The sequence below is a fragment of the Nocardia takedensis NBRC 100417 genome, from assembly GCF_000308695.1.
Taxonomy (GTDB): Bacteria; Actinomycetota; Actinomycetes; order Mycobacteriales; family Mycobacteriaceae; genus Nocardia; species Nocardia takedensis.
Map to the genome: position 1 here is coordinate 1 of NZ_BAGG01000109.1, position 57,671 is coordinate 57,671.

A 57,671-nucleotide genomic window follows, 5' to 3' on the forward strand; every position below is an offset into this window, starting at 1 on the left:
GGATCTCCTGACGGATCTTGCGCATGTGGGTGGTGGCGTTGGAGACGTCGCCGGTGCCCGCCTCGCCCTTGGAGCGGATCATGGCCGCGCCCTCGGTGATCCGGCGCAGCGCCTCGCCCAGATTGGTGGCGCCGCAGACGAAGGGAACAGTGAAGTTCCACTTGTCGATGTGGTTGGCGTAGTCGGCCGGGGTGAGCACCTCGGACTCGTCGACGTAGTCGACGCCGAGGCTCTGGAGGATCTGCGCCTCCACGAAGTGGCCGATGCGGGCCTTGGCCATCACGGGGATGGACACCGCGGCGATGATGCCGTCGATCATGTCCGGATCGCTCATCCGGGACACGCCGCCCTGGGCGCGGATGTCGGCGGGGACCCGCTCGAGGGCCATCACCGCGACGGCGCCCGCGTCCTCGGCGATCTTGGCCTGGTCGGGGGTGACGACGTCCATGATCACCCCACCCTTGAGCATTTCGGCCATGCCGCGCTTGACGCGGGCGGTGCCGACGGTGGTGGTGGTTTCGGGGGTGGTCACGGCTAACTCCTGGGTCATGGGCGCCAATCGGATCGCGCGGTGGGAAATCGCCCCAATTCTAGGCGCGCCGGAAATGCCACTTGATAGCCAGTTGCGGACCACTGGTCTGGTCGGATCGGCGTGTCGCGGGGAGAAGCGGCTGCTTCGGCCGATTTTCCCGTGGTGTCGCCGTGCGAGAGCCCGACCGGGGGCGGGCGTCGCCCGGGCGGCCGTGCGAGATGTCTCACTCTCGCGGGCCACCCGGTCGCCCGGAATTCGCCGGGTGCCTCAGAGCGGGGCGACGACCAGCAGTTGCGCCCAGTACTGCGCCGCCGAAGGGCCCAGGATGGGCAGCAGGAAATCGAACAGCAGGTAGGACATCGGCAACCTCCACACGTCAGGGACCGCCCCGGCCATCGGGAGCGTCGACACCGGACAATCCGGGTACATCCTGCCCCCAGGCGTACCCTCGCGACTCCCATCCAGTCCCGAACCCGACACGAATGTGAAGCACCTCACACAGTGGCGACGGTCACCGGATCGAGCGGACCTCGGGTTCGACCGCGCCGGACACGGCCGCGACGGCCTCGGGCAGCAACTCGTCGAGGTGATAGGGGTAGACGGTCTCCCCCGCCCCGTCCAGCGCCGGGATGTCGGCCGCCGCGCACCAGCGGTGCCCGGTGATCGATCGGCGCTCCACCGCGGTCATATTGCCCGGCTCGGGCTCGAAGCAGGCCACCCGCAGCACGAAGAACAGTTCCTCCGCGCGGATCAACTCGCCGTCGAACGGGAACATCGCCACCCGCCGCCACAGCGGACCGCGCAACGCGGCGGGATCGGCGGAGTGCCCCGTCTCCTCCCAGAGTTCGCGCACCGCCGCCTGCCGCAAGGTCTCCCCCGGATCGACGCCGCCGCCGATGGTGAACCAGAACGACACCTCCGGCGTGCGGGGGTCGCGTCCGCGCATCAACAGCACCCGGTCGCGTTCGTCGAGCAACACCACCCGCGCCGAGGTCCGGGTGGTGTCCACGACCAGACCGGTGCCCGCGGCGGGCGTCACCCGCTCGGTGATCTCGAAATAGGTGGGCAGCGGCGCGGTTCCGCCCAGGTGCAGCACCCGCACCGGACGCTGGGTGCGCAACGCCAGCGTGTCGCGCACCGCGTCGTTGTGGAAGCGCCGGGCGATCAGCACCCGGGCCTCCGCGTCGGCCAGTTCGGCCACCAGTTGCGGTCGCAGCGCCGCGATGTCGACCGCCGACAGCGCCACCGACAGTTGGTTCTCGACGGTCTCGCGGTGCGCCCGGTCGGCCCGTTCGGCCCGGTCCGCCAACGCCGCCAGCCGACGCGCGTGCTCGGCCGCTGCCGGGTCCGACACCGGACCGGCGATCGCCATCGCGACCGCGCGCGCGACCACCGCGCGCCGCGCCAGCGCGCCTTCGAGCGCCTGCCAGGAATGATCGGAGCGCACGTGCAACCGGTCGAGCCGGTTGGCCGTCGAATAGGCCCACAGGCCGACGGCGAGGATCACCGCGGCCACCAGGGCCAGGACCAGGACCGTTGTCGCGGAGAAGGTGATCATCCGGCCGCACGCACCCGGACATCGCCGACGGTGACCGTCTCGTAGACCCGCAGGATCTGCTCGGCCACCACCGGCCAGTCGTATTCGCCGACCACCTGGGTGGCGGTGCGCACCAACTGCGTCCGCCGGTGCTCGTCGACCAGCACGCTGTGCACGGCCTCGGCCAGCGCGGCCGAATCCCCCACCGGGACCAGAACGCCCGCCGTCCCGTCGCGCAGCACCCGGCGGAAGGCGTCGAGTTCACTGGCCACCACCGGGGTGGCCGCGGCCATGGCCTCGATGAGGATGATGCCGAAACTCTCGCCGCCCAGATTCGGCGCGACGTAGACGTCGGCGCTGCGCATCGCGGCGGCCTTCTCCTCGTCGGAGACCTGTCCGAGGAACCGCAGATGACCGGCCAGCTCGCCCGCCTCGCGACGCAACCGCTCCTCGTCGCCGCGCCCGACGATCAACACCTCGAGATCGCGGTGGCGGCGCACCAGTTCCGGCAGCGCGCCCAGCAGCACCGACATCCCCTTGCGCGGTTCGTCGTAGCGGCCCAGGAACAGCACGGTCCGGCCGGGACGCGGATAGCCCGGCAGCATCGGCGCGCGCGCGAACGCGGCGACGTCGACGCCGTTGGGGATCTCCACCGCGTCCGAGCCGAGCGCCTCGACCTGCCAGCGCCGCGCCAGTTCCGACACCGCGATCCGGCCGCTGATCTTCTCGTGGTACGGCCGCAACACGCCCTGGAAGGTGCTGAGCACCAACGATTTCGTCGTGGAGGTGTGGAAGGTGGCCACGATCGGGCCCTCGGCGATCTTCAGCGCCAGCATCGACAGGCTCGGCGCGTTGGGCTCGTGGATGTGCAGGACGTCGAAGTCGTTGCCCTCGATCCAGCGCCGAATCCTGGTGTAGGCCATGGGTCCGAAGGACAACCGCGCGACCGAGCCGTTGTACGGGATCGCCACCGCACGGCCCGCGGAGACCACGAACTCCGGCAGCGGGGTGCCCTCCGAGGCCGGGGCCAGCACGCTGACCCGGTGCCCGCGCTCGAGGAACACCCTGGCCAGTTCGACCACGTGGGCCTGCACGCCGCCGGGGACGTCGAAGGAGTACGGGCAGACCATGCCGATCTTCACGGCGTCCCTTCCTCGCCGCCGACCGGTGATCCGGCCTCGGACCGTCGCCGCGCCGCCGCGATCCGTTCGCGCCGCTCGGGTGAGAGATCGTCCTCCCACAGCGGTTGCAGCATGTGCCAGTCCCGGGGGTGCTCGGCGATGTTCGCCGCGAAACGGTCGGCGAGTCGCTGGGTGGCCGCCTCGACGCCGTCGGAGACGTCGACGGCGGGCTCGACCTTCAGGCCCCAGTCCTCACGACCGTCCGCGTCGGTCTCGAACCAGCCGTGCACCGGCAGCAGCGCCGCGCCCGTCTCGACGGCCAGTTTCGCCGCGCCCGCGGGCATCCAGGTCCGCTCACCGAAGAAGGTGACCGGCACACCGCGCCCCGTCAGGTCGCGTTCGCCGAGCAGACACACGATGCCGTTGTCCCGAAGCCGGGCCGCCAACTGCGGGAACGGTGGCTCCGCACCGCCGGTCAAGGGGAACACCTCGAACCCGAGACTCTCCCGGTAGGCGACGAACCGGTCGAACAGCGACTCCGGCTGCAGCCGTTCCATCACGGTCGAGAAGCTCCGGTAGTGCTGCACCAGCCACACGCCCGCCATGTCCCAGTTCCCCGAATGCGGCAGGACCAGCAGGACACCCTTGCCCCGCGCCAGCGCGGCGTCGAGATGTTCGAGCCCGCCGACAGGGTGGTCGATCGCGGTGTGGTCCATCGACGGCAACCGGAACGCCTCGCGCCAGTAGCGCGCGTAGGAGCGCATGCTCGCGCGGATCAGTTCGTCCGGGACGCCCTCGGGCGTGGTGCCGAGGACCCGGGCCAGATTGCGGCGCAACTGGGCGGGGCCGCCGCCGCGCGCGGAACGGTCGGCCCCGAAGTCGAACAGTCGGCGCGCCGTTCGCTCCGGCAGCGCCCGGACCACCCGCCAGCCCGCGGCGTAGGCCCGATCCGTCAGCGCCGATCCGATTCCGCTCATCCCCCGAATCCTTCCCGCGCGCCGCGGCCGAGCGCACTCACGACGGCTGCCCCGCGTTGCCCGAGCGGGCCTGCCCCGAGACCGACGGGATCACCTCGCGCGCGCCGGGCGAATTGCGGACCGCCAGCACCCGCTGCAACACCGTGACGATGCTCAGCACCGCGAGCACCCACATGGCCACGTGCACGGCCCAGGTCAGCCATTCGATGCCCCAGTAGCCGCCGATTCCGGTGAACCCGGCCCCGACCAGCACGATCACCAAACGGTCTGGCCGTTCGATGAGACCGCCGTCGGCGGACAACCCGCTCGCCTCGGCCTTGGCCTTGGCGTAGGAGATGACCTGCGAGGTCACCAGCACGACCAGCGTCGCGACGAACAGCCAGCGGTTGTTCTCGTGGTAGACCGCCCACCAGGCCAGCCCGCCGAAGATCGCGCCGTCGGCCACCCGGTCGCAGGTGGCGTCGAGCACCGCGCCGTAGCGGGTGCCGCCGCCGCGCGCGCGGGCCATCGCGCCGTCGAGCATGTCGAACATGACGAACAGCCAGATCACCATCGTTCCCCAGAACAGGTGACCGGTCGGGAAGAGCGTGACCGCGGCCGCGATGGAGGCCGCGGTGCCGACGAGGGTCACCGCGTCGGGCGTGAGCCCGGTCTTGACCAGGGCCCGCCCCAGCGGCGCGGTGGCCTTGGCGAACGTCTCCCGACCGAAGAAGCTCAACACCGCGGTGCCGCCGTCACGTTCATTCCGTTTCCTTCCAGGCCTGCGCGAGCAGCGCCCGCGTCTCCCGGAGCAGTTGCGGCATGACCTTGGCCCCGCCGATGACGGTGATGAAGTTCGCGTCGCCGCCCCAGCGCGGCACGATGTGCTGGTGCAGGTGGTCGGCCAGCGACCCGCCCGCCACCTTGCCCAGGTTCAGGCCCACGTTGAAGCCGTGCGGGCGCGACACCGATTTCATCACCCGGATGGCGCGCTGGGTGAAGGCCATCAGTTCGGCGCTCTCGGCCTCGGTGAGGTCCTCGAGGTTGGCCACCACCCGGTACGGGACCACCATCATGTGCCCGGGGTTGTACGGGTACAGGTTCAGCACCGCGTAGACCAGTTCGCCGCGCGCGACGATCAGGCCGTCCTCGTCCGACATCCGGGGGATGTCGGTGAACGGGTGCCCCGTGGAATTTCCCGCGTCGGCGGACTTGGCGGTGGCCGCCTCGGCGATGTAGGACATCCGGTGCGGGGTCCACAACCGTTGCAGCCGGTCCGGTTCGCCCGCGCCGCGGTCGATGATGCTCGCGCCCTCGGGCGCGGTCTGCTCGCTCATATCCGCTCCGCCGACACGATCTCGAATCCCTCCGCCGTCGGCGACGCGTTCTCCCGGTTGCCGATCCAGGCCACGATGGTGGCGACCGCGTCCGCCACCGGCACCGAGTTCACCTGGGTGCCGTCGCGGAAGCGGAAGCTGACCGCGCCCGCGTTCACGTCGCGCTCGCCCGCGAGCAGCATGAACGGCACCTTCTGCGCGGTGTTGTTGAAGATCTTCTTCTGCATCCGGTCGTCGCTGCGGTCGACCTGGGCGCGCACGCCCTGCTCGCGCAACAGGTCGATCACCTGGTCCAGGTGCGGGGCGAAGGCTTCCGCGACCGGGATGCCGACCACCTGCACCGGCGAGAGCCACGCCGGGAACGCGCCCGCGTAGTGCTCGGTGAGCACGCCGAAGAAGCGTTCGATGGAGCCGAACAGCGCGCGGTGGATCATCACCGGCCGTTGCTTGGTGCCGTCGGAGGCGGTGTACTGGAGGTCGAAGCGCTCGGGCAGGTTGAAATCGAGTTGGATGGTCGACATCTGCCAAGTGCGCCCCAGCGCGTCCTTGGCCTGCACCGAGATCTTCGGCCCGTAGAAGGCCGCGCCGCCCGGATCGGGCACCAGGTCCAGACCGGAGGCCGAGGCCACCTTCGACAAGGTCTCGGTGGCCTCCTCCCAGATCTCGTCGGAGCCGACGAACTTCTTCGGGTCCTTGGTCGACAACTCCAGGTAGAAGTCCTCCAGGCCGTAATCCTCGAGCAGGTCCAGCACGAATTGCAGCGTGGTGGTCAGCTCGCCGTGCATCTGCTCTTTGGTGCAGTAGATGTGGGCGTCGTCCTGGGTCATGCCGCGCACGCGGGTCAGGCCGTGCACCACGCCGGACTTCTCGTAGCGGTACACCGACCCGAACTCGAACAGCCGCAGCGGCAACTCCCGGTAGGACCGCCCGCGCGCCCGGAAGATCAGGTTGTGCATCGGGCAGTTCATCGGCTTGACGTAGTAGTCCTGGCCGGGCTTGCGGACGGTGCCGTCCTCGTTGAGTTCGGCGTCCAACTGCATGGGCGGGAACATGCCGTCGCGGTACCAGTCCAGGTGACCGGAGACCTCGAACAGGTGTCCTTTGGTGACGTGCGGGGTGTTGACGAATTCGTAGCCCGCCGCCACGTGCCGCCGCCGCGAGTACTCCTCGAGTTCCTTGCGGATGATGCCGCCCTTGGGGTGGAACACCGGCAGGCCCGAGCCCAGCTCGTCGGGGAAGCTGAACAGGTCCAGTTCCAGGCCCAGTTTGCGGTGGTCGCGCCGTTCGGCCTCGGCGAGCAGGTGCAGGTACTCCTCCATCGCCTCCGGGGATTCCCAGGCGGTGCCGTAGATGCGCTGGAGATCCTCGCGGTCCTGGTCACCGCGCCAGTAGGCGGCCGAACTGCGGGTCAGTTTGAAGGCCGGAATGAATTTGGTGGTGGGGATGTGCGGGCCGCGGCACAGATCGCTCCAGATCCGTTCGCCGGTGCGGGGATCGAGGTTGTCGTAGATGGTCAGCTCTTTGCCGCCGACCTCCATGACCTCCGGGTCGTCGATGCCGGACTTGTCGCCGATCAACTCGAGTTTGAACGGCTCCTTCGCCAATTCGACCCGCGCGTCCTCGACTTCGACCACGCGCCGCGAGAAGCGCTGCGCGCCTTTGACGATCTTCTTCATCCGCGATTCCAGCTTCGCCAGATCCTCGGGGGTGAAGGGCCGTTGGACGCGGAAGTCGTAGTAGAAGCCGTCCTTGATCGGCGGGCCGATGCCGAGCACCGCGTCGGGGAACTCCTGCTGCACGGCCTGGGCCAGCACGTGGGCGGCCGAATGCCGGATCACGCTGCGCCCGTCCTCGGTGTCGGCGGCGACCGCCTCGACCTCCACGTCGACCTCGGGGGTCCAGGACAGGTCGCGCAGCGCGCCTTCGGCGTCGCGCACCACCACGACGGTCTGCGGACCCTTCGTCGCCAACCCCGCCTCCCGCACCGCGGCGCCGGCCGTCGTCCCGGCCTGCACCCGGACGAGGGCGGCGGGGTTCTGGGCGGCTGAGGTGGTCACGTCGGCGCTCTCCTTGGCGTACTCGTGGGCGGGTCCGTCCCGCGCGCGTCATCACCGGGGCGGCTGTTCGCTCCGGCGCGACCATGCTAACCGTCCCGCCGCGACAGGGACTCACGCCGTACGGGGTCGGCGGGGCGGCCACCGGCAGTTCCCCCGCCGTTCACGCGCCCCGGTTCGCCGCCGGTCGGCTCACTTGCGGGCGGCCGAGTCCGCCAGCATGGCGGTGCGTTCCGCGGCGGGCCGCTTCGGGCAACTGGTGCACATCCGGCATCCCGGCACCTCGAACACCAGGCAGCAGGAGACGCGTCGGACGAAGGTGCGCCCGCCGACCTCGACGAATCGCGGCGTCGGGAGTCGGCCGCCGACGTCCTCGGCCAGGCGCAGGCCCGCCTCGGCGTCGCCCGCGTCGAGCGCGCGGTTGCCGATGGCGTCGGCGACGATCGCCCACAGCGCCGCGACACCGGCCCCGGACACGGCCGCGACCGGGTCGATCACCGCGGTGAGGGTGTCGTGCAGGGTGCGCGCCGGATCGGGGTTCTCAGGGTCGGCGGCGGGCAGGTGCACCCGCTCGACGCCGCCGTCGGGCCGCACCTCGCAGCGCAGCGCGTCCAGGCTCGGACACGGGGGCCGCTCGCCCGCGACGTAGGCCGCCGCGAGATGTTCGACCAAGGCCGAGGCCACCATGCACCACCACAGCGTGCCCGCGATGCGCGGTGTCGTGGTCCCCCAGGACACGCCCATCTCGGTGATGCGCGCGCTCAGCCACTCCGGTCGGGTGAGCAGGTCGCCGGGGACCACGCTCATCGCGCGAGGGGACTGCGTAGCCATTCCGATTCCACTCCGATCCAGCCGCCGATCCAACCGAAGGTGCCCAGGATCCACAGCGTCACCACCACCAGCAGGAAGGTGGCCAGCGCCGCGGTGACGCGCAGGACCGGCCCCCGGGCGGTGTACCAGTCCATGCCCTGCCGGTAGCGGTCGCGCAGCCACCCCAGGACCCGGCGGGCCCAGTCGAATTCGGTGGCGAGGATGCCGAGCCCGGCGAAGACGATCGCCCATCCCGGTCCGGGATAGGGAATCGCGGCGATGCCGACGATCAGCACCGCGATACCCAGGAGCGCGACCCCGATCCGGTAGGCGAGGTTCAGCGTAGGCCGGGCCGCGATCGAGGCGCGGAAGGCGCGCAGACGGTCGGCGGCGCCCGTCGAGGGCGGATCCAGCTCGGTGCTCACCCAGCCAGCCTACGGACGACGCGCCCGCCCCGGCTCGCGGTGAGCCGGGGCGGGCGCGCGATGTCGGCGGTCAGACCAGTTCGGCGGCGGGCGCGGGCGCGCCGTCCTCGATGTGGGCAAGACCGTCCACGGTGACCTCGATGACCCGTGCGCTGGCGATGTCGAAGAACAGACCCGACACCGTCACCCCGCGTTCGGCGACGGCCGCGCGGACCGCCGGATGCCGGTGCAGGGTCTGCAATTGGAGCGCGACGTTGACCATGCCGAGTTGGTCTACCTCGCCGAAGCCCGCCGCTTCGGCGGCCACGGCCACCGGGTGACCCGAGCGGAACGCGTCCAGGCTCGGTGCGGCGTGCGCCAGCCAGGCGCTGATCCCCGGGTCGGCCTCGGCCCCGCAATGCAGCGCCGCCATGGCCCCGCACGAGGAGTGTCCGCACACCACGATCGAGCGCACGTTCAACTCCTGCAGCGCGAACAGCAGCGCGGCCTCGACGGAGGCGTCGCCCTCGGTGGGCACCAGGTTGCCGACGTTGCGGACGGTGAACAGGTCGCCGGGGCCGCTGTTGGTGATGACGTTGGGCACCACCCGCGAGTCGGCGCAGGTCAGGAAGAACGAGTCCGGGTCCTGTTTGTCGCGCAGTTCGTCCAGGTGCGGGCGCACCACGTGGGCGTGGCTGCGGTGGTAGGCCGCCACGCCCGCCGCGAGCGGGTCGGGGTGCCGGTCCTCGCGCCGCCACGGCCCGAGGATGTCGTCGAACATCGCGCGCCCGAAGCCGCGCGAGGGCGGCCCCTGGGTGGCGTCGGCCATCCGGGCGCTGCCGATCTCGACGAATTCGACGCTGCCGCCGTTGTGCTCCTGCTGGCGCACCCATTCCTCGATGGCCTCGAAGGCGGCGTGGTCGAGGAAGTCGACCGTCATCTCCACGGTGACGTCGGCGTCGGCGGGGACCTTGGCGAATTCCGCGGACAGTTTCGGCAGCGCGAGGAAGGTGCACGAGCCGTCGATGGTGATCAGCCAGCGCTGCGAGGCCGGGATCTGCTTGGCCACGATCGCGACGCGCACGACCCGCCACAGCAGCAGGCCGAAGGCCAGCACGAGTCCGATGACGACGCCCTCGAGCAGGTTGAGGAAGACCACGCCGAGGATGGTGGCGGCGTAGACCAGCAGGTCGCCGGTGCGCCGGGCCATGCGGATGTGGGCCAGTTTCACCAACTGGATGCCGATGACGATGAGCAGGCCCGCCAGCGCGGCTTTGGGGATCTGTTCGACCACACCGACCAGCGCCACGGAGAACAGGAGAATCCACACGCCGTGCATGATCGCCGAGGCGCGACTGCGCGCGCCCGCGGTGACGTTGGTGGCGCTGCGCACGATGACGCCGGTCACCGGCAGGCCGCCGACCAGGCCGGAGAGCACGTTGGCCGAGCCCTGGCCGATGAGTTCGCGGTCGAACTGGGTGCGCGGGCCGTTGTGCATCTTGTCGACGGCCACCGCCGAGAGCAGGCTCTCGACGCTGGCGATGAGCGCGATGGTCAGCACCATGACCGCGACCGAGGACCAGCCGCCGTCGGGGATCTGCGGCAGGGCCAGCGCGTCGAACAGTGAGCCGCTGAGCACCAGGCGTTCGACCTCGGTGGGCAGCACCATCGCCAGCAGCGTGCCCGCGAGCACCGCCACCAGCGGCCCGGGGACGGCCCGCACCTTGGCGGGGACGTAGCGCCAGCCGAGCATGATCGCGATGACGACCGCGCCGACCAGGGCGTCGCCGCCGTGCAGCGACATCAGTTGGTTGGGCAGTTCGGTGAGGTTGTTCCAGGCCGAACTGCGCGAGGAGCCGCCGAGCAGCACGTGGATCTGTTGCAGGGCGATGGTGACGCCGATGCCCGCCAGCATCGCGTGCACGACCACCGGCGCGACGGCCAGCGCGGCGCGGGCGATGCGGCTCAGGCCGAACAGGATCTGCAGGACGCCCGCGGCGACGACGATGAAGCAGGTGACGCGCCAACCGAACTGGTTGATGGATTCGGCGACGACGACCGTGAGGCCGGCGGCGGGGCCGCTGACCTGCAGGGTGGCCCCCCCGAGGGTGCCCGCGACGATGCCGCCGATCACGGCGGCGATCAGTCCGGCGGCGACGGGCGCGCCGGAGGCGACCGCGATGCCGAGGGACAGCGGCAGCGCGACCAGGAAGACCACGATCGAGGCGGGCAGATCGTGGCGCAGCACGGATGTCAGTCGATCGGATCGTGCCCCGGGGGCACGGCTCGGCGGCGCTGACGGCGGCGGGGCGAGATCGTTCTCGACAGCCATGAGTTACTCCTTCGCCGACCCGGCGGCACTGGCCGCGAGCGGGTCGCTCGCGGCGGCACGGCGCCGAGATCGGTTGACGATCGACTTGTCCAGCAGGGCAATTGACCGCGAACCGGCATCTCGCGGTGAAGCAGGTCCCGACACGGCGACGGGCCGAGATGTAAACCCGATCGAGAGTATTGGTAAAGACTTAGCAAAACCTGAGAACAGACCGTGGAGTGCGCTGCGCCATACCAGGGGCTTTGTGTGGTCGTCACCACATCGCGCCCGAATTGTGCCGTCGGTGCGGACATTTCGGGCACACCCGGACGATTCGGTCACGGCCGCCGAAAAGCGCTGCGGCACAAGGGGTAGCGCGCGGCGACCGGAAAGGCCGGAGAGCGCGCGAGTCCGCGGGCACGCGGTCCGGAATGCGAAATCGGTGTCTGTGGACATATTTCTCCTTCGCCGGGTCGGAGCCCGGTGCATCGGTGGAACATGTACTGGCATCGAAAGCGAGCGGTGCGCGAAGGCGGACCTCCCGTGCAGCGCGACCTGCGCGAACAGGTCGACTCCAAGGGTAAAGACTTCGCAAAGCATAGGGAAAAATTCAGAGCCGACATGACATAACTCCACCAAACTGTGACTCAAGTCACAGTTTGGTGGTCATTCGGCTGGGCGAGGGTGCGGGCCGCCGTTCGGCGGGGTCAGTACTTGAGCGCCCCGCCGTCCACGGCGATCTGATTGCCGGTGGTCGATCCCGACCCCGGGCCCGCCAGCCACGCGACGATGTCGGAGACGTGCTCGGGCGGCATGAAACCGCCGCGGCCGTCGGTGCCGTCCGCGGTGACCGGACGGTAGGGCACCGGCGGGAAACTGTGCAGGAAGGTGGGGAATTCCCCGAACAGCTTCATCATCGCCTCGGGATCGATCATCGGGGTGTCCACCGAATACGGGTGGATGGAATTGACCCGGATGCCGAATTCGCCGACCTCGAGGGCCAAGGAGTTGGTGAGCGCGACCAGACCGTGTTTGGAGGCCGAGTAGTGGCCGTTGCCCGGCGTCGCCTTGAGCCCCGCCGAAGAACTGACGATCACGACCGATCCGCCGTTGCCCGCCTCGATCATCGCGGGCACCGCGGCCCGGATGGTGCGCCACGTGCCGTTGAGGTTCACCTCCACGACGGTGTCCCACTGCTCGGCCGACATCTCGAACAGCCGTCCCCAGCTGAGGACGCCCGCGTTGGCCACCACGACGTCGAGGCGGCCGAAGCGCGCCACGGTCTCGGCGACGACGGCCTCGAGCGCGGCCAGATCGCGGATGTCGACCTCACGGGCCAGCGCCTGTCGGCCTTCGGCCTCGACCAGTTTCGCCGTCTCGGCCAGGTCGTCGGCGGTCGGCGCCGGATAGGCGACGGTGTCGGAGACCGGTGCGCAGATGTCGAGCACGACCACGTCGGCTCCGTCGCGGGCCAACCGCTGGGCGTGGGCGCGGCCCTGACCGCGGGCGGCCCCGGTGACCAGGGCCACCTTGCCGTGCAGCGGGCGATCGGTGTCGGACATGCGCGATTCTCCTTCTTCCACGTCGTCGTCGCGGCCGTCGTCCCCGGCGCGACGGGGGGCGTCGGCGACCTCCACGACGAGGTTGACGCTAGTAATTACACGTGTAAAGCACAAGATCGCCGGGCCGGGCGGGGACAATGGGCGGATGGTCCTGTCGCACCGCCTCGCGGTCGTCTGCGTGACCGCCGCGCTGGTCCTGGGCTCGGCCGCCGCCGGGTCGGCGGCACCCGACGCGCGAGCCGACGCGGGCCCCGACCCCGCGGCGTTGCGGCGGGCGATGGACGCGGTGGTCGCCGCCGGGGCGAGCGGGGTCCAGGTGCGGGTGCGCGGCCCGTGGGGCGAATGGGTGGGCGCGGCCGGGTCGGCCCGCTGGGCGAGCGCCGAACCGGTTCCGACCGACGGCGTGTTCCGCGCGGGCAGCGTCACCAAGACCTTCGTCGCGACGGTCCTGCTGCAACTGGTGGCAGAAGGCCGGGTCGGACCGGACGATTCCGTCGTCGGGTACCTGCCGCGCTTCGATCTCGACGAGCGCGTCACCGTCGGGATGATCCTCGGCCACACCAGCGGCTTGCGCGGTTACGCGGGCGAAGCCGGACCGGACGGTCAGCCCTCCCCGTCCGCGCTCACGCTCGACCCCGGCCGCACCTACCGACCCGAGGACCTGGTGCGTTTCGCCCTCGCGCAGCCCGCCTGGTTCGAACCGGGCGCCCGGTGGCACTACTCGAACACCAACTATCTGCTCGCCGGCCTGCTGATCGAACAGATCACGGGCACGCCGTACGCCCGGCAGGTCGAGGAACGGATTCTGCGCCCGCTCGGATTGGCGGACACCTCGCTGCCCGGCACGTCACCGGAGATCCCGCCACCGCACGCGCACGGCTACCTGGGCGTGTCCGCACTGGGTGTCCCGATACCGGTCGACGTCACGGCGCTGAACCCGTCGATGGCCTGGGCGGCGGGCGAGATCCTGTCCACCACGGCCGATCTGGAGGTCTTCCTCGACGCGTTGCTGACCGGCCGTCTGCTCCCGCGCGCCCTCCTGGCGCGGATGACCGAGTTCCGGCCGACGAGTTCCAGGTTCGGCGTCGACCGCGCCTACGGACTCGGTCTGGTGCGGTTGTCCGACGCCGCGGGCTGTTCGGGGATCGGGCACAGCGGCGATATCCCCGGCTTCCACACCGAGGTCTACCACTCCCCCGACGGCGCGCGTCAGGTAGCGGTCTCGGTGACCCAGGGCGCGCTCGATTCCGAGGATCGGGCGCGGTTCTCGGCCTACCTGACCGCGGCGTACGGGATCACCGCGGTCGGCCTGTGCGACGCGCCCGCCTGAGGAACCAGCGACTCAGCCGGCGACCGGCGGCGGGTCGAGCGGGGCGTTCATCCCGTTCACCGCGCCCACGCCCGCCCCGATGACCGCGCCGGCGACGACGGCCGGTGCGGCGACCAACGCGGCGACCGTCGCCGCGCCGACCATCGGACCGACGACCAAGCCGGTGGGCAGGAACGGGATGCCGAAGACGAATCCGACGACGCCGCCGACGACCGCGCCGACCGCGGCGGCGACCGGGGCGACCACCACGCCGCCGATGGCCGCGCCCAGCACCGTGTCACCGACGACCTGCGCGGCGACCTCGTCGGAGCGCGCGGGATCCATGCCCTGGCTGTCGAGGATGTCGGACAGCCCGTCCTCGACCTCGCCCGCGCCGGAGTTGATCTGGGCCGCCTGCTCGGGGGTCACGATGCCGGGGCGGTCCATCTCGATGCTGCCGACGACGATCTGTTCGGCCTGGGGCGCGGGCGGGGTGTCGGCGGCGGGCGCGACGAGCGGGCCCGCCGCGGCGAAGTCCTCGGTGGGCGCGGGTTCGAACGCCGGCGTCGGTGCGAGGGCGGGCGGCGCGGGGGGCAGGCCGAACGCGTCGGTCACCATCCGGGTGACGGTGTCGCCCAGCGCCTCGGGCCGGAACTGCGCCGGGACCTCGAAAGGCAGGACGACGCCGGGACCGGCCGCGTCGGCGAAGGTGAGCGGCGCGGGCCCAGGCGGACGGTCGTCGGCGACCGCGGGCGCGGCGCCCGCCACCGCGGCGCAGACGGCGCCGCTGAACAGGACCAGGGCGGGCCGCAGGGTGCTGCGGTGCGAATCAGCCGGACGTGGAGTGCCCATGGGTTACCTCATTCCCGATGTAGGGACCCTGTAGAGCTGATTCGATACCGCTCGGTCTGTGGATGATCACCGTTTGGTGGTCATTCGCCCCGCTCGTCGAGAATCCGGGCGATCCGGGCGATCGCCGCCGGATCGGTCATCTCCAGGTGCGCCGCGTCGACCTCGACCTCGGTGATCTCGCCGCGCACGTAGGGCCGCCAGCCGTCGTGGCCCTCGGCGTCGGCGCGTCGGTCCCGTGCCGCGGTGAAATACAGCAGATCGCAGTCCACCACCGGCGGTTCCCAGTCCGCCGCCGCGCGGATGTAATCGTTGTAGGCGTCGGTCAGGCGCTCGAGGGTCGCGGCGTCCACCGCCATGCCGTCGCCGAGGTGTTCGGCGATCTGCCGGGCCGCCTGTTCGGCCGTGGCGTCGGGGCTCACGAAATCGATGCCCATCACCGGCCCCAGATTGCTGACCAACTCGCCCGCCGAGATCGTGGTGACCGACTCGCCGTCGATCCCGCTCGCCTCGGCGTCCAGCATCGCCAGCAACTCGACCCGCTCGCCCGCCTCGCGCAACAGGCCCGCGACCGCGTGGGCGATCACGCCGCCCATCGACCACCCGAGCAGGTCGTAGGGTCCCTCCGGTTGGACCGCGCGGATCTCGCGGACGTAGCGGGCCGCGATCTCGGCCATGGTCCTCGGCCCCGGGTCCTCGCCGGCGATCCGCGGCGCCTGGAGTCCGTAGACGGGCCGATCCGCGGTGAGATGGTTGTCGAAGCCGTAGTAGCACCAGGCCAGCCCGGAAGCCGGGTGGACGCACCACAGCGGCCGTCCGGCGCCGCCCGCGCGGATCGGGAGCACGACCTCGAGGCCGAGCGCCGACCGGTCCGCCGGGTCGGTGCCGTCGCGCATACCGGATTCGATGCGCTTGGCCAGATCGGCCGGACTGGGATCCGACAGCATCCAGCGCAGCGGGATCTCGAAGTCCAGTTCCTTCTTCAGCTCGCCCGCCACCTGCACCGAGCGCAGCGAGTTGCCGCCCAACCGGTAGAAGTCGTCGTCGGCGCCGACCCGCGGCACGCCGAGCACGTGCTCGAAGACCCGGGCGACCTCCTCTTCCAGCCACGACGACGGCGCGCGGAACTCGCCGACCGTGAGCACCGGTTCGGGCAGCTTCTTGCGGTCGAGCTTGCCGGAACTGGTCAGCGGCACCGAATCCAGGACCACGACGCTGGTCGGCACCATGTAGGCGGGCAGTTCGGTGGCCGCGAAGGCCAGCACCTCGTCGGTGTCGATCACCGCCCCCGCGGCGGGAACCAGGTAGACGACCAGGAATTCGAGGCCGTCGGTGTTCGCCAACGCCGCGATCGCGCGCGCCACGGTGGGATGTTCGGCGATGACCGCCTCGATCTCCCCGAGTTCGATGCGCAGGCCGCGCAGTTTGACCTGGAAATCGGTGCGGCCCAGGTAGTCCAGTTCGCCGTCGGCCTGCCAGCGCGCCAGGTCGCCGGTGCGGTACATCCGCTGCCCGAGATCGAAGGGGTCGGGCACGAACCGCTCGGCGCTCAGTCCCGGCCGGGCGTGGTAGCCGCGCACGGTCTGCGCGCCCGCCAGGTACAGGTCGCCCGCGACGCCGGGCGGGACCGGCCGCAACCGCGCGTCCAGGACGTATGCCCGCGCGTTCCACACCGGGCTGCCCATCGGCATGTGCCCGTCGTCGGCGGCGTCGACGCTGTGCGCGGTCGCGTGCAGGGTGAATTCGGTGGGGCCGTACAGGTTGTGCAGCACCGCGTCGGGCAGCACCCGCCGCGCCGCGGTCAGCACCTCGTGACCGAACGCCTCGCCGCCCACCAGCAGCGCCCGCAACGAGCGCAGCGACTCGGCCGGAACGGAGTCGGCGAACACCGCCAGCATCGAGGGCACGAAGGAGGTGGCGCTCACCTCGTGGGCGGCGATCGTCTCGGCCAGATAGGCCGGATCGGTGTGGCCGTCCGGACGCGCGATCACCATCCGCGCGCCGATCGCCAGCGTGGCGAACAGTTCCCAGACCGAGACGTCGAAGGTGGCGGGCGTCTTCTGCAACACCACGTCCCGCTCGGTCAGCTCGTAAGCGCCGATGATCCAGCGCAATTGGTTGAGCACGGCGTTGTTGGGCACCGCGACGCCTTTGGGGCGGCCGGTCGATCCCGAGGTGAACAGGACGTAGGCGAGGTCGTCCGGTCGCAGGGGCCGCACCCGTTCGGCGTCGGTGATCGGCCCGTCGTCGTAACCCGACAGGTCGATGCCGTCCAGGCTCGACAGCACCACCGCCGCGTCCGCGGTCGCGAGCATGTAGTCGACGCGTTCCGGGGGCAGGTCGGGGTCGACCGGGACGTAGCCGCCGCCCGCCGCGTGCACCGCGTACATCGCGGTGACCTGGTCCAACGAACGCCGCATCCGCAGCGCCACCAGCGATTCCGGTCCGACACCCCGCCCGATCAGCCAGCGCGCGAGCCGGTTGACGCGGGCGGCGAACCGCGCGTAGGTCAACGACTGCTCGCCGAAGATCACGGCGGTGCGCTCGGCGTACCGCTCGGCCGAGCGCGCGAACACGGCGGCCAAGGTGTCGGCCGGTTCGAGGGCCACCTCGGTGGCGTTCCACCGCACCAGCACGTCCTCGCGTTCGGCGGGCGTGAGCAGATCCACCTCGTACACCCCGCGCGTCGGGTCGGCGGTGAGCGTGTCGAGCAACCGCAGCAGGCGGTCGACCAGCGTGCGCACCGTCTCGGGGTCGAACAGGTCGGTGGCGTAGGTGACCGCGCCGGTCAGCCCCGCGGGCGCGCCGGTCTCGTCGTAGGTGTCGGAGACCGTGAATTGCAGGTCGAACAGCGAGGACCCGGTTTCGGCCTCGAGCGCCGAGAGCGACAGGCCGGGCAGTTCGAGATCGGTCGAGCCGAGGTTCTGGAAGGCCAACATGACCTGGAACAGCGGGTGGTGCGCGTGCGAGCGCACCGGATTCAATTCCTGCACCAACCGTTCGAAGGGGACATCGGCGTGTCCGAAGGCGGCGACGTCGGTTTCGCGCACCTGCTCGAGCAGGCGGGTGAAGGACATGTCCGGGCTCATCCGGGTCCGCAGGACCAGGGTGTTGACGAACATGCCGACCAGGTCGTCGAGTTCGGGTTCGCCGCGGCCCGCGTACGGTGTGCCGATGGTGACGTCGTCGGTGCGGGCCAGGCGTCCCAGCGTGGCGGCCAGCGCCGCGTGGAAGACCATGAACAGCGTCGTGTTGTGCGCGCGGGCCACCTGATCCATCCGGGCGTGCAGGGGCGCGCCGACCGTCAACGCGATCGTGTCGCCCGCGTAGCTCTGCGTGGACGGACGCTTGCGATCGGCGGGCAGTTCCAGCAGGGCGGGCAGATCGGCCAGTTGCGCGGTCCAGTAGTCGATCTGGGCGCGCAGCAGCGACCGCGGATCGTCCTCGGACCCGAGCACCGCCCGCTGCCAGATCGCGTAGTCGGCGTACTGCACGGGCAGCGGCGTCCAGGCCGGGGCCTCGTCCTCGAGCCGGGCCGCGTAGGCGCTCATCATGTCGCGGGCCAGCGGGTTCAGCGAGGACCCGTCGCCGCCGATGTGGTGCAGGACCACCGCGAGCACCCATTCGTCGGATCCGAGGTCGAACAGGCGCACCCGGAAGGGGATCTCGGCGGTCACGTCGAACGGGGTGGCCAGCAGGGCCGCCACCGCCCGCGCCAGTTCGGCTTCGGTGACGGCGGTGGCGGTCAGCGGCCCGAGCGCCTGCGCGACGGGCAGCACGACCTGCACCGGGTCACCGCCCACCTGCGGGTAGATCGTGCGCAGGACCTCGTGTCGGGTCACCACGTCCTCGATCGCCGCGCGCAGCGCGTCCACGTCGAGCCGACCGCTGAGCCGGAAGACGATCGGGATGCTGTAGGCGGGCGAGTCGGGCTCGAAGCGGTTCAGGAACCACATCCGCTGCTGGGCGTAGGACAGCGGGATGTTCGCGGGCCGCGGTCGGGCGGTCAGCGCGACGCGGGCGTCGCCGGTGTGGGATTCGGCGCGCGCGGCCAGTTGCGCGACCGTCGAGGCGCCGAAGATCATGCCCACCGGGACGGTGGTGTCCAGCGCCGCGCCGATGCGCGCGGCGACCCGGGTGGCCACCAGGCTGTTGCCGCCCAGGTCGAAGAAGTCGTCGTCGGCGCCGACCATCCGGTCCAGGCCGAGCACCTCGGCGAACACGCCCGCCACGATCTCCTCGACCGGCGAGGACGGCGCGCGGAATCGCTTGGTGCGCAGCACCGGTTCGGGCAGCGCGCGGCGATCGAGCTTGCCGTTGGGCAGCAGCGGGATCTCGTCGAGGGCCACGACGGCGGCGGGCACCATATGCGCGGGCAGTCGTTCGGCGAGTTCGGCGCGCAGGTCGTCCTCCTCGACGCCCCCGGGCGCGACCACGTAGGACACCAGTCGCAGCGGGGCGGACCCGTCGCGGCGGGCGATGGTGACGGCGAAGCTCACCTCCGGCCGCGCGCCGAGCAGGGCGTCGATCTCGCCGAGTTCGACGCGGAAGCCGCGGATCTTGACCTGGAAGTCGTTGCGTCCCAGGAATTCCAGCGCGCCCGCCGAATTCCAGCGGACCAGGTCGCCGGTGCGGTACATGCGCTGTCCCGGCGCACCGAACGGATCGGCGACGAATCGGCCCGCGGTGACGGTCATCCGGTTCAGGTAGCCGCGCGCGAGCGCCGGACCCGCCAGGTACAGCTCACCGCTCACCCCGACCGGTACGGGCCGCAGGCGGGCGTCGAGCACCACGGCCCGTGTTCCCGGCACCGGGCCGCCGATGGTCGCCTGGTCGCCCGGCCGCAGCGGAGGCGTCGCGGTGGCCACGATCGTGGATTCGGTCGGCCCGTAGAGCACCCGGAACGCGCGGTCCTCGACGCCCACCCAGCGCTGCACCAGATCCGCCGGGACCTCGTCGCCGCCGGACATCACGACCCGCAGATCGTCCAACCCCGTCGGGTCCATGGCGGCGAGGGCGGCCGGGGTCACGAACGCGTGGGTGACCCGCTCGGCGCGCAGCAGGTCGGTCAGTTCCTCGCCGCCGCGCATCCCCGCCTGCGCCACCACCAGCGCCGCGCCCGCGCTGACCGCGAGCAGGATCTCCAGCAGCGAGGCGTCGAACGAGGGCGAGGCGAAATGCAGGACCCGCGAACCCGATTCGAGGTCGGGCACGGCGCGCTGGGCGGCGATGTAGTCGGCGATGCCCGCGTGCGTGGTGGCCACGCCCTTGGGCACACCGGTCGAACCGGAGGTGAAGATCACCCAGGCGACGTCGGCCGCGCGCAGGGGCTGGGGCCGTTCGTCGACCTCGATCGGTCCGGCCGCCAAGGAGTCCAGGCGCGCGTCGACGGCGTCGTCGTCGAGGACGACCCAGTTCACCGTGTCGGGCAGCGCGGCGTGCGCGGCGATCGAGGTCACCCCGAGTGTCGCCGCCGAATCCGTCACCATCTGCTCGATCCGCGCCGCCGGATAGCCCGGGTCGACGGGCACGTAGGCGGCCCCGGACTTCACCACCGCCCACCAGGCGACGACCGAATCCGCCGAGCGTTCGAGCGCGACCACGACCCGCCGCTCCGGACGCGCCCCGGAGCGGATCAGCAACCGCGCCAACCGGTTCGACCGGTCGTCCAGTTCCGCGTAGGTCAGTCGGGTGTCCCCGGCCAGCACGGCGGGACCGTCGGGGTTCGCGCGCACCGCCGCCGCGAACACCTCCGGCAGCGTCAGCGCCTCGGTCGCCGCCGGTGCGCCCACCCGTGACAGCAGATCCGCGCGCTCGTCGGCGTCGAGCCAGTCGATGTCGCCGACCGCCACGGTCGGATCCTGCGCGACGGCCGCCAGGATCCGGGTCAGCCGCCGGACGAACATCGCCGCCGTGCCCTCGTCGAACAGGTCGCGCGCGTACATCATCATGCCCGAGATGCCCTGGGCGGCGGCCCCGTCGGCGTAGGAGTCGGAGACCACGAATTGCAGGTCGTACTGCGAGGTCCCGATGTCGAGGTCCGCGCGCGACACCGTGACGCCGGGCAGCGCGACCTCCACACCCGAGAGGTTCTGGAAGGCCAGCGCGACCTGGAACAGCGGATGGTGCGCGGCCGAACGCCGCGGGTTCAGATCCTCCACGACCCGCTCGAAGGGCACGTCGGCGTGGTCGAAGGCTTGCAGGTCGGTCTCGCGGATCTGTTCGAGCAGGTCCGCGAAGGACTGCGCGCCGTCGACGGGGGACCGCAGCGCCAAGGTGTTGACGAACATGCCGACCAGATCATCGAGGCCCTGTTCGCCGCGGCCCGCGACCGGCGTCCCGATCACCACGTCCTCGGCGCCGCCCAGCCGACTCAACAGCACCGCCAGCGCGGCGTGCAGCACCATGAACAGCGACGCGCCGCGCGACCGTCCCAGCGCGACCAGGCGCGCGTGCAATTCCGCGTCGATCTCCATCGGCAGTCGACCACCAGCCGAGGAGGCCACCTCGGGACGGGGACGGTCCGAGGGCAGGTCGAGCACTTCGGGCGCGTCGGCCATGGTCGAGCGCCAGAACGCCAGTTGCGCGTGCATCAGCGATTCCGGGTCCTCGGCCGCGCCGAGCACCTGACGCTGCCACAGCGCGTAGTCCGCGTACTGGACCTCGAGCGGTTCCCAGACCGGCGCGTGGTCTTCCAGGCGCGCGGCGTAGGCGCTCATCACATCGCGCGAGAGCGGACCCATCGACTGTCCGTCGCCCGCGATGTGGTGGACCACCAGCACCAGCAGGTACTGCCCGGTGTCGCCGTCGCGGTCGATCTCGAACAGGCCCATCCGCATCGGCACGTGGGCGGTCACGTCGAAACCGCGGTGCACGAACGCGCCCACCACCTCGCGGACCGTCTCGAGCGGCACCCGCGTGCGGGTCATCTCGACCTGCGGATCGTCGAGCACCACCTGACGGGGTTCGCCGTCGGTCTCCGGATAGACCGTCCGCAGCACTTCGTGGCGGGCCATCACATCGCGCAGCGCCGCGTCCAGGGCCGCGGTGTCCAACCGGCCGGACAGGCGCAGCACCACCGGGATGTTGTAGACGGGCGAATCCGGTTCCAGGCGGTTGAGGAACCACATCCGCTGCTGGGCCAGTGACAGCGGGACAGGTTCGGGGCGCGCGGCGGCGCTCAGCGGCACGCGCGCGCCACCGGTCAGCGTGCCCGCCAGGGCCGCCAAGCCGCCGACGGTGGGCTCCTCGAACAGCGAGCGCACCGGTACCCGCACGTCCAGGGCCGCGCCCACCCGGGCCACCACCAGCGAGGCGGACAGCGAATCGCCGCCGAGGGCGAAGAAGTCGTCGTCCACGCCGACGCGCTCGACCGAGAGCACCTGCTCGAAGGCGGTCGCGACGACGGCCTCGGTCCAGGTGACGGGCGCGCGGAATTCCGGTGCGGCGAACTCCGGTTCGGGTAGTCGGTCGCGATCGAGTTTGCCGGTCGCGGTCAACGGCACGTCCTCGATCACCATGACCGCGGCGGGCAGCATGTAGGCGGGCAGCACCTCGGCGAGATCGGCGGCCAACCTCTCTCCGGACACGGTCGTGCCGGGGGCGGGCACCACGTAGGACACCAGCACCACCGGGCGGCGGTCGCCGCCGCGCGGCACGGTGACCGCGAAGGCGACGTTCGCGTGCGCGGCCAATGCCGCGTCGATCTCGCCGGATTCGATGCGCACGCCGCGGACCTTGACCTGGAAGTCGTTGCGTCCCAAGAATTCCAAACCGCCCGCGGCGTCGCCGCGGACCAGGTCGCCGGTGCGGTACATGCGTTCGCCCGGCGCGCCGAACGGGCAGGCCACGAAACGCGCGGCGGTCAGTCCCGGCCTACCGACGTACCCTTCGGCCAGTCCCGCGCCGAACAGGTACAGCTCACCCGCGACCTCCTCGGGCACGGGCCGCAGCCAGGTGTCGAGGACCGCGGTGGCGACCGGCCCGACGGGATGGCCGATGGTGATCGGTTCGCCCGGGACGAGCGCCCGACTGCCGGTGGCCCAGATGGTGGATTCGGTCGGCCCGTACAGGTTGACCATCGTGCGCCCGGGGGCCCACCGCTCGACCAGTTCCGGCCCGACGGCCTCCCCCGCGGTCGCCAGCACCCGCAGTCCGTCGAGCCCTTCGGTCGGGATCGTCGCCAGCGCCGAGGGCGTCAGCACGGCGTGCGTGACGCGGTCGCGGCGGATCAGTTCGGCCAGTTCCGGCCCGCCGTACACGTCGGGCGGCGACTGTACGAGCGCGCCGCCCGAGCCGTGGGCCATCAGCAACTCGAACAGCGAGGCGTCGAAGCTGGGCGAGGCCACTTGCAGCACCCGCGAGGCGGTGTCGACGCCGAGTTCGCGGCGTTGCGCCGCCACCAGCGCGGCCAGGCCGCGCTGACCCACGCGGACGCCCTTTGGCGTGCCGGTCGACCCGGAGGTGTAGATCACATACGCGGTCCGGTCGGCGCGGATCGGTCCGCCCCGCTCGGCGTCGGTGACCGGTGACGCGGCGGTCGCGTCGAGTTCGCGTCGGGTCGCCGGGTCGTCCAGGACCAGCCAGTCGACGGTGTCGGGCAACCGATCCCGCGATTCGGCGACCGAGAGGCCCAGTGCCGCACCGGAATCGGCCAGCACGAAACCGATGCGCTCGGCGGGCAGGTTCGGGTCGATCGGCACGAAGGCGATACCCGCCTTCGCCGCGGCCCAGATCGCCACGACCGCCTCCGGTCCGCGCGGCAGCGCGCAGGCCACCACCGACGGCGCGGCGCCGGTGCGCCGCACCAGGAGTCGGGCCAGACGGTTCGAGCGGTCGTCGAGTTCGGCGTAGGTCAGGGAGATCGCGCCGCGCACGAGCGCCGTCGCCTCGGGTGTGCGCGCGGCGACGGTCGCGAACAGGTCCGCGAGCGTCGCCGGCACGTCGTCCTCGGTCGCGGGCGGGAACGCCGGGCTGTGCTCGCCGGGGGTGATCGCGCCGACCGGGACGGCCGGGTTCTCGGCGATCCGGCTCAGCAGTTCCACGAAGCGGTCCAGGATGTCGCGGGCCGCGGGCGCGTCGAAGGCGTCCTCGCGGAAGCGCAGGGTCATCCGCAGTCCCGACGCCGGCGTCGGCGCGACGACCAGGCTCAACGGGTACGGGGTCGCGTCGATCCCGGTGATGCCCTGTACACGCAGGCCCGCGGAGTCCACGAGTTGCTGCAACGCGTCCTCGTGCAGCGGGAAGGACTGGTAGGCCAGCGCGGTGTCGAACAGTTCGGCGACGCCGATGCTGCGGTGGATGTCGGGCAACCCGATGTAGTGGTGGTCCAGCATCCGCGCGTGCTGTTCCTGGATCCGGCTCAGCAGTTCCCGCGCGGGCAGGTCGGGTTCGAGCCGCACCCGCACCGGGATGGTGTTGAGGAACATGCCGAGGGTCTGGTGCACGCCCGGCAGTTCGGGCGGCCTGCCCGAGACCGCGGAGCCGAACAGCACCTCGGTCTCCCCGGTCAGCACGCGCAGGTTCAGCGCCCACGCGACGCCCAGGGCGGTGTTGATGGTGACGGCCGCGTCGGCCGCCACGTCGCGCAGGCGCGCGAACAGCGCCGCCGGGAGTTCGGCGTCCACCTCGGCGGCGGTGACCGCGCCGGTGAGCGCGGTGCGCGCGACCCGGGTGGGCGCGTCGACATCCGCGTATTCCCGCGCCCAGGCTTCCCGGGAACTCGCCGGATCCTGCTGTCCGAGCCAGACCAGGTAGTCGCGGTAGGACGACGCGGGCGCGGCGGATTCGATCAGCGACGGCGCACCGTAGTACTCGAGCAGTTCGCGCATCAGCAGCGGCATCGACCAGCCGTCCAGGATGACGTGGTGGTTGGTGACCAGCAACCGGTAGTCGGCCTCGCCCACTCGGATCAGCGTGAACCGGATGAGCGGCGGCGCGCTCAGGTCGAAGCCGGCCGCGGCCTCGGCGCGGGCGAACTCCGTGGGATCGGTCGCGATGTCCGGATCGCCGACGGCGTCGAGGTCGACCTCGCGGAAGGGCGCCTCGACCCGGCGCACGACGATCTGACACGGCCCGGCCGAGGTCTCGGCGAAGGCGGCGCGCAGGATGTCGTGGCGGTCGACCAACGCCTGGGCGGCCTGCCGCAACCGCTCGGCGTCGATCTCGCCGGAGAACTCGATCATGGTCTGGACGGTGTAGTCGTCGGCCGCCTCGGGATCGAAGATCGAGTGGAAGTGGATACCGGACTGCATCGGCGAGAGCGGCCACACGTCGGCCAGCGCCTCGTAGTGCTGGTCGAGGCCTTCGATGTCGTGCTGGGTCAGCGCGACCAGCGGGAAATCCGAGGGGCGGAAGGCCCGGCCCCGCGCGTCGGGTCCTGCCCACGGCGCGGGCAGCGCGCCGCCGGGCGCGGCCGGTTCGCCGCGCGCGATCGAGGCCAGCGCGGCCACCGTCTTGGCCTGGAAGACGTCGCGCGGTGTGATGGTCAGTCCGGCGGAGCGGGCCAGCGCGACCAACCGCATCGAGACGATGCTGTCGCCGCCGAGGGTGAAGAAGTTGTCCTCGGCCGAGACGGCGTCCAGGTTCAGGACCTCCGCGAACAGGTGGGCCATGATCTTCTCGGCAGGGGTGGCGGGCGGCCTGCCGCCGGTCGCCTCCGACTCGAAAGCGCGCTCGCGCAACGCCGCGCGATCGATCTTGCCGGTGGCGGTCACCGGCATCCGGTCCAGCACCACGATCGCGGTGGGGTTCATGTAGGACGACATCGTGTTCGCCAGATCCTCGTGCAGGCTCGCCACGTCCAACTCCGCCTCCGGCGCGGCCACCACGTAGGACACCAGGATCGGCTGGCCCGCGGGCCCCTGCTGGGCGACGGTCGCGACGTTCGACACGGCGGGATGACGCGCCAGGTGGGCGTCGACGTCGCCGGGTTCGATTCGCAGACCGTGGATCTTGACCTGTTGGTCGTTGCGTCCGAGGTAGCGCAGTTCCAGCCCGTGCGGGCCGCGCACCCAGCGCACCGAGTCGCCGGTGCGGTAGACCCGTTCGCCGCCGGTGGATCTCGGGTCGGCCACGAAGCGGGCCGCGGTCACGTCGGGCCGGTCGAAGTAGCCGCGGGCCAGTCCGGGCCCGCCGAGATAGAGTTCGCCCGCGACGCCGACCGGGACCGGTCGCAGCCACATGTCGAGCACCATCGCCGACACGCCGCGGATCGGGCCGCCGATCGACACCGGGTCGCCCGGGTGCAAGGCGTCGGTTCCCGTCGCCCAGATCGTGGTCTCGGTCGGTCCGTAGTGGTTCATCAGGGTGCGCCCGGAACCCCAGCGGCTGACGGTGTCCGAGCCGGTGGCCTCACCGACCACGGCGACCGTGGTCAGCGACGGGAGCGCGGCGGGGTCCATCGTGTCGAGCACCGACGGGGTGATGATGGCGTGCGAGACCTGGTGCGCGCGCAGCAGTTCCGCGAGATCCTCGCCCGCGTACACCTCCGGCGGCGCGATCACCAGCGCCGCGCCCGCGCTGTGGGCCAGCAGCAGTTCGGACACGCACGCGTCGAATCCGGGCGAGGCGACCTGCAACACCGCCGAATCCGGTCCGGCGCGGAAGGATTCGGCCTGCGCGGCCACCAGGTCGGCCAGACCGCGATGAGCGACGTGCACCGCCTTCGGCTTCCCCGTCGACCCGGAGGTGTAGATGACGTAGGCCGCGTTGTCGGGACGCGGGGCGCCGAGCGCGGTGGCGCGCGAGGTCGGCTCCGGGTCGTCCAGGGACAGCCAGTCCACGGTCCGCGGCAGTTTCGCGGCCACCGCGTCGACCGTGAGGCCCAGCGCGCTGCGCGAGTCGGCCAGCAGTTCGGCCAGTCGTTCGGCCGGGTTGCCGGGGTCGAGGGCGACGAAGGCCGCGCCGGTCCTCGCCACCGCCCAGATCGCCACGACGAGGTCGACCGAGCGCGGGACCGCGAGCGCGACGAAGGTCTCCGGGCGCGCGCCGCGCTCGATCAGTTCGCCGGCGACCCGCTCGGCGCGCCGGTCGAGTTCGCGATAGGTGAGCGCGACGGGCCCGGACCGGACCGCCACCGCCTCCGGGTACCGCCGGGCGGTGTCCGCGAGGATCTCGCGCAGGGTGCGCTCGGCGACGGGCTCGGGACCGCGTACCGAGAACAGTTCCGCGCGTTCGTCTTCCGCGCCCGCGGCCAGGGCGGCGACCGGTGTGCCGGGGTCGGCGACGATCTGGCGCACCAGCAGAACGAACCGTTCCAGCAGCGAGCGCGCGTCCCGCGGGCTCAGCCGGTCGGTGGAGTAGCGCAGGGTCAGCAGGTACGCGCCCGGTTCGCCGCTGTCGGAGCGGCCCGCCCGCACCGGACGCGGCGGGGTGACCTGCAAACTCACCGGATAGGGCGTGGCGTCGCGGGCGACCAGGTCGACGAAGGCCAGACCGGCGTCGGCGAGGCTGCGCTTGAGGCCCTCGCGGTCCAGCGGATAGGACTCGAGCACCGTCACCGTGTCGAACATGTCGGCGATGCCGGTGGTGCGCTGCAATTCGGCCAGCCCGATGTGGACGTGGTCGAGCATGCCCGCCTGGTCGGCCTGGGTGCGGGTGAGCAGGTCGGCGACGCTCTCGCCGGGGTCGAGTCGGACCCGCACCGGCAGCGTGTTGATGAACAGCCCGATCATCGTCTCGATGCCGGGGATGTGCGGCGGCCGGTTGGACACGGTGTTGCCGAACACCACGTCCGAGCGCCCGGTCATGATCGTCAGCAGCAGCGACCACGCGACCTGCAAGGCCGTGTTGGCGGTGACGCCGTGCGAGCGGCCCAGGCCCAGGATCGCGTCGGTGGTCGCGACGTCGAGGCTCAAATCGACCGCCGCGTTGCGCGCGGTGGCCGTGCGGTCCGGCCTGCCTGTCACCCGCGTCGGTCCCTCGATGCCCGCCAGCGCGCGCTGCCACGCGCCCGCCGCGGCGTCGCGGTCCTGTACGTGCAGCCATTGCAGGTAGTCCCGGTAGGACCGCTGCGGCCCGAGCGCGTCGGGAGCGCCGTCGGCGATGTAGAGCAGCAGCAGGTCGGCCACGATCAACGGCATCGACCACCCGTCCAGCACGATGTGGTGGTTGGTGATCACCAGGCGGAACTCCGCCTCCTCGGCGCGCACCAGGTGGAAGCGCACCAGCGGCGGACGGGCGGGATCGAAGGCGGTGGTGGCGCGCGCGGCCAGTCGCTCCAGTTCCCGCTCGCGCTCCTCGCGATCGGCGATGCCGGTCAGATCCGTGTACTGCCAGTCGACGCGGACATCGCGCGAGACGATCTGGCGCGGACCGTCACTGGATTCGACGAAGGCCACCCGCAGGCTGTCGTGCCGGTCGATCAGGATCTGCGCGGCCCGCCGCATCCGGTCGGGATGCACGGTGCCGCCCAGCGCCAGTTCGGCCTGCACGATGTAGCCGTCCACGCCGTCGCCGTCGTAGAGCGCGTGGAACAGCAGACCGGCCTGCAACGCCGTCAGCGGCCAGACGTCGATCATCGACGGGTAGTCCCGCAGCCAGCCGTCGATGTCGTCCTGCTTCGCGGTGACCAGCGGGAAATCCGACGGGGTGTAGCCGCCCGCGTCGGCGGCGGCGACGTGGTTCGCCAACGCCTCGAGCGCGCGCTCCCACAGTTCGGCCAATTCCTCGACGTCGGCGGGCTTGAGGATCTCGGAGGCGAATTCCCAGGTGGCGTCCAGTTCCAGCCCGTCCGAGCCCGGCACCGCGATCGCGTTGATGTCCAGCACGGCGGGCATGGCCATGCGCGGGTCGACCGTGCCGGTCAATCCCGTGAACTCGGTGCTGGGGGCCCACGGACCCGCATACTCCCCGCTCACCGCCCGGCCCAGGTAGTTGACGCTGATCTGCGGGTCCGGCACGGCCCCGAGTTCGGCGCGCCCCACCGGGTCCAGGTATCGCAGCATGCCGTAGCCGATCCCGTTGTCGGGCACCGCGCGCAACTGCTCCTTGACGTACTTGATCGCCTGTCCCGCGGCCGCGCCGCCGGCGAAGGCGTCGTCCAGGTCGAGTCCGTCCAGGTCGAGGCGGACCGGGAAGCGGGTGGTGAACCAGCCGACGGTCGCGGTCAGGTCCGCCCCCGGCACGACCTGCTCCTCGCGGCCGTGGCCCTCGAGCGAGATCAGTTCGCTGCCCCGCGGGTGGCCGCGCCGGTCGCGCCACCGGGCCAGCGCCAAGGCCAGCGCGGCCAGGATCGGGTCGTTCGGTCCGCCGTGGAAGCGGGCCGGGACCGTGGTCAGGATCGCCTCGGTGACCCGGGCCGGGATGCGCAGTCGGACCCGGCCCGCCGTCTCGCCGATGTCGACGGCGGGGTCGAGCGGGCGCGCCCCGATGAGTCGATCACCCTGGGCGAGAACGTCTTTCCACCGGTCGAGCTCGGCCGCGCGCCGGGCGGGCGCCTGCTCGATCTGACCGTGGATCCACCGCCGGACCGAAGTGGTCTCGGGATCGCTATGCGGGTCCTGGCCCGCCCCGAGCCGCTGCCAGGCCCGCGCCAGATCGGTGAGCACGATCCGCCACGACACCGCGTCGACCGCGAGGTGGTGGATGACCAGCCACAGCAGATCAGGGGCGTCCGGGTCGCGATCGATCAGTCGGACGCACTGCACGAGCACACCCGCCCCGGGGTCGAGTCGGTCGGCGGCCGCTTGCAGGTGCGCGTCCACCTCGGCTTCTTCTCGCGTCTCGAGGTGCGCGGTGCGCAACGTCGACTCGGGGTCCACCGTGCCGGGCTCGCGGACGTCGAGATACGGCTCCCCCTGCGTGTCACCGCGCAGGACCGCGCGCAGGATGTCGTGGCGGTCCAGCAGCGCCGCCAGCGCGCGCATCAGATCGTCGTGTGCGATCCCGTCCGGGAGTTCGACCAGCGCCGCCTGGGAGAAGCGGTCGAAATAGCCGCGGTCGAGCATCGCGTGCATGATCGGCGAGAGCGGCACCGCGCCGACCACCCCGCCCGGCAGTTCGGCCAACCGGGTGTCCTCGCTCGCCTCCGTCGCGATCGCGGCCAGCGCCGCGACGGTCTTCTGCTCGAAGACGGCCTGGGTGGAGAACGCCAGGCCGACCGCCTTGGCCCGGGCCACCAATTGGATCGACAGGATGCTGTCGCCGCCCAAGGCGAAGAAGCTGTCGTCCGCACCCACCCGGTGCACGCCCAGCACCTCGGCGAACAGGTCGGCCAGTTGGACCTCGCGCGGTGTCGAGGGCTCCCGACCGGCGGGAGCGGCGTCGAAGACGGGTTCGGGCAGCGCGGCGCGATCCAGTTTGCCGAACGCGTTCACCGGCAGGCTCGTCAGCGGCACGATCACCGCCGGAACCATGTGCGGCGGCAGCGATCCGCGCGCGAAGCGCTCCAACTCGGCCGGATCGAGCACATGCTCGCGCACCGGCACGACATAGGAGGCCAGCACCAGCGCGTCCGCCTTGTTGCGCACCGGCACGGTGACCGACTGGTCCACATCGGCGTGGCCGCTCAGCGCCGCGTCGATCTCCCCCGGTTCGATCCGGTAGCCCCGGATCTTGACCTGGAAGTCGACGCGCCCCAGCAGTTCCAGTGCGAGCGAACCACTCTCGTCGGTCCAGCGCGCGATGTCGCCGGTCCGGTACATCCGTTCGCCGGGCGCGCCGTGCGGGTTCGCCACGAACCGGGCCGCCGTCTGCCCGAACAGCCGGCTGTACCCGCGCGCCAATCCCGCTCCCGCCAGGTACAACTCGCCCGCGGCGCCCTTGGGCGCCGGTTGCAGCGACGGGTCCAGGATCATCGCCGCGACCCCGCGGATCGGACCGCCGACGTCGGGGGTCCGCTCGGCGCGCACGACCGTGCCTGTCGCGGTGATGGTCGCCTCGGTGGGGCCGTACTCGTTGTGCAGTGTCCGGTCGCGCGACCAGCGCTGCACCACGTGCGGCGGGCACACGTCACCGCCGACCACGACCGCCCGCAGCGCGGTCAACGGCTCCGGGTCCACCGTCGCCAACATCGCGGGCGTCAACGTCAGGTGGGTCACCCCCGTCTCCGCCAGCAGGCGGGTCAGTTTCTCGCCGCCGATCACCTCCGGCGGCACGATCACCAACCGCGCACCGGTCGCGAAACAGGTCAGGAACTGCTCCACCGAGGCGTCGAAACTCGGCGAGAGCGCGTAGGACACCCGCGAATCCGCGTCCAGACCGAAGGCCGCGGTCCGGTCGGCGATGAGATTGGCCAGACCGGTGTGGGTGACCTGCACGCCCTTCGGCAGACCGGTCGATCCCGAGGTGTAGGTCATGTAGGCGAGATTGGTCGCGCGCAGCGGGCGGGTGCGCTCGTCGTCGCCGAGGGGTCCGCTCGCGGCGGATTCGCACAGCGCGGCGGTCCGCTCGTCGTCGAGCACGAGCGCCCGCACCGACTCGGGCAGTCGATCGCGGTGCGCGGCGACGGTGATCCCCACCAGCGCACCGCTGTCGGCCACCATGTGCTCGATGCGCCGCGGCGGATAGGCCGGATCGATCTGCACGATCGCCGCGCCGCACTGGGCGATCGCCCAAGCCGCCACGATCGACTCCACCGAGCGCCGCAGCACGATCGCCACCGCGGTGTCCGGGCCGCAGCCCTCCCCGATCAGGACCCGCGCCAACCGCGAGGACGCCGCGGCCAACTCGGCGTAGGTCAGCGTCCGCCCCTCGGCGACGACGGCGATCGACTCGGCGTGCTCGGCCGCGCCCGCCGCCAGGATGTCGGGCAGCAGCCGGGTGGAGGTCCCGCGCGCACCGCGCACCGGCAGCAGTCGCGCCCGCTCCTCGGGCTCGAGCAACGACAACCCGTTGACCGGGGTGTCCGCGCCGCCCGCCAGGAATTCCCGCAGGAACAGCACGAAACGCCGATGGTGGGCCGCCAACTCGGCCGGGGTGTAGATGTTCGGATTGCCCTGGAAATCGACGTGGGTGCTGCTTTTGCCCGCACCCGGGTAGATGTTGACGAACAGGTCGGCGGTCGGCCCCGAGGTCAGCACGTTCAGGCGACCGGTCGTCTCCCCGAACACCACCTCGTTCTCCACCATCATCAGGTTCACCGCGGGTCCGAACGAGGCCGCCTCGTCACGGGCGATCCCCATGTCGTGGAAGATGTCCTCCTGCCGGTACCGCTGCCGCCGCAACGCGCTGGTCAGCTCGCTCTGCGCCGCCGAGATCACCTCGTCCACGGTGCGGCCGCCCACCCGCACCCGCAGCGGCACCACATTGGCCACCATGCCGCCCGAGCGCCGCAGCACCGCCGAATGCCGCCCCGAGACCGGCAGGCTCAGCAACACCTCGTCACTGTTGGTCATCCGGGCCAGATAGGCCGCGAACGCCGCCACGATGATCGGCGCGACGCTGGCCCCGCGTTGCTTCACGACCTCCTCCAGCAGCCGCGCGGTCCGCTCCGGCAACGGCCTGCTGACCAGCGTCGGATGGATGGTGGGTTTGCTCACCCGGCCCGCCAGGCTCACCACCGGCGGCGCGCCCGCCAGATGTTCGGTCCAGTACGCGCGGTCGTTGTCGAAGCGCGTCGACCCCGGATAGGCCAGATCCTGGTCGATGACCTCGCTCAGGTCGCTCGCCTTCGACGGCGGCGGCGTCCGCCCCGCCACCCAGGCGTTGTAGAGCTCGGTGATGCGGTGCAGCATCGTCACCGCCGCGTACCCGTCCAGCGCGACGTGGTGCGCGCGCTGGTACCAGAGGTAGTGCTGGTCCCCGACCCGGAAGATCACACTCGCCATCAGCGGGTCGGCGAGCAGGTCCAGCGGACGCGAGTAGTCCTCGACCATCGCCCGGTGCGCCGCGCCCACCGGGTCGTCGCTGCCGCGCAGATCCCGCACCGTCACCGGCGAACCCTCGTCGTGGTCCACGAACTGCCGCGGTTCGCCGTCGACCTCGACCAGGTGCAGATGCCCCGACCCGAATTCCCGGCTCGCGGTCTCGCACGCGCGCACCAGCAGGTCGGTGTCCAGCGCGCCGTCGATCTCCACGTACTGCGCCACCGAGATCGGCGACGCGCCCGCGAGATGCTGGGCGAACCAGATACCCCGCTGCGCCGCCGAGAGCCGCAACGGCGCGGACGCCTCGGGCGCTTTGCCGTTCCCGCTGCCGTTCGCGCCCGCACCGTGTGCCGAATCCGGCCCACCCGGTTCGGTCGGGGTCGAATCGGACCGCGACGGCGAGCTGTCGAAGTTGCGCTGGGATGTGGTCATGCGATCTCCATACGTTCATCGGTGTCGAGCCGACCGGTCGTCCGGGCCGCGGCGGAGCACGGCGGACGCTCGGCAGAGCTGGAGGCGCGGCGAGTTCCGGACGAGCGGTCACCCGAGGGGCGCGAGAACTACGCGCCGCGTGAACGGTGACCGGGTACGTCGGTACCGCGGGGAATCACCTGGAGCCCGGTGCGACCCGCTCCCGTGGGAGCCGGGGCCGCGCGGCGTCACAGGCGTGGATGTTTGAGTCGCGAACGGCGGTTCCGACGGTGCGGACACGTCGGACGATTCCGGGATGTTCGGTCAGGAGTGGGCGCGGATCCGCGTTCGCGGTCGGCGCGCAGCGAGAAAGGATTCTTGTGATTCATCGGTTGCACCGCACAGCCTCGAGGGGTAGCGAGAACTACCCGTACTTTTCCGAGACGACCATCGCGCTCGTCGACTCGGGCTATTTCGTTGCACCCCGACAGCCGGGAAATTCCCGACTAGCCGCCCGCGGTCGGTGGAACCGACCGGCTGTCGCCGATCCGCGCTGTGCGGAATGAACCGCGCCGTGCGATATCGGAGATCAGCTTGAACAAACGATCATATCGACGGGTACCAGCGTGCGCAACCGGTTCCGCACGAACTCGAAACGGGCACACGGAATCCGCCGAAATGCCCATTTCCGCCGGAATCCACGGGCGTCGATATCGAATCGTCACGAAATACATTCGCTATCGTGCTTCGACTTCGCTAACAACTCCGCGTGTGGGAACGATGGGTCCGTCGGCTCGCGGAGACGGCTATCGACGCGGCGGTCACTGTGCAGCTCTACCAGCGGTAACATCACCAACCCCGAAACGGACATCGGCGCGGGAGCGGGCGTTGCCCGCCCGTCGCGGCAGGCGACCCGTACGCGAACAATGGGAAAGAGCGATCTTCGATTCGCGCGTTGACAGTCTCTCCGGACGCCGCGTACCGTTTTCGGAGGCGGACCGTCGCGTATCGGGGAATCAGGGAAGGCGCGACGAATCCGCCGCATATGATTGATTGGCCTTTTTCCGTGTCGATGCCCAGGACGAGCAGCCGTCGCATCGACTCGGAAATTTCGGCGCGAAACGGAAACAATTCCCGAAACCGAAGAATTCAGAACTCTGACATTGGCGGCTGTCATGGTATTCGAGAACTCCGAAGCACGCGATCCCAAACGCTACCTGTGGATGATGGGCCTGATCGCGCCCGGGTGCGCCATCCTGCCCGGCCTGCTGGTGAAACACACCGGGCTCCAGGTGTTCTGGTGGATCGGTCCGATCATCGTCTTCGTGCTGATCCCGGTGCTGGACCTCGTGATCGGCGACGACGGCAGCACCCCGCGCGAGCGGGACTACGAGGCGCTCTCGCGGGATCGGTACTACCGGTGGTGCACCTACTGTTTCCTGCCGTTGCAGATCACCGGCCTTTTCATCGCCTGCCACCTGTGGGCGGATCCCGCGCTCGATCTCGCGGACAAACTAGGTCTGGCCGTCACCATGGGCGTCGTCTCGGGCATCGGGATCAACGCCGCGCACGAACTCGGGCACCGCGCCGAACATCTGGAACGGTGGCTGGCGAAGATCGCGCTGGCCCAATCCGCCTACGGGCACTTCTTCGTCGAACACAATCGCGGCCACCACGTCCGGGTCGCCACGCCCGAGGACCCCGCCAGCGCCCGATTCGGGGAATCGCTGTGGGAATTCCTGCCGCGCAGCGCGCGGGGCGGTCTGCGCTCGGCGGTCATCCTGGAGCGCGAACGGTTGGCCCGCAAAGGAAAGCGCTGGTTGGGCCCGCACAACCAGATCATGCAGGCGTGGGCGATGAGCGCGGCGCTGTTCGCGGCGCTCATCGCGGCGTTCGGCCCTGCCATCGTGCCGTTCCTGATCGCGCAGGCGGTGATCGGTATCGCGCTGCTGGAAACCGTCAACTACATCGAGCACTACGGCCTGCTGCGCAAGCGCAGGCCCGACGGCCGATTCGAGCGGTGCTCACCGCGCGACAGTTGGAACAGCGACCGTCTGGTCACCAACGTGTTCCTGTTCCATCTGCAACGGCACAGCGACCACCACGCCCATCCCGGTCGGCGCTACCAGACGCTGCGCAGTTGCGAGCAGGCCCCGCAGCTTCCGGCCGGTTACGCCACCATGGTCCTGGTGGCGGCGGTCCCCCCGCTGTGGCGGGCGGTCATGGATCACCGCGTACTCAACCACTACGGCGGTGACCTGTCCCTGGCCAACGTCAAACCCGGTCTCGGCGGGCTCCGCCCCTCACGCCCGCCCGTCCACGTACGCCGGGAGACTCAACCGGGCTAAGGCAGGGCGGCGCAGTTCACCGGCGGCGGCACATTCGCGAGACGATCGGTCATCCACGGCTGCGAACTCGCCAGTGAGGGGAAGAAGGCCAGGTCGTGGGTGCCGGGGAAGCCGCCCGTCGCGGGGACGCCCGGGTCCGCGTCCAGTTGGACGGCCGCCCCGCCGCCGCACCAACTCGCGGCCATCCCGCGCACCGCCGGATAGGTGGCGCCTTCGTCGTTCCTGGCCGAGTAGACGCGCACGGGCGCGGCGGGAGCCACCCCGCCGAGCCGCTGTTCGTCGAAGGCGCGCTTGAGTTCCGGGGAGCCGTCGATGACCACGGGCAGCGGCAGCCCGCTGGTGGTCCACCGCGCGGTGTCCTGCGGTTGCACGAAGACGCCGGACAGACCGCCGCCGCACTTGCCGATCGAATCGCGCAGGATCGCCTTGCCGGTGTCGTTGAGCGCGGCGTCCAGTTCGCCGCGGGTCTCCGGATAGTCCTCGGCGATGCCGTTGAGGACCCAGGCGATCGCGGGCGCGACGCCCGGACGGCCGTCACTGCGCGCGATGTACTCCTGCGGCCCCACCAGCGGCCCGCCCACGTAGGCGCCGCGCACGTTCAACTCGGGGGCGTAGTCCGCTTGCAGTTCCGCCGCTGCCGCCGAAGCCATCCCGCCCTGGGAGTAGCCGTAGAGGATGACCGGGCCCTGCGGGTCCAGGCCCGGCATCCGCAACGCGGCCCGCGCCGAGTCCAGCACCGCGTACCCCTGGGTCTTGCGGTTCATGAAGTTGTGGATGCCCGGGATGTTGAAGTCGTGGTAGTCCGTCATCACCACGGCCATGCCCGCGGCCAGCAATTGATAGAGGGCGATGACGTCGTATTCGAACACCACGTCGGCGGGCGGCTGGAACCGGACCACCTGCGACAGCATCGCCGACGGCGCGCATTCGGGCCCCTGCCCCTGCGTGCCGCCCGCGTAGGCGACCAAGGGCCGCGGCCCCGGCCCGGTCCACGGCGCCGTCGGCTCGAGATACGTCCCGACCACGACGGTCGGCGCGTCGTGGGTGTCGGTGCTGGTGTAGACCAGGCGCGTGGACCGCGCGGGCACCGGTCCGCCCGGGCCGGGCACGGTCACCAAGGGCGCGCCGTCGGCGCGCAGGATCTCCCCGCTCGCTTCCTGGAATCCCGGCGGCTGCGCGGACGCGGACGGCGCGAGCGCCATCCCGGCGACCATCGTCAGGATTCCCGTCAAAGCCACGAGCCAAGCGCGTTTTTCGCTCTTCATACCGACCCTTCGTGCCGTGATTCAGCTGCCGGACCGAACAGCACGGTCACCGGGAACGCGTACACGACAACGCCGGGCATCGGATCGCGAGCGGGAATTCGTGCCGTTCGGTGCAAATCGGATCTAGATCGAATACAGCGAGTATCGCCGGTCCGGCCCGGAATCCGGCACATATCCGACCCCCGTGTCGCCGAACCCGATTCCGCCCGCGATCACCGAAGTTTGCTGAGCGGAATGGAACTACGCCGACGACAACCACCCCCGACCGGGGTAAACAGAAAACTCTCCGATCATGTCGTGTCGGAGCGAATTCGCGGACTCGCGCTCTACCCTGCGAAGAGTCGACGACATCGACGAGGTACCGCCCGCGATCCCCACCGCCAGCAGCGTCGTACGGAAGGAGCCTGTCAGATGGCGAGAACGGAAGGCACGGAGATCATCCTGCTGAACTCCGACAACCAGGTCCTGCTGTATCTACGCGACGACAATCCGGACCTGCTGTATCCGAACATGTGGGCGCTGCCGGGCGGCATCATCGAAGAAGGCGAGACGCCGTTGGAATCCATCGTCCGCGAGATCGACGAGGAAATGGGCATCCGACTAGACCCGCGCCACGTCCACCATCTCCAAACCCGGGTCCTCGACTTCGGAATCGAGCACACCTTCATCACCACCGCCGACTTCGACATCGAGGACATCACCCTCACCGAGGGGCAGGCCCTGCGCTGGTTCACCGAATCCGAGATCGCCGCCACCGCGCTCGCCTACGCCGACAACGCCATCCTCGAAACCTTCTTCGAGTCCCTCACCCGGACCCACTGACCCGCGCGCCCGACCCGCGGAAAAAAGTTTCGGCGCGGGCGATGAGTTCTCGCGAGGCCGCCCGTCTTGTCTGGTGAACGCGCTACCAACCCGGCGCGACCGACCAGAAGGACTCGAGATGACCACCGCGAACCCCACCGCCGCTTTCCCCCACGACGCCGCCGCCCACCGTCCCGGCAAGATCCGCAACCGCGTGCTGTGGACCTTGCAGATCGTGCTCGGCCTGTTCTTCGTCATCGCCTCGGGCGGCCCGAAGCTCGTCATCCCGCACACGCTGATCGAGAACGCCCCCGAGAATCTGACGATCCCTTTCGGGCTGCTGCTGTTCATCGGCGTCGTGGAGGTCGCGGGCGGCATCGGCCTGATGGTGCCCAAGCTCAGTGCCCTGGCCGCCGCGGGTCTGTCCGTACTGACCGTGCTCGCCGCCGCGACCCAGGCTTTCCTCGCCGGCGAGCCCGCGATGGCGATCTTCCCGCTGGTGCTGGCCGCGATCTTCGCCTGGATCGCCTACGAGCGCCGCGCCGGCATCGCCGACCTGCGCGCCGCGCTCGCGCGATGAGAACCGCCTGAGCACGACCGGCGATCGGTGGACATCCACCGGTCGCCCGTCGTGCGTTCCCGGATCGATCGCCCGTCGGGTTGGCGGCGATCGATCCGACGGCCGCCCGGTCCGCGCCGGGCGGCCGTCGCTCGCGCACCCTCAGGCGGGCCGGTGGTCGCCCAGGTAGGCGTTCTCGAGCCGGCTCGGGTCCGCGCGCAGTTCCGCGGACGCGCACCGCAACGCGATCCGACCGTGGACAAGCACCACGGCGCGCGCCGAGGCCGACAGCGCGAGTTCGAGATGTTGTTCGACCAGCAGGACCGCGATCCCCTCCGCGGCGGCGACCTCCGCGATGGTCGGCAGGATGCGGCGCGCCACGGCGGGAGCCAACCCCATGGACAGTTCGTCGATCAGCAGGACCCGCGGCCGGGTGACCAGCGCCCGCCCGATCGCGAGCATCTGCTGCTCGCCGCCGGAGAGCTGTCCGGCCCGCACCTCCAGTCGCGTGCGCAGGGCGGGGAAATGGTCCAGGACCCGGTCGACCTCGGCACGACGGCGTGCGACGAGGGTGAGGTTCTGCCGGGTGGTCAACCCGCAGAACAGCGCCCGGTCGTCCGGCACCAGCACCAGTCCGCTCCTGGCGGCGGCCCGCGCCCGCGCGGCGCGCAGCGGCGTTCCGCCGACCTCGACCCGCCCGGTGCGGTGGGGCAGCAGACCGGCCAGCGCGGTGAGCAGGGTCGTCTTGCCGGCGCCGTTGGGTCCGAGCAGCGCCACCACCTCGCCCGCGGCGATGTCGATGTCGACGTCCCGGACGCAGGGCCGGCCCGGCGCGTGGCCCGCGGACACGCCGCGGCAGCTCAGGGTGGTCACGAGATCGCCTCCGTGGTGGGCCGTCCCAGGTATGCCTCGATGACGCGCGGGTCGGCGCGCACCCGCGCGGGCGGCCCGTCGGCCACGACCCGCCCCAGGTCGAGCACAACGACCCGGTCGCAGACCTCCCACACCAGTTCCATGTCGTGGTCGACCAGCACCAGCGCGGTGCCCGCGTCCCGCACGGCCCGCAATCGCGTTCCGAGCAGGCGGCTTTCGTCGGTGTCCAGGCCCGCGGCCGGTTCGTCGAGCAGGGCCAGCGTCGGCGCGCCCGCCAGCACCCTGGCCACGCCGACCAGTTGCCGCTGCCCCTGCGACAGCGTGTGCACGGGCCGATCGGCCACCGCCGCGAGGTCGAGCAGGTCGAACACGCCGGACAGGACAGCGTCCTCGTCGCGGTCGGCGGCGGCCGCGAGACCGACCGCGACGTTCTCGCGCACGGTCAGGTCGTCGTAGAGTTCGATGCCCTGGAACGAGCGTCCGAGTCCGGCGCGGCTGCGGCGGTCCGGGGACAGGCCGTCGAGCCCGCGTCCGTCGAGTTCGACCGATCCGGTGGCCGCGGCGAATCCGCTCACCGCGTCGATCAGGGTGGTCTTGCCCGCGCCGTTGGGTCCGATCAGGCCGAGGATCTCCCCGCGCCGCACCGACAGCGAGATCTCGTCGACCGCGACGACGCCGCCGTAGCGCACGCTCACCCCTTCGGCCCGCAACGCCAGGTCGCTGGTGGCCGCCCGGGCGGCGGGCACGGGCGCGGCCCGCTCGGTGGAGTTCGGCGAGTCCCGACGCGCGGGCAGCGGAATGCGCGCCGCCAGGTCGTGGATCCGCCCCGCCAAACCGTCGGGGTACCAGATCAAGGTCGCGATCAGCAGCAGCCCGCTGATCGAGGCGTAATAGGCGCCCAGGTCCAGGCTCTCGTTCAGCACGGTGAAGGCGAAGCCGCCCGAGGCGAGCAGGCCGGCCAGCACCGCGCCGGTGACCGAGGTGATCCCGGCGACGTAGGCGACGGCGAACAGGCCCAGGCCGGCGAACACCGAATAGGTGGGCGCGGTGACGAGGGTCTGCTGGTAGGCCAGCAGCGCGCCGCCGAGTCCGGCGACGAACGCGCCGAAACCGAAGGCCAGCAGTTTGGTTCGGCGCACGCTCACCCCCGCCGCGGCGGCCGCGCGTTCGTTGGCGCGCACCGCCAGCATCGCCGCGCCGAGCCTGCCGCGCCGCAGCAGGGCGACGGCCACCGCGACCGCGACCAGCACCGCAAGACACAGCAGCCCGAAAGCCGCGCGTGGATAGTCCTGTCCGGCCCCGATGCCCAGATCCAGTCCGAACAGCGTCGGCGACTGCACCGGAGCCCCGGTGAGTCCGCCGTTGAATTCGCTGTTCTGGAACCAGAAGGCGTCGAGGAACACGGCCAGGGTCAGGGTCGCCACCATCAACGGCAGACTGCGGGTCCGCAGCGCGGGAAGCCCGAACAGGATGCCGATCAAGGCGGTCACCGCCGCGGCCGCGAGCGGCGCGATCGGGAACGGCAGCCCGATCTGCGTGCCGAATCTGCTGAGCAGGAACGCCGCGACACCGGCCAGGGTGAGCTGGGCCAGCGAGACCTGTCCGGCGAAGCCGGTGACCACGACCTGCGAGAGCGCGATGGTCGCCAGGACGAAGCTCACGATCAGCGCGGCGCGCACGGTGCCCGAGGTCAGCACGAGCGCCGCCACGCCGACCAGGCTCCAGCCCAGCGCGGCGGGCAGGATCATCCGCGGGCGGGGTGAGCGGCCCAGCGACCGGTAGACCACCGCGCCCCGACTCGGCAGCGAGGCGCCGCGCAGCAGCAGCACCCCGAGCACCAGCAGCAGCGGAACCAGTTCGCTCATCCCGGTGTTCGGGAACCAGCTCACACTCACCTGGAGGTGGGTGATCTCGCCCTGCAGCGCGCCGACGGCCAGTCCGGCCGACACCGTGACGGTCAGCGAACCGAAATTCCCCGCGAAGGCCACGGCCAGCGCGGGCACGATGAACAGCGTGTAGGACAGCGGAACCAAGGGAACGATCGGCGCGATCAGGATGCCGCCGACACCGGCCACCACGGTGCCGATCGCCCAGTTGCCCACCGCGATCCGGTCCGGTGACAGTCCGCTCAGCACCGCGCCGCGCTCGGTCTCCGCGGCCGCGCGGGTGGCGAGCCCGAACCGGGTGAACCGGTAGACCGCGCCCAGACCCACCGCGATGAGCACGATCACCGCCGCCAGGATCAGGCGGTCGACGGGGATGTGCGAGTCGCCGAGGGAGACCGTGCCGGTGGCGAAGATCGGTTTCAGCGCCACCGGTTTCGTGCCGACGCGTTGGGCGAGCACGTCCTGGACGATGAGCATCACCCCGAGCGAGGCGACCGCCTTGGCCACCGCGGAGGCGTGGCGCAGCGGACGGAACACCACCGCGTACAGCAGCGCCCCGAACACCGCCGCGATCGCCAGCGAGATCGCCATGGCGGGCGCGACGCCCAGCGGCCCGCCCAGCGACACCGTTTTCGGCAGGCCGGGAATCGGCACGAGCAGGTCGCCTTTGCGCAAATAGGCGAAGGTGTAGGCGACATAGAGCGCGATCGCGCCGGTGCCGAAGTTGACCACGCCCGAGGACCGGAAGGTCATCACCAAGGCGATGCCCAGCGCGGCGTACACCGCGCCGTTGCCGAGGCCGAGGGCCAGGAATGCAATGTGATCGTCCATCTACGTTCTCTCGCTCACGCGCCCGCCGACTGTCCCGGATCTACTGGATGACCTGCGGGTCAGCGGGTTTGCCGTCGCGGACGGTGGTGACGATCGCGCCGCGCCCGCACACCGAGGTCAGCACGAAGACCTGCTGTCCGTCGCAGGTGAAGGTCAGTCCGCTGCCCAGCGGCACCGGCACCTGGCGCGCCGCCCGCAACGCCTCGCTCACCGCCGCGGGCGTGAACTCGCCCTGCACGTTCTGGACGGCGCGCACCAGTCCCAGCAGCGGTTGGTAGCCGGAGAAGGCGAAGCCGTAGAGGTCGGTGTCGGGCGCGTATTTCGCCATCACCGTGCGGAACAGCACCGTGTCCGGGTCGTCGGAGACCACTTCGGCCGAGGAGATCACGTGCGCGCCTTCGACGGCGGCGGTGCCCGCGGCTTCGACCACGTCCTGCCCCAGGCAGGTGGAGACGGCCAGTTTGTCCACCTTCGACCCGAGCGTGTCCAGCGACCGGAGCACCGCGGTGCACAGCCCGCTCTCCCCGACCAGGAACACCGCGTCGGGTTTCTGCGCCAACGCCGCGCTGACCTGCGGCGTCATATCGGGGGTGCCGACCGGGACGCCGATGGTGTCGACCGCGACGCCCGCGCCCTGGAACGAGGGGTCGGCCAGCGTCTTGATGCTCGCGACGACCGATCCGGCGTCGTTGGCCACGATCGCGACCCGCTTGTAGCCCTGGGCCGCCGAGTATTTCGCCGCGCCCGCGAACGCCGCGGGCACACCGCCGGACAGCACGAACGAATTCGGCGTCGTCATCTCCGCGCCGCTGGGACCGACCGTGGTCACGTACGGGATGCCCGCGCCCGCGATCACCGGCACGACCGCGTCGCCCTGACCGGTGGCGGGCGCGACGACCGCCACGACGCCGGCCGCGACGAGTTGGTTGGCGCAGTCCCGCGCGCTGGCCGGGTCCTCTTTCTCCTTGCAGACGACCAGGTCGATGGGCCTGCCCGCGATGCCGCCGAGATTCTCGTTGACGTATTTCGTCGCCGCTTCGGCCGCGGCGCGCGCGTCCGGCAACTGCCCCAGCGGCCCGCCCTCCGGGCTGAGGAAGCCGATCTTGACCGGTGTGCCCGACGCCGGCTTGGCGGGCAGTTCGGTCGTCACGCCTTGCTCCGCCTTCGACACCGGATCGTCCTCGGCCCCCGCGCACGCGCTCACCGCCAGGGTCGCGGCCAGCAGGGGGAGCAGAAAGCGTCTTCCGAGTCCGGAATTCGTGGTTCGCCAGAAGTGAGCTGAAGTCACGAGAAATGCCTCGCATTCGATACAAACAGATGTTTAGACGAGTGTCTGGACGTTAGCACAGTCACATGTACGACTCAATGGATTCGTGGTATTCACCGACGGCCGGAGAATCCCCTGAAATACCAGGTAGGGAGCGTGTTGCGGGCACGACCGCACCCCGGGCCCACCGACGGGCCACTCCAGGGATCGATCGGACACTCAGTCTCGGACAGGCCGGCGATCAGCTGAACGCAACACCACGTTGCTGGGTCCTGGTCATGTCCCGGTCGGGCGCGCACCCGCATTTCGGAGCGGTCCACGCGGACGACCTCGAAGTCCGGGCCATGATCGAAGGTGCCGGCGAGCGTGCGGACCGCACTCCGCACCGGTCCGGACACCGGCAAGCAGGTCGCGGTGCGACGACGCCGCGCGGAACGCCGACCGAGCGCAAGGTCGCGGTTATCGTTTCCGGCCTCCGGGTGCCGTCGCGGCGGCGGACCCGTCGCGCGGACGCCGGGTGGTGAAGAACAGCGCCGCCTCGGTGACGGCCTCTTCGATCGGTCGCGGCGACCAGCCGAGTTCGCGGATCGCCTTCGTGTTGTCCAGTGGGGTCATGGTGTGCATGAGACGCATCGTGGTGCGGGTGACCCGAACGTCCTCGCGGGTCACCCGCGTGACGAGTTCGCCGATCACCCCCGCCACCCACAACACCGGACGAGGAATGCCGAACCGGGCGGGAGGCGCGCCGGTGACCGACGCGGCGAAATCGTGCAGGTCACGGGTCACCCGCCACCCGGCGGACACGATGTAGCGCTCCCCCGGTCTGCCGCGCTCCCCCGCCAGGATCAACGCTTGCGCGGCATCGCGGACACCGACCACTTCCGCCCCGGCGCCGCGCACGTAGAACGGCAACTTGCCGCGCGCGGCCGCCGCCACGAACCCGCCGTGCGGCGTGGGCAGGAAATCTTGGGGGCCATAGGTGTTGGCGACGCACATCGCGACCGCGGGCAACCCGCGCTCCCGCGCGTAGTCCAGGACCAGTCGCTCGGCCTCCACGCGCGACCGGACATACGGTCCGCCGAGACGCGCCCAGTTGTGCGGACCGTCCGACTCCGCGATCACCCGATCCCCGAGGGGCAGTGTGGCGACCGAACTGGTGAACACGAAGCGGTCCAACCCCGCCTCCACCGCCACGTCGAGAACCGTCCGCAGACATTCGACGTTGGTCCGGAACAGCGGCGCGGGATCGCGCGACCACGCCCGCGCGTCGACCACGCAGTAGTAGACGACCGCGCAGTCGCGCATCGCCGCCCGCACCGTCGCGATGTCGTCCAGTTCGCCCACGACGACCTCGACATCCAATCCTTCGAGCGCGCGCCGCGAACTGGTCTCGCGCACCAGCACCCGCACCGACTCGCCGCGTTCCACCAGACCGCGCGTCACGTGCGAGCCCAGGAATCCGCTCGCGCCGAGGACCAGACTGCGCATCGACCCACCTCCGCTCCCCGCAAAAATAGACATGCGTCTGATCGAGTGTCAATGCACCTGTCCAACGCGGGTACTCTTTCCCCGAGCGGCCAGGACAGTCGATCTCCGTGACCGCGGCGCGCAACATCACCGCCGCCCGAGGGTGACCGATCGGGAAGCGCGAGAATCCGACCGAAGTCGCACGCGCAGTGGCGATCTAGGTGTTCACCGGGAAGGCCCCTCAGAACGCGAATCCGGTGTCGGCCACTTCGAGGTAGACCTGACACGCGAACCGACTGGCCGCGCCGGAGACGACGCGCGACCCGGCGGGCAGTTCCGCGAACGACGGCCACAGCGCGTAGCGCTCGCGCGCGTCGAGCAGCACCAGGAACGTCTCCTGCGCGCCCTCGAGAAAGACCGTCGGCCGCTCGTTCATGGATCGCCTCCTCGTCACCGCCGAGATACCACCGGACCGCCTGCGCGATACGAAGTCAGGCAACGGTAACGCGGTTACTGTTTCTCGGAAAGGCGACGGTACCACCGCCAACGGATCACCGCACGGCTACCGCGCTCGTCGTCGATCGTGATCTCCAGCGGCTCAGGGGCATTCGTCAGGAGCGGGCTCACCGCGCAGGCGCGCCTCGCACCAGGCGAACGCACCGGGAAAGCCGGTGGCCAGTCCGATGACGTGTTCGCCGGGTTCGGCGCGGAAGACCGCGCGCACGCCTCGATCGCACTGCTCACGGTAGAGCTGCTGAGCGCCTTCGAAGGGGATCCAGAGATCGTGGGCCGCGTGGTAGACGTAGAGCGGGGAGGCGGAGGTGCGATCGCCGAGGTCGGTGCGGGTGAAGATCTCGTCGGCGATATCGCTGCGCAACGGGTCGGCGATATCGGCGACCACGTCGATCGGCGTGCCGACGACGCCGAGCGGTCCGTCCACCTCGCCGCAGGCGTTCTTCACCGGGGAGGTCGCCACCCACTGCGCGAAATTGTTGAGGCGGCCGAGGATTTCGGGATGTTCGCGCGCCATCGCCAATACCACGACCAGCAGGACGCCGGAGGCGAAATTGCCGTTGAAGCGGTCCGCGATCACGCGATTGTCGGTGACCAGGCCGCCGGTGGTCGTGCCGACCAGCACGCCGGACAACTCGGGGGCGTACTCGTCGAGCAGCATGGTGGTCGCGTAGGAGGCGATCGCGCCGCCGGAGTAACCGCCCACCGCGAAACGGCTCTCGGCGAATTCGCCCTCGGGTTGGGACCGCGCGGCGCGGATGCCGTCGAGGATGACGTGCCCGGCGACATTCGGTTCCCCGTAGGCCATCCACGGGCCCTCGTGATCCGGGATCAGCACCGCGTACCCGCGTTCGAGCGCCCACGCACTCGTCGGCGGGAACAGTTCGGTGACGTTGCCGCGGCTCAGCAGGCCGTGCGCCAGCGCGTAACTGGGCGTGCAGCGCTTGCCGAGGGAGTTGATCGGCAGGGCGTCGACCAGGACCGGCCGCGCACCCGGCCCGGTCCACGGGGCGGGCGGCGTGATCAGCGTCGCGGTGCCGTAGGAGGGAGCGCCGGTCGCCGACGTGGACCGGAATTTCACCAGGCGCGCCCGGCCGACCGCCCCCGGCAGCAATTCGGCCGCCGTCGCGGTGACCTCGCGCTGTTCGAGCAGCTCACCGGGTTGCGAGGCGGCCAAGTTCTGCGGCCAGGTGTCGAACAAGGGGTCACTGGTCGGCGGTGACTGCACCGCCTGCCACAGCGCGGCCAGATCGGGCGGCAGGTCCGCGGTCGGCGGGGACGGCGCGTCCGGCAGCGGCGGCGGCGGGATCACCGCGTCGATTCCCCGCTGGAGATCCGAGGGTCCCTGCTCACTCTCGGCTACCGCCGCGTGCTGTCCGGTCAGCAGCAGGCAGCCGACGGCGGTCGTGACGATCAGGGTGCGCAGCGGACGTCGGCGTCGAGCGATCATTCGGGCTTCCTCCAGCGATCGGAGAGCAGGGTTCAAGGGCAATCGCGGTCACAGTGCTCGTCGGCTGCGCGTCGCTCGTCGCGCAACCACTCGACGCGCGAGCGGAACCGCCGGACAACCCGGCCTCGCCGTTGCAACAGTGGATCGACCAGACGGTTACGGCCCCGCCGCACCTGGCCGAAGGTTCGAACGAGGCACTGTGGCGCGCGGTGCTGCCCAGCGCCACCGACGACCCGTTTTTCGACGCCCGGCCCGCGGGCCTGGACGCCCTCACCCCCGGTCAGATCATCGAGACCCGGGACGTGACGGCCATGACCGCCCAGCGGATGGCGACCCCCATCGCCCGCGCGACACTGCTGAAATTCCGCACCACCTCGGCCACGGGCGCCCCGTCCTTCGGCACCGCCACCCTGATCGTGCCCGCGGCCGCGTGGACCGGGCCGGGGCCGCGTCCGGTGGAGGTGAGCGCGATGCCGATCAACTCCCTCGGCGCGCACTGCACGCCCGGATATCAACTGTCACACAACATCCTGGACCGCCCGAACACCGACCTCCCGGTCTTCCTGCCGTCGGTGTGGTGGGCGCTGAGCAAAGGCGACGCGGTCGTCATGCCCGACCACGAAGGCCCGTTTATGGCCTGCGCCGAACCGAATATCGCCGGTCACGTCATGCTCGACTCGATCCGCGCCGTCCGCGCCGTCGCGCCCGCCGAATTCGGCGAGAGCCGCTACGTGGCCATCGGCTACTCCGGCGGCGCCATCGCCGCCTACGCCGCCGCCATGCTGGCCGGCGAATACGCGCCCGAACTGACGGGCCTGCTCGTCGGCGCGGCCGCGGGCGGACTCGTCGCCGACAACACCAACGTGGCCCACCGGTTCGACGGCAACATCTCCTCCGGCATTCTGCTCACCGTCGCATTGGCCGTCGCCCGCGAACACCCCGAAATCCTCGGCCACATGAACCATCTCGCCCAGTGGGTGGCCACCTCACCGATCCGCGACATCTGCGGCGACGCCTCCGGCCCGCTCGGCATCGTCGGCCTGCCCATCGACGTCGCCGCCGACACCGCCGACGTCCTCGACAGCCCCTTCGCCGCCGACATGTTCGACCGCCTCGACCTCAGCGACCGCACCGCCGCCGTCCCCCTCTACCTCTACCACGGCATCCACGACCCCTGGATCCCCCTGGCCGACGTCGAACACCTCTACCACCAGCAATGCGCCCGCGGCGTCCCCGCCCTGTTCCGCGTCGTCGGCGGCGAACACCTCATCGGCTACGTCACCGGCTACCCAGAACTCGGCGCCTGGATCGACGCCCGCCTCCACGGAACCCCCGCCCCACCGAATGCTGACCAGACCTACGACCGACAACGACGGAAATGGAATTTCGGTCCGCGGGTGGCATTCCAGAACTGTTGCCCCCCTGGGATGTCGACACGCTCTTCGCCGTTCCCACTGACGAGCATCAGCGGACGATCCACTCCCTCGTCGAGGACCGAATCCCACAGGCCGCCATCGAGATTCGCGACCGCCACGATGCGCGTGTCGTGCATGGCCTGGGACGCACGTCTTGCGCGTAGTGCGTCTCCTCGGAGAAATAGCCTGACCTGGGCACAAAAAGTGGTCCCAGCTGGTTTCGAACCAGCGACCTTCCGCGTGTGAGGCGGACGCTCTCCCGCTGAGCTATGGGACCGGGGTTGCCGTGAGGCGGCGTTCGGGTGACGCGTGGGCGTCGGCCGAACGAGATGGAACATTAGCACGGGGTACCGGGCGGGTACCAAATCGCGTGCCCGGTAGGGGGAGCGGCGAGTTCCGGGGGTGTAGCGGCGGGCGAGCGCGGCGTTTCGATTCGGATCACGGACACGCACAATCGCAGGGGTCACTGCGGCCACAGGCGTCACAAGGGCGTTCCCGGGCGTTCTACCAGCGGATTTGTACCTTTCACCGGGCGTCCGCTAATGTTCTGTCTCGCACCACGGAGGCCCGGAAGCGGGCGCGGAAGTGTAATGCGGATGTAGCGCAGCTGGTAGCGCATCACCTTGCCAAGGTGAGGGTCGCGGGTTCGAATCCCGTCATCCGCTCGAAAGGTAGGGTTTGGCAGTATACACCGCCTTCCCCCTTCGCACGGTGGAGTGGCCGAGTGGTGAGGCAACGGCCTGCAAAGCCGTGCACACGGGTTCGATTCCCGTCTCCACCTCGCGCGATTAGCTCAGCGGGAGAGCGCTTCCCTGACACGGAAGAGGTCACTGGTTCAATCCCAGTATCGCGCACCATGCGAGGCCGAGGCCCCGATCAGCACAGCTGATCGGGGCCTTTGTCGTGTCCGGGGTGGGTTGTCGGAGGGTGGGGTTAGTCTGCGCTGATGGCGTGCGGCGACAGGGGTGCGGTGTGACGGTGGAGCGGGATGTGCACGAGGCCGAGCTCGATGTCGCCGACGCGGTGTCCTTCGGGTTGGAGGAGGTCAACGAGCTGCTCGGGGAGTTGATCGAGGAGTTGGGGGTGCGGCGCAAGCGGGACGCGGAGATCGTGGGGTCGCGGTTGGGGGTGTCCGGGGAGCGGCCGCAGACGCCGGCACGGATCGGGGCGAGGTTCGATCTGGCGCGTGACCGGGTGCGGCAGTTGCACACGCGGGCGGTGGGACAGATCCTGCGGGACGCGGCGGTCGGCGGGCACAAGGCCGGGAAGGTGTTCGCGCGGCGGTATCCGCTCGACGCGCGCGATTCGGAGTCGGTGCGGGCGCTGCTGGTGGAGACCTACGCGACCGACACCGATCTGGCGGCCAACGAATGGGCCTACCTGAAGTTGCGGATCGCGGGCCACGCGCCCGAGGACGCCAAACGGGTGGCCGGTTATGTGATGCAGCGGATCATGGCGTGGCAGAAGAAGACTCGGCACCGGTTGGCGAAACTGCATCAGGTGTCCACGCCGGGTGCGGCGATTCCGCTGTTCGAGCAGGTCGAGTGGCCGAGCGCGGGTGCGGCGGCGGCGCTGCCGGGGAAGTCGGCGCGGGTGGTCGACGGCGACGACGAGTCCCGGGCGCGGTTCTATCTGGACAAGGTGGGGCGGGAGGTGGCCTTCGATTCGGCGTTGGAGGCGTCGCTGCTGCACGCGCTGACGGCCAGTGAGCTGGTCGACACCTTCCAGGAGACGCCGTGCGCGGTGGAGTACCTGGTCGACGGTGAGCGGCGGATCGCCCATCCGAGCGCGGTCGCGCGGTTGACCGACGGGCGCGCGGTGTTGATCGACGTGCAACCGCTGGGGCATCTGGGTTTCCACCTCCGACGCCGCGCCGCGCTGGCGGGCCGGGAGTTCGCGCACGCCAACGGGTGGGGGTGGATGGTGTGGACGGGCAGTCGCACGGGGGTCGACGATCTGGTGCGGCGCGCGGTCGATCCCGAGTTCGAGAGCCGTCTGGTGGATCTGCTGGCGAGCGGGCCGGTGTTCTGGAGTTCGGTGCGCACCCTCGCCGACGAGGTGGACGCCACGCTGCTGGATCTGATCGCGTTGACGCTGCGACACGACTGGCGCTGGGACCGCGCGCCGTTCACCCTGCGCCGCCGGTAGGCGCGCGGTGCCGACCATCCCCGACCGTGTCGGCACCGCGGCGCGGACCACCCGAGCCGTCAGCGGCTCACGCCACGAACATCGCCGCGGCGAGGAAGGTGACGATCAACATCATCGAGCAATAGGTGATCAGCTGCCAGTGCCCGATGGTCTGTTGCAGGCGCGCGATGGTGGCGCGCAGGGTGTTGTCGACGCGATGGTGGTCGGCGAGTTTGCGGCTGACCTCGGCCAGCGAGTCGGCCTGCCGCTGGGCGTCGAGTTCGGCGCGCTCGAGGCGCGTGGTCAGCTTCATCACCTGTTTCTGCTTGTCGCGCACCGATTTGCGGGACAACGCGAGCGCGGTGCGCTGGTTGACCAGTTCCTGACGTTGGCGCGCGATGACCATCGCCTGCGTTCTGGTGTGGTGCTCCCAGTCCTGCACGCTCGCCCAGCCTCCCGTCACCTCGTCGCGATACCCCCACACGATCTGCCCCGTCACCCAGCCCCGCAGGAATTCCCGCAGTTCGAACGGGGTGCGCCGCGCGACCGCGAGCGCGGAGTCGCCCGCGTCCAGCATGCCGGTCTCGGCGAGGTAATCACAGGCGGGCGGGGCGAAGTCGGCGATGCCGAGGGCGGGAACGTGGGCGACCCAGTAGCCGGGCTGGCACAGCCACAGCACGCCGTCGCAGCCCGCTTCGCGCAGTCGGGCGGTGTGTTCCTGGGCCAGCGCGCGGTCCAAGGGGCCGCCGCGGACCTCGATGGCGTACTGGCGTCCGTCGACGCGCCACAGGATGTCGACGCGGTGAATGCCGACGCGCTGGTCGACTTCGGCGGTGTCGGCGCCGAATGCGACCAGCCTGCCGCACAGCCAGTATTTGAGGCGTTGGATATCCCATTGCGCGTCAGCGCATCCCGGACAGCGGCAACTGAAGCGGGATCTGTCCGCCTCGGACAGCGCGGGTTCGGCGGCGACGAGTTCCCGCTCACCCATTCCCAATTCGGCGAGCACCGCTCGACGCCCACACGTCCGATCCATTCGCTGCTGCGTCCTCACGCGATCACGCCCCTGACCCATAACACCGCCGGTCTCCGCGACCTACTCCATAGATCAAGAGTGCGCCCAACTCGCTCCGCCCGCCAGCCCCCTATACCCCGCGTTCGCGCGCGCCACGCCCGCCGATTCCGGCTCGACCAGGCGATGTGTGGTGCATCACAGGGGATTTCGTAGCGACATGCGAGAGGATCGCCACAGATTCGACCCTCGATTGATCTTTGCCGCCAATCCGGCGACACGGCCCGTCGACCAGCGCGATCCCGCGCGTCGCCGGGCCCGCGGGCGAGCCGTCGAGGCCGCACCGAGGGGGCCGCGGCGGCCGATCGACCCGGCTCGGGTTGCCCGGGCAGCCGTAGGGGAACTCTCGTCCCGCACCCAGAACGGTTGGCGGATAGAATCGGCCGGCCATGGCGGAGACCGTGGCCGCGAACGGGGAAGAAGGTAAGGATGGAGCACGGGCAGGGCGACTCCGAGTCGATCGGCGAGATCTTGTCCGACATCGCGCACACGCTGCGCGATGTCAGCGCGAGGCTCGATGACGTCGCGGCTCGTTTCGACGCCGAACTGCCGAGTGAGAACGGTCTGGCGATCCGTCTCGCGAAGCTGGAAGCCTGGGCGTTCCGCACCGAACGCGACGTCGCCAAGTTCGGCGCGCGCCTGGACGCGACCAAGTTCGTCGACGCCACCCCCGTGGAGTCGACGCATCAGTCCCCGCCGCCTCCGCCGCCTCGCCGGACCCCGCCGTCCGAGCGCGTCCCGGCCGGGTCGCACGCCGCGGAACCGCGTCCGGCCCCCGCGTCGCGCCCGACGGAATGGCGTGCGCCCGAGCTACCCGCGGCCGAACTGCCGCCGGTGGAGTTGCGGGCCGAATCCGGTCCGCGCGCCGATATCGGCACCCGCCCGCAGGCCACCACCCGGGCCGAGCGGCGCGAGATGGCCGAACGCGCCGAACAGGAACAGCCGCCGCGCGTCGACAGCGGTCTGCCCATCCGCGACAAGTCGGCCGGGCAGGTCCGCGAACGTCTGCTGCCGCGCGCCGCGGCGGGGCGCGCGGAATCCACGCAGGCCGTGCGGGCCGAGTCGCCGGTCGATCCGGCGGTCGGGCACGCGGAGAGCCCGCTGCCCCGGCGCACCGAGTCGGCGGGCATCGGTCACCTCGAAGTACCGACCGCGCACCTGGACTCCCCCGCGATCACCGGTTCGCGGTCCGCCGCCCCGGTGACCGGGTACGGCGAGGCGCCGGTGAGCCACAGCGCGCCGGAACCGTCGTTCACCGGTCGCGGCTACGAATCCGAGCACACCGGTTCGGGTTCGGCCGAGGCGGCGGTGACCCCGTCCCGCTACGGTCTCGCCGAGCCCGCCACGTTCGCCCGCCCGGAACCCGTGGCCGACCACCCGGAACCGCGTGTCGCGCCGCCGCATCTCACCGAGACGACAACGCCGAACCGCGGCGACGCCGTGAACGGCGCGATCCCGGGGTACTCGACCGGCGGCTCGGATCGGCTGCCCGCCTTCGCCTCCGACACCGGACTCGACCGCCGGTTGCCGGAGGTGCCGCCCGCGCTGCACGACTGGGTGGAACCGCTCCCCGCCGCGCCCGTCGCGCCGCCGCCCGAACCGGCCGCGCCCGAGTTCACGCCGCGCTACGAGCCGGTGCCGATCCCCGACACCACGACGCCGGTGAGCGCGCACGGCGAGTACGGCCACTACGACTCCGGACACGTCGATCTGTCCGGCCAGTCCCGCAACGGCAACACGGGCACTGTCCATACCGGCAACGGCCACACCGGCGGCGGTCTGGCGAGCGCGGCCCTCGTGGGTACCGAGACGCGGTCCGAGCCCGAGCCGACCGCGTACCGGTCGACCGAGGAGAACGGCCACGTCGACAAATTGCAGGCGATGCTGGATGACCTCAAGCGCAATCCCAACGGCCCGTTCGGCCGTCCGATCGGCGCGGGAGATCTGCCGGGCTGAGGGTCAGCGGCGGCGCGGACGCCCGCCGTCCGACTCGGGGGTCAGCAAGGTGCGGATCAGTTCGCGCAGCCAGCGGTGACCGCTGTCGGCGGTGTGGCGGGGATGCCAGGCCAACGACACCGCGACCTCGGGCAGGGGCAGCGGGATCTCGAAGGTGCCGAGACCGAACGCGGCTACGGCGCTCGCGCTGAGATGGGCGGGAGCGGGGCAGATCAGCCCGCCCGCGCGGACGGTGAGCAGCGCGGTCGGGAGGTCGGGCACGGTGGCCACCACCCGCCGGGTGCGCCCGTGCAGGGCCAACCGGTCGTCGATGGGGCCTTGGGCGCGGCCGAGGCGGGAGATGGCCAGATGCGCGGCGGCGGCGTAGCGCGCGACCGTGACATGTCCGGTCACCAGGGGATGGTCGTGGGCGGCCACGCCGAGCAGGTGATCCCCGAACACGCGCTGCACGGTGGTCTCCGGATCGGTCCGGTCGATGACGCCGACCTCGATGTCGACGCGGCCGTCGCGCAGGGCGGCGGTGTCCTCGGGGGCGTCGGGGCGGAGGGTGAGGGTGACGCCGGGGGCACGCGAGCGGACCGCCGCCAGTAGCGGGCCGACGAGTTCGGCGAGGACGAGATCGCCCGCGCGCACCGCGAAGGACCGTTTGAGCGCGGCGGGATCGAGATCGTCGCGCGGTCCCAGCAACTCCCGTCCGCGCTGGACGACGGCGGTGACCTCGTAGCGCATCTCCAAGGCGCGCGGGGTGGGCACGAGGTGACGGCCGGAGCGGACGAGCAAAGGGTCGTCGAGGATCAGGCGCAGTCGCGCGAGGGTGCGACTCATGGCGGGGGCGGAGGTTTTCAGCCGCTGGGCGGCCTTGGTCACGCTGTGGGTCTCCAGGAGGGCATCCAGTGCCACCAGCAGGTTCATGTCCAGCGTCTCCACCAGTGGATTATCACCAATGCAAAGACCGGACTCGACATTGCGTCGGTGATAATCCGTGGACGCGCCGGGACGGAACGAGAACCGGCCGGTTGCGCACGGGTGAACGGGCGGTCGCCCGCGCCGATCAGGACCGGGAGATCGGTTCCGGGACAGCGCCGCCCGGAACCCGCGAGGATGCTCCGCTATCGACCGGCTATTCGCCGGGCGCTCAGCGGAGATCGGCTCCCGAGGAATGCGGTTCGAGACGTTCGGCCGCGGGCGGCCCCGCGGGCGGCGGCACCGCCCCGCGCGACCGCGCGCCCAACCCGCGATAGGAGGCGGGCTTCACCGGACGCACCCATTGCGCCAGTCGGGTGCGCAACGGCAGGCGGAACTTCAGGTCCCGCAGCATGTCGTCGATATTGTGGATCGCGAAGGGCGTGATCGCGGTGCCGTGCGCGTGGTGGCCGCCGGTGCCCGCCTCCATCCACCGCAACCGCTCCTCGACCTGTTCGGCCATCTGCTCCGGCGCGGGCAGATCCAGACGCCCGCGCAGCAGCGCCGCCGTCCAGTGCGCGCCCACCTCGGCCCCGAGCGGGCTCAGGAACGAGGAGTTGTAGCCGGCGAAACTGAGGTTGGGCACCTCGACGGGCAGGATGTGCCGATAGAGCCGGAAGTTGCCGTCCTCGTCGGTGAGCATCCGCTGGGTGTACGGGGTCAGGAACGGCACACGCTGGTTGAAGCCGGTGGCGCACAGCACGACATCGGCCTGCACGCGCTTGCCGTCGGACAGGTCGACCGCGGGCCCCGCCTTGGTGCTGAGCATCTCGACGATGGTGGTGTCGCGGTGCACGATGATCCGGCCGTCGCGGACCTGTTCGTAGAAACCCTCGGTGGTCAGGCTCGCGCCGCTCTGCGCGATCTCCTCGAAACGCCCGTCGGGCACCAGGTCGAGTTCGCGCAGCATCATCTGCTTGGTGGCCAGTTCGCGCAGCACGTCGAAATTGCTGTCGCGGAAGGACCGGCCCGCGCCGTGCAGCAGGCGTTCGGCCCGGCCCAGGCGCTGGTAGCGGAAGTGCGCCTCCCCCGACCTGGTCAGGGTCAGGCGTTCGTAGTCCTGACGCAAACCGGGCTTGCGGGGCAGTTTCCAGTGCAGGCGCCGCGCCACGACGCGGGTGGAGGCGGCCACGTGGCTGACCGCTTCGGCGACGTCGCAGGCCGAGCGGCCGTAGCCGACGACCACGACGGTGCGGCCGCGCACGGCCTCGAGGTCGTGGAAGTTGGAGGTGTGCAGCAGTTGTCCGCCGCCTACCTGGTAGAGGTCAGCGCCGCGGAACTCGGGGATCGACGGATCGCTGAACACGCCGTTGGCGACGACCAGATGATCGCAGGAGGCGCGGTGCACCCCGTGCTGGTCGCGGACCTCGAGCAGCCAACCGCTGTCGACGGGGTCGGCGGCGACCACCTCGGTCCCCAGGCGCAGACTCCCGCGCAGGCCGAAGTGCTCGACGTAGCCGTTCAGGTACGCCTGTACCTGCGCGCCGTCGGGCACGTCGGGATAGTCCTCGGGCATCGGAAGATCCGAGAAACGGTAGGTCTTCTTGGAGTTCTGGGCCCGCAGGCCCGGATACCGGCGTGTGGCACTCCACACGCCGCCGACATCGGGTGTCCTGTCGAACACCTCGATCGGAAAACCTTCCCGGCTCAACACCTTCGCGGTGGCTAGGCCTGCAATGCCCGCACCTACGATCGCGATGCGGTTCCCGCTCGTCATGGGCACCGAGATTACCCGCCCTTGGCGTGTCGCAAAGCCGGCGTCTCGGATTTCGGCGGAACCGGCCTGTCCGTCCTCGGCGAACACCGCTGTGACCTCCGTCCGAGACCGCGCAAGGGGGCGCGGGGTGAGATTGCGCACCACCGCGGCCGGCCCGGCTCGGCTCAGGCGCGCGCCGCCGCGGGCGACGGGTCGACCGGCAGTTCCCGCACGCCACGGAACAGCAGGCTCTCCTGCCAGCGCAGGTCCGCCGGGTCCACGGCCAGGCGCAGATCCGGGAACCGGCGCAGCAACGCGGTGAGCGCGATCCGCGATTCCATCCTGGCCAGACCGGCGCCGAGGCAGAAGTGCACGCCGTGGCCGAAGGCCATGTGGCCGGTCTGGTCTCGGGCCGGGTCGAATCGGGACGCGGCCGGGAAGCGCCGCTCGTCGCGGTTGGTGGAGCCGAGCGCCACCAGGATCATCTCCCCCGCCGGGACGACGGTGTCGCCGACGACGATCGGCGCGGTGGTGTAGCGCATCGTGGACATGTTGACCGGCCCGTCGTAGCGCAGCATCTCCTCGACCAGTCCGGGCACCCGGTCGGGGTGCTCGGCCACCTCGCGGTAGCGCCCGGGTTCCGACAGCAGGGTCAGCACACTGTTGCCGAGCAGGTTGACGGTGGTCTCGTGGCCCGCGATCAGGACAAGGAACGCGGTGGCGAGGATCTCGTCGTCGGTGAGCCGCTCCCCGTCGCCGGGGGCGTGCAGCAGGGTGGACAGCAGGTCCGTGCCGTCCGCGCGGCCGTGCGCGCGGCGTTCGGCGAGCAGGGCGTCGAAGTAGTCGACGATCGCGTCGGTGGTCACCCGCATCTCCTCGGGATCGGAGAGGGTGGCGTCGGAGACGATCATCGACCAGTAGCGGAACCGGTGGCGGTCGGCGACGGGCACGCCGAGCATCTCGCAGATGACGGTGATGGGCAGCGGGAAGGCGAATTCGGTCATCAGGTCCGCGTGACCGTTCTCGCGGGCGGCCGCGGCGAGTCGGTCGAGCAGACTCTCGGCGATCGCCGTCACGCGCGGGATCAGCGCGTCGACGCGGCCCGGCGCGTACACCGGCGACACCGCGCGGCGCATGCGGGTGTGGTGGGCGCCGTCGCTGTTGAGCAGGTGCCGCAGCAGTCTCGGGTTGACGGCGGTGAGCCCGCTGCCGCCGCCGCTGCCGCCCCGGACCATCGCCCCCGCCTCGCTGCCGGGGTCCTTGCGGACGGTGGGGTCGCGCAGCACCTGGCGGGCGGCGTCGTAGCCGACCACCACCCAGGCGCGGGCCCCGGTGCTGAATTCGACGGGGTGCACCGGGCCCTCGGCCCGCCAGCGGGCGTAGTGACCGTACGGTGCGCGGAAGAAGTCCTGCGGCAGTTGTTTCACTCGACGAGCCCTTCCCACTCGCGACACCGCACTCGCCGAGCAACCCACCCGGCGTGAAATCGATTGCGGCATCGACTTTTACGGCTACCTCGATAGTGGCACGGGCCGAGCCCCGGCATACCGGGAACGAGCGGAGCGGCCGTCGCGGGTGGCCCGTCCGGTCGGCGGGCGCTACCCTCCTGCGATGACGGCGAGCGGCCCCGAACTGCGTCGGGCCCGCGTCGCGGACTCGCTGGCGTTCGCGACGCAGGGCTTCTTCTTCGCGGTGATCCTGAGTCACCTCCCCCAGCAACAGGACCGGTTCGGGCTGTCGGACGCGACGATCGCGGCCGGAATCCTGCTGGCCTCGGCGTTGGCGGGCGCGGGCAGCGTCGCGGCCGAACACCTCGCGGTGCGCCGCTCGAGCCAATTCACGCTGCGGGCGGGTCTGCTGTCGATCGCGGTGACGGGAACGGCGATCGCGTTCGCGCCCGGCACGGCGGCGCTGCTGGCGGCGATGGGGGCCTACGGGATCGCGTTGGGCATTGTGGACGCGAGCACGAATATGCAGGCGGTCTTCGTCCAGCGGGGTTACGGCACGGTCATCCTGTCCTCGTTCTACGCGGCCTGGAGCGCCGGGTCGATCGCGGGCGCGCTCTACGTGGCGGGTACCGAGGCGCTGGAGATCGCGTTGCGCCCGTCGCTGCTGGGCGCGGTGGCGGTGGTGCTGGTCGCGGGGTTCGCCCTCGGGCCGTACCTGCTGGATCGGCGTGCGG

General features: G+C 70.9%; 33 protein-coding genes and 4 tRNA genes (1 of these 37 running past the window's edge). 11 read left to right on the forward strand and 26 right to left on the reverse strand.

Annotation, left to right across the window (positions count from 1 at the left end; genetic code table 11):
• From ON30_RS23265 to ON30_RS23315, 11 genes are all read right to left on the reverse strand, one after another.
• On the reverse strand, positions 1-550 hold a 550-nt coding region (locus ON30_RS23265; protein ID WP_040710190.1), incomplete at its 3' end, for a pyridoxal biosynthesis lyase PdxS.
• A 493-nt stretch (positions 551-1,043) separates the two neighbouring features.
• Positions 1,044-2,087, reverse strand: a complete 1,044-nt coding sequence (locus tag ON30_RS23270; protein ID WP_040710192.1) for an NUDIX hydrolase — start codon at positions 2,085-2,087, stop codon at positions 1,044-1,046.
• A complete protein-coding gene (locus tag ON30_RS23275; protein WP_040710134.1) occupies positions 2,087-3,211 on the reverse strand; it encodes a glycosyltransferase family 4 protein in 1,125 nt (374 codons plus the stop codon). The genes ON30_RS23270 and ON30_RS23275 overlap by 1 nt, the downstream gene beginning before the upstream one ends.
• Positions 3,208-4,167: a phosphatidylinositol mannoside acyltransferase gene (locus ON30_RS23280; RefSeq protein WP_040710136.1), complete on the reverse strand. Its 960-nt coding sequence runs from the start codon at positions 4,165-4,167 to the stop codon at positions 3,208-3,210. The genes ON30_RS23275 and ON30_RS23280 overlap by 4 nt, the downstream gene beginning before the upstream one ends.
• A 37-nt stretch (positions 4,168-4,204) precedes the next feature.
• Positions 4,205-4,888: a phosphatidylinositol phosphate synthase gene (pgsA, locus tag ON30_RS23285; protein WP_040710138.1), complete on the reverse strand. Its 684-nt coding sequence runs from the start codon at positions 4,886-4,888 to the stop codon at positions 4,205-4,207.
• A gap of 19 nt (positions 4,889-4,907) precedes the next feature.
• Entirely contained in the window at positions 4,908-5,483 is a 576-nt protein-coding gene (locus tag ON30_RS23290; protein ID WP_040710140.1) for an ATP adenylyltransferase, read from the reverse strand.
• A complete protein-coding gene (gene thrS, locus ON30_RS23295) occupies positions 5,480-7,540 on the reverse strand; it encodes a threonine--tRNA ligase (RefSeq protein WP_040710142.1) in 2,061 nt (686 codons plus the stop codon). The genes ON30_RS23290 and thrS overlap by 4 nt, the downstream gene beginning before the upstream one ends.
• A 189-nt stretch (positions 7,541-7,729) precedes the next feature.
• On the reverse strand, positions 7,730-8,344 hold the full coding sequence (locus ON30_RS23300) for a (2Fe-2S)-binding protein (protein WP_040710144.1): 615 nt from the start codon (positions 8,342-8,344) through the stop codon (positions 7,730-7,732).
• Positions 8,341-8,772 carry a TIGR02611 family protein gene (locus ON30_RS23305; protein ID WP_040710146.1) on the reverse strand — a complete coding sequence of 144 codons (432 nt, stop codon included), beginning with the start codon at positions 8,770-8,772 and terminating at the stop codon, positions 8,341-8,343. Before ON30_RS23305 ends, ON30_RS23300 begins: the two co-directional genes overlap by 4 nt.
• A 70-nt stretch (positions 8,773-8,842) precedes the next feature.
• On the reverse strand, positions 8,843-11,083 hold the full coding sequence (locus ON30_RS23310) for a solute carrier family 23 protein (RefSeq protein WP_040710148.1): 2,241 nt from the start codon (positions 11,081-11,083) through the stop codon (positions 8,843-8,845).
• Positions 11,084-11,769: 686 nt separating this feature from the next.
• Positions 11,770-12,624 (reverse strand): mycofactocin-coupled SDR family oxidoreductase, encoded by an 855-nt coding sequence (locus ON30_RS23315; protein WP_040710194.1) that lies wholly within the window; start codon positions 12,622-12,624, stop codon positions 11,770-11,772.
• Between the two features lie 145 nt (positions 12,625-12,769).
• Between ON30_RS23315 and ON30_RS23320 the strand changes: the two genes are divergently transcribed.
• Positions 12,770-13,954 carry a serine hydrolase domain-containing protein gene (locus ON30_RS23320; RefSeq protein ID WP_063719932.1) on the forward strand — a complete coding sequence of 395 codons (1,185 nt, stop codon included), beginning with the start codon at positions 12,770-12,772 and terminating at the stop codon, positions 13,952-13,954.
• Positions 13,955-13,966: 12 nt separating this feature from the next.
• On the opposite strand, the gene ON30_RS23325 is transcribed toward ON30_RS23320, so the two are convergent.
• Positions 13,967-14,785 carry a hypothetical protein gene (locus ON30_RS23325; protein WP_051029837.1) on the reverse strand — a complete coding sequence of 273 codons (819 nt, stop codon included), beginning with the start codon at positions 14,783-14,785 and terminating at the stop codon, positions 13,967-13,969.
• An 80-nt stretch (positions 14,786-14,865) separates the two neighbouring features.
• A complete protein-coding gene (locus ON30_RS23330) occupies positions 14,866-33,021 on the reverse strand; it encodes a non-ribosomal peptide synthetase (protein WP_040710149.1) in 18,156 nt (6,051 codons plus the stop codon).
• A gap of 1,154 nt (positions 33,022-34,175) precedes the next feature.
• Here ON30_RS23330 and ON30_RS23335 point away from each other — a divergent pair.
• Positions 34,176-35,348, forward strand: coding sequence for an alkane 1-monooxygenase (locus ON30_RS23335; protein WP_051029838.1), 1,173 nt, complete (start codon positions 34,176-34,178; stop codon positions 35,346-35,348).
• On the opposite strand, the gene ON30_RS23340 is transcribed toward ON30_RS23335, so the two are convergent.
• Positions 35,345-36,613, reverse strand: a complete 1,269-nt coding sequence (locus tag ON30_RS23340; protein WP_051029839.1) for a lipase family protein — start codon at positions 36,611-36,613, stop codon at positions 35,345-35,347. The genes ON30_RS23335 and ON30_RS23340 overlap by 4 nt on opposite strands.
• A gap of 411 nt (positions 36,614-37,024) precedes the next feature.
• Between ON30_RS23340 and ON30_RS23345 the strand changes: the two genes are divergently transcribed.
• Complete coding sequence (locus ON30_RS23345) at positions 37,025-37,435, forward strand: NUDIX hydrolase (RefSeq protein WP_040710152.1); 411 nt, start codon at positions 37,025-37,027, stop codon at positions 37,433-37,435.
• 118 nt (positions 37,436-37,553) lie between these two features.
• On the forward strand, positions 37,554-37,994 hold the full coding sequence (locus ON30_RS23350; protein WP_040710154.1) for a DoxX family protein: 441 nt from the start codon (positions 37,554-37,556) through the stop codon (positions 37,992-37,994).
• 141 nt (positions 37,995-38,135) lie between these two features.
• On the opposite strand, the gene ON30_RS23355 is transcribed toward ON30_RS23350, so the two are convergent.
• From ON30_RS23355 to ON30_RS41225, 7 genes are all read right to left on the reverse strand, one after another.
• Positions 38,136-38,846, reverse strand: a complete 711-nt coding sequence (locus ON30_RS23355) for an ABC transporter ATP-binding protein (protein ID WP_040710155.1) — start codon at positions 38,844-38,846, stop codon at positions 38,136-38,138.
• Positions 38,843-41,563 (reverse strand): branched-chain amino acid ABC transporter permease/ATP-binding protein, encoded by a 2,721-nt coding sequence (locus ON30_RS23360; protein ID WP_040710156.1) that lies wholly within the window; start codon positions 41,561-41,563, stop codon positions 38,843-38,845. Before ON30_RS23360 ends, ON30_RS23355 begins: the two co-directional genes overlap by 4 nt.
• 40 nt (positions 41,564-41,603) lie before the next feature.
• Positions 41,604-42,851 carry an ABC transporter substrate-binding protein gene (locus ON30_RS23365; RefSeq protein WP_051029840.1) on the reverse strand — a complete coding sequence of 416 codons (1,248 nt, stop codon included), beginning with the start codon at positions 42,849-42,851 and terminating at the stop codon, positions 41,604-41,606.
• Positions 42,852-43,289: 438 nt separating this feature from the next.
• Positions 43,290-44,318, reverse strand: a complete 1,029-nt coding sequence (locus ON30_RS23370) for an NAD-dependent epimerase/dehydratase family protein (RefSeq protein ID WP_040710157.1) — start codon at positions 44,316-44,318, stop codon at positions 43,290-43,292.
• 220 nt (positions 44,319-44,538) lie between these two features.
• Positions 44,539-44,733: an MbtH family NRPS accessory protein gene (locus ON30_RS23375; RefSeq protein WP_040710158.1), complete on the reverse strand. Its 195-nt coding sequence runs from the start codon at positions 44,731-44,733 to the stop codon at positions 44,539-44,541.
• A 162-nt stretch (positions 44,734-44,895) separates the two neighbouring features.
• Positions 44,896-46,260 carry a lipase family protein gene (locus ON30_RS23380; RefSeq protein ID WP_040710159.1) on the reverse strand — a complete coding sequence of 455 codons (1,365 nt, stop codon included), beginning with the start codon at positions 46,258-46,260 and terminating at the stop codon, positions 44,896-44,898.
• A 280-nt stretch (positions 46,261-46,540) separates the two neighbouring features.
• Entirely contained in the window at positions 46,541-46,762 is a 222-nt protein-coding gene (locus ON30_RS41225; protein WP_245554183.1) for a hypothetical protein, read from the reverse strand.
• Between the two features lie 130 nt (positions 46,763-46,892).
• On the opposite strand from ON30_RS41225, the gene ON30_RS41230 reads away from it, so the two are divergent.
• Complete coding sequence (locus ON30_RS41230; RefSeq protein WP_245554187.1) at positions 46,893-47,921, forward strand: lipase family protein; 1,029 nt, start codon at positions 46,893-46,895, stop codon at positions 47,919-47,921.
• Here ON30_RS41230 and ON30_RS23405 read toward each other — a convergent pair.
• Positions 47,881-47,952: transfer RNA gene (locus ON30_RS23405), tRNA-Val, on the reverse strand. The genes ON30_RS41230 and ON30_RS23405 overlap by 41 nt on opposite strands.
• 315 nt (positions 47,953-48,267) lie before the next feature.
• On the opposite strand from ON30_RS23405, the gene ON30_RS23410 reads away from it, so the two are divergent.
• The 4 genes from ON30_RS23410 (at position 48,268) to ON30_RS23425 (ending at position 49,823) form a co-directional block, all read left to right on the forward strand.
• Positions 48,268-48,340, forward strand: a tRNA-Gly gene (locus ON30_RS23410).
• Between the two features lie 45 nt (positions 48,341-48,385).
• Positions 48,386-48,456: transfer RNA gene (locus ON30_RS23415), tRNA-Cys, on the forward strand.
• Between the two features lies 1 nt (position 48,457).
• Positions 48,458-48,532, forward strand: a tRNA-Val gene (locus tag ON30_RS23420).
• Positions 48,533-48,665: 133 nt separating this feature from the next.
• Positions 48,666-49,823 carry a hypothetical protein gene (locus tag ON30_RS23425; protein WP_245554184.1) on the forward strand — a complete coding sequence of 386 codons (1,158 nt, stop codon included), beginning with the start codon at positions 48,666-48,668 and terminating at the stop codon, positions 49,821-49,823.
• 67 nt (positions 49,824-49,890) lie between these two features.
• On the opposite strand, the gene ON30_RS23430 is transcribed toward ON30_RS23425, so the two are convergent.
• Positions 49,891-50,838 (reverse strand): hypothetical protein, encoded by a 948-nt coding sequence (locus ON30_RS23430; protein WP_245554185.1) that lies wholly within the window; start codon positions 50,836-50,838, stop codon positions 49,891-49,893.
• Positions 50,839-51,303: 465 nt separating this feature from the next.
• Here ON30_RS23430 and ON30_RS23435 point away from each other — a divergent pair, with 465 nt between their 5' ends.
• The gene (locus tag ON30_RS23435) at positions 51,304-52,830 is read left to right on the forward strand and encodes a hypothetical protein (protein ID WP_040710164.1); all 1,527 of its coding nucleotides are present in this window, start codon (positions 51,304-51,306) and stop codon (positions 52,828-52,830) included.
• Between the two features lie 3 nt (positions 52,831-52,833).
• On the opposite strand, the gene ON30_RS23440 is transcribed toward ON30_RS23435, so the two are convergent.
• The 3 genes from ON30_RS23440 to ON30_RS23450 form a co-directional block, all read right to left on the reverse strand.
• Complete coding sequence (locus ON30_RS23440) at positions 52,834-53,757, reverse strand: LysR family transcriptional regulator (RefSeq protein WP_174387553.1); 924 nt, start codon at positions 53,755-53,757, stop codon at positions 52,834-52,836.
• Positions 53,758-53,965: 208 nt separating this feature from the next.
• Positions 53,966-55,510, reverse strand: a complete 1,545-nt coding sequence (locus ON30_RS23445) for a flavin-containing monooxygenase (RefSeq protein WP_040710165.1) — start codon at positions 55,508-55,510, stop codon at positions 53,966-53,968.
• Between the two features lie 164 nt (positions 55,511-55,674).
• The gene (locus tag ON30_RS23450) at positions 55,675-56,916 is read right to left on the reverse strand and encodes a cytochrome P450 family protein (protein ID WP_051029843.1); all 1,242 of its coding nucleotides are present in this window, start codon (positions 56,914-56,916) and stop codon (positions 55,675-55,677) included.
• 184 nt (positions 56,917-57,100) lie between these two features.
• Between ON30_RS23450 and ON30_RS23455 the strand changes: the two genes are divergently transcribed.
• Positions 57,101-57,671 carry the start of an MFS transporter gene (locus ON30_RS23455; RefSeq protein ID WP_040710167.1) on the forward strand. Its footprint extends 653 nt past the window's final position, so only the first 571 of its 1,224 coding nucleotides appear in the window; the start codon lies at positions 57,101-57,103; its stop codon lies off the right edge, out of view.

Bases quoted from the DNA above. Each gene is read 5' to 3' on its own strand.
- ON30_RS23280 (WP_040710136.1), bottom strand. From the start codon at position 4,167: ATGAGCGGAATCGGATCGGCGCTGACGGATCGGGCCTACGCCGCGGGC.
- ON30_RS23290 (WP_040710140.1), bottom strand. From the start codon at position 5,483: ATGAGCGAGCAGACCGCGCCCGAGGGCGCGAGCATCATCGACCGCGGC.
- ON30_RS23300 (WP_040710144.1), bottom strand. From the start codon at position 8,344: ATGAGCGTGGTCCCCGGCGACCTGCTCACCCGACCGGAGTGGCTGAGC.
- ON30_RS23310 (WP_040710148.1), bottom strand. From the start codon at position 11,083: ATGGCTGTCGAGAACGATCTCGCCCCGCCGCCGTCAGCGCCGCCGAGC.
- ON30_RS23315 (WP_040710194.1), bottom strand. From the start codon at position 12,624: ATGTCCGACACCGATCGCCCGCTGCACGGCAAGGTGGCCCTGGTCACC.
- ON30_RS23320 (WP_063719932.1), top strand. From the start codon at position 12,770: ATGGTCCTGTCGCACCGCCTCGCGGTCGTCTGCGTGACCGCCGCGCTG.
- ON30_RS23325 (WP_051029837.1), bottom strand. From the start codon at position 14,785: ATGGGCACTCCACGTCCGGCTGATTCGCACCGCAGCACCCTGCGGCCC.
- ON30_RS23330 (WP_040710149.1), bottom strand. From the start codon at position 33,021: ATGACCACATCCCAGCGCAACTTCGACAGCTCGCCGTCGCGGTCCGAT.
- ON30_RS23335 (WP_051029838.1), top strand. From the start codon at position 34,176: ATGGTATTCGAGAACTCCGAAGCACGCGATCCCAAACGCTACCTGTGG.
- ON30_RS23340 (WP_051029839.1), bottom strand. From the start codon at position 36,613: ATGAAGAGCGAAAAACGCGCTTGGCTCGTGGCTTTGACGGGAATCCTG.
- ON30_RS23345 (WP_040710152.1), top strand. From the start codon at position 37,025: ATGGCGAGAACGGAAGGCACGGAGATCATCCTGCTGAACTCCGACAAC.
- ON30_RS23350 (WP_040710154.1), top strand. From the start codon at position 37,554: ATGACCACCGCGAACCCCACCGCCGCTTTCCCCCACGACGCCGCCGCC.
- ON30_RS23360 (WP_040710156.1), bottom strand. From the start codon at position 41,563: ATGGACGATCACATTGCATTCCTGGCCCTCGGCCTCGGCAACGGCGCG.
- ON30_RS23370 (WP_040710157.1), bottom strand. From the start codon at position 44,318: ATGCGCAGTCTGGTCCTCGGCGCGAGCGGATTCCTGGGCTCGCACGTG.
- ON30_RS23375 (WP_040710158.1), bottom strand. From the start codon at position 44,733: ATGAACGAGCGGCCGACGGTCTTTCTCGAGGGCGCGCAGGAGACGTTC.
- ON30_RS23380 (WP_040710159.1), bottom strand. From the start codon at position 46,260: ATGATCGCTCGACGCCGACGTCCGCTGCGCACCCTGATCGTCACGACC.
- ON30_RS41230 (WP_245554187.1), top strand. From the start codon at position 46,893: ATGGCCTGCGCCGAACCGAATATCGCCGGTCACGTCATGCTCGACTCG.
- ON30_RS23430 (WP_245554185.1), bottom strand. From the start codon at position 50,838: ATGGATCGGACGTGTGGGCGTCGAGCGGTGCTCGCCGAATTGGGAATG.
- ON30_RS23435 (WP_040710164.1), top strand. From the start codon at position 51,304: ATGGAGCACGGGCAGGGCGACTCCGAGTCGATCGGCGAGATCTTGTCC.
- ON30_RS23445 (WP_040710165.1), bottom strand. From the start codon at position 55,510: ATGACGAGCGGGAACCGCATCGCGATCGTAGGTGCGGGCATTGCAGGC.